Consider the following 57,073-nt stretch of genomic DNA (forward strand, 5'->3'; position numbering starts at 1 on the left):
GCGAACGGCAACAACAGCCTGTTCGAAGACTTCGCGGTGAGCCTGGTGGACAGCGACGGGGACTCGGCCTCGAACACCCTGAGCGTGCAGATTGTGGACGACGTGCCGACGGCCAACGATGATGCTGACAGCGCTACTGAAGGTGTGTTCACTCCAGTGACGGGGAATGTCATTACCGGGGCGGGTACCATCGGCGGCACAGCCGGTGCCGGGGTTGACGTCATGGGGGCGGATGGTGCGGCAATCAGCCAGGTCGTGAGCTCGAACGGCAATTCAGACAGTAATCCTGCCGGTGGATTCACCGTGACCGGGCTGTATGGGACGCTGACCATGGGGCTGGATGGCGAATACAGTTATACGCTCACGGCGGCATCGGTTCCCGTGGGGGCTTCGGAGGTATTTACCTACACGCTCAAAGATGGCGATGGTGATACGGATCCGGCAACACTGACCATCAATATTGCTCAGGATACCCGTGTTCCTGTATTGACCATCGGCAATGCGACGGTTGATGAGGAGGGACTGCCTGAGGGGACGGCTGCCAGTGGTAATTCGGAGATATTCAATGGCAGCTTCACCATCAACACCCAAGGTGAAAATCTGACTACCTTGACCATCGGTGGGCAGGCTTACAACTTGATCAGTGGCGGCAGTCAGACCTTGATCAACAATACGGAAGGAATGTTGACGGTAACCGGTGTCAGCGGCCCCACAGCCGGTGTCTACACAGTGAACTATACCTACACGCTCAAAGACAATGTGCTGACTCACAACGTTCAGGGCAACAGTGATACAGCGAATGGTCCGAGTTTCGTCGTGTCGGCTACGGATGCCAGTGGCGACAGTGGCACGGGTAACCTGCAGGTTGTGATCAGCGATGATGCCCCCATTGCCAATGCTGTTACCAATGCAGGCCAGGCGACTCAGGTGCAGAACACGAATCTGATGTTGATCCTCGATATTTCCGGCAGTATGGGTGATCCATCTGGCTATCAAGGCATGACTCGGATGCAGGTGATGCAGAAGTCCGCATTGGAGCTGCTGGACAAATACAGCGCCTACGGCAGCGTCATGGTCAATATCGTGACCTTCTCCACTTCAGCCGCCAATCCGACCGGGGTGTGGGTCTCGATCGATGTAGCCAAGGCTATCATCCTTGGTCTTACCCCCACGGACTCGACCAACTACGATGATGCATTGAACGAGGCAATCAAAGCCTTTGGCGATACAGGTAAACTCGCTAATGCGCAAAATGTCTCTTACTTCATGTCGGATGGTCTGCCAAATGCCAACTCGTTGAGCGGTACCCCCGCCACAGTTCCTGATGGCAACAACTCGCTTGGCGGTGGGAACGGGATCGATGGTGATGGCACGACACTGAGTGGTGAAACCAAGGACTGGGCCGATTTCCTGACGGCGAACAACATCAATTCGTACGCGCTCGGGATGGGCTCGGGAGCGACCCAGTCTGCACTGGATCCCATTGCCTACAACGGGGTCAGTGGTGCCAGCCCGGCGAATACCACCGCAGTGGTGGTGACTGACTTCAGCCAACTGACCGCGACCCTTTTGAGCACCGTGGTAGCTCCGCCCCTGGCAGGACAACTGCTCAACGGGGTAGCGGCGAGTGCCGGGGCCGATGGTGGCTGGCTCAATGCCATTACCGTGGGGGGGGTGACTTATACCTACAACCAGAAGACGGACTCCGCCGGCGTTTCGGGAGGGACATCAGTCGGGACCTTCAATACAGCGACCAATGAATGGACCATTACACTTGCAGGCGGCATCCTCAAGGTGGATATGGACAACGGCGCCTACACCTATACTCCGCCGTCATCCATTCCGGTCGGGGGGATAAACCAGGTCGTGGGTTACAGTGTGATAGACAACGATGGGGATACTGCGTCCAGCACCTTGTCCATCGTTATCAACCCGGCGGTCGGTCCTACCGTGGTTCGTGATGACTTTATCATCACCAACCAGGACCCTGCGACCATTCCGGATTGGGCCCTGCTTGCCAATGACACCGGGCCTCTGGCTGCGACCCAGATGATCACGGGCGTCTCGGGAGCTGTTGGAGGGACCGTCACAGACAATGCAGGCTCGGTAACATTTGACAATACTTCCGGCAATGCTACCCCCAGCTCTTACGAGGGTTCGTTCAACTACACCAATAGCACGACCACAGATACGGCCAAGGTGTATGTGGATGTGCAGAGCGGTTCGACACTCACCGGGAGCTATCTCGACGAGATCCTGATCGGGGGGTCTGGAAACGATACGCTCAACGGGAATGCCGGGAACGACATCCTGCTTGGAGGACTCGGTAACGACACCTTGAATGGTGGTGAGGGCAATGATCTCCTGATCGGTGGCGCTGGCAACGATACCCTGAACGGCGGCAACGGCAATGATACGGCCAGTTACTTCGACAGCGCTGCTGGGGTCACGGTCACAGTCAATGGCGCCAATCAGAATACCGGAGGGGCAGGGACAGACAGCCTGAGCAACATAGAAAACCTGGTAGGGTCCATGTTCAACGACAGCCTGACCGGCGATGGCAATGCCAATGTCCTGAGCGGACTGGCAGGTAACGACATCTTGAGTGGTGGTGGTGGCGACGACCTGCTGATTGGGGGTACCGGCAGTGATACCCTGACTGGTGGGGCTGGCAAGGATACCTTTAAATGGATGGCAGGTGATGCAGGAGGCACGGATACCATCAAAGACTTCACCACGGGGGCCAATGGAGATGTCCTGGACCTGAGTGAACTGCTCAGTGGTGAGCATGCCGATGCGAGCACACTGGATCACTATCTTACCTTTGCTCCTGGTCCGGGCAGTGGCAAGTCGACTCTGACCATTGATCTGGATGGAGCGGGAAGTGGCACCACGACTCATACCATCCTCTTTGACAACGTAGATCTGACGGCTGGCAAATCCAATCTGCAGATCATTCAGGATCTGCTGGATCAGGGCAACCTCAAGGTCGATCCGTAAGCAGGGTATGGGGGCCGGGTGTGCCCGGCCCCTGTTATTTGATGGAGTGGGCAGATAAGATAGCCGCAGTATCAGGAGAGGGTCACCATGCAGTCATTCAACTGGGTCGACATCGACGGCATTCGCTACAGCTGGAACGGGCAGGACAATATCGTCTGCACCGGTCGCTTTGGCTATCAGGCCACGATGACGGGTGACACTCTCAACGGTCTGGAGCTGGAGAGCGAAGATGGTGAGGTGGCGGGGTTGCTCAATGTGGACTTTGCCGCCTCTCGTATCAGCTTCACGCCAGCAGAAGATGCCCCCCTGCCCCACATGATGGTGCTGGTCGGCCATGAGTGGGGGCAGCAGGAGTATTCGTTGCAGAGCCTGAGCGATACCTCCTTGCAGGGGCTGCTCAGCCACGGCGAGGAGCTTGACTGGGGGGCGCTGGCCGTCGTGACGACGTCCGAGCCGAATCTGCCATCACAAGGTCATGTTCTGTCGTGGGATTCGTTCCACTTTGAGGATGAATCGCTGTTTGGCAGCCAGGCGCCTGCTCCCGTGATGACAAGCCATGGCAATTCAGTAGGAGGGGAGATCAGCATCAATATCGACATGACCAATCAGGTGCTGGACCAGATCCCGCCGACACACGATATATGAATCCCAATCGACGACATGCATAATGACCTCCATCTAAATGATGGAGGTTTTTTTATGTGGCGTCCCCTTCTTACCCTGTCCGCGCTGGTTGTCAGTGCTCCGTTGCTTGCCATCGAGGTTCCTCAGGCCCCCCATCTGGTCGTCAGTGGCTATGCGGAGCAGAAGGTTGAACCAGACATGCTGACGCTCAATGTCGCTGTCACGGCACTGGAGAAGCAGGGCATCAAGGCCAAACAGCAGGTAGATACCAAGGTAGCTGCCTTCTTTGGCCAGCTTGAGAGCCTGGGCATCAAGCGCAGCGACGTCGAGGCGGGCAACCTAGTGATCTCCCCCGAGTATCAGTATCCCCAGAACAAGCAGCCTGAAATGGTGGGTTACCGTGCCCAGCGCCAACTGGCCGTCAAACTCTATCAATTGGACAAACTCAGCCAGTTGATGGATACCGCCCTCAAGGCGGGTCTGGAGTCCGTGACCCAGATAGAGTACGGCCTGAAGTCACCACAGGTCATCAAGGAGCAGGCCCGGCTTGGTGCTGTTGCTGATGCCACGAGCAAGGCGGAATCCCTGGCCAAGGCTTTCGGCATGAAGCTTGGCAAGGTATATAGCGTTGAATACCGCAACAGTTCCCCCATGCCGGTCTATACCCGTGCCATGAAGGCTGCGGCAGCCCCTGCCGCCGACATGATGGAAAACAGCTATCAACAGCAGCAGATCAGCATCACTGACAATGTAGAAGCCGTCTTCCTGCTGGAATAACACAGCCCCTTTGTCCATCACTCAAACCCGAGGCAACCCCTCGGGTTTGTCATTGCAGGGGCTGGCAGGACAAGTGAGCCGCGAATTGGGTCAGGTGAAACGGGAATGGAATAAAAAATGCCGGTCAGTGACCGGCATTTTTGCTGGAGAGGGATGATGCCTAGCCCAGGTTGGTAGCCAGCTTGCGTTGACTCTTCTGTTTGAGCAGATAGCCGATACCGAGTACCAGGACCCAGGCCGGGATCAGCTCGACCGAGATGCGGGTGCCGTCGTTCATGTACATGATCACCAGGATGGCGGCCATGAAGGCGAGGCAGAGGTAGTTGCCAAACGGGCTCCACAGTGCCTTGAACTTGGTGGTGACGCCTTCTGCAGCCTTCACCTTGCGGAACTTGAGGTGCGCCAGGCTGATCATGGCCCAGTTGATGACCAGGGCGGAGACCACTAGGGACATCAGCAGACCAAAGGCCTTGCCCGGGATCAAATAGTTGATGAGCACGCACAGCAGGGTGGCCGCGGCCGAGATGGTGATGGCGGTCAGGGGCACGCCGCTCTTGTTGGTCTTGAGCAGGGCCTTGGGGCCGTTGCCCTGCTTGGCCAGGCCAAACAGCATGCGGCTGTTGCAGTAGACGCAGCTGTTGTACACCGACAGCGCGGCGGTCAGCACCACCAGGTTAAGTACGTTGGCTACCAGGTTGCTGTCGAGCGCATGGAAGATCATCACGAACGGGCTGCCGCCTTCCACTACCTTGCCCCAGGGATAGAGGGAGAGCAGTACGGTGAGGGCACCGATGTAGAAGATGAGGATGCGGTAGATCACCTGATTGGTGGCCTTTGGGATGCTCTTCTCGGGATTGTCCGCTTCCGCTGCCGTGATGCCGACCAGCTCCAGACCGCCGAAGGAGAACATGATGAAGGCCATTGCCATCACCAGCCCGCCGACGCCGTTGGGGAAGAAGCCACCCTGGGCCCAGAGGTTGCTGACCGTGGCCTCGGGGCCGCCGCTGCCGGAGAACAGCATCCAGCCGCCGAATCCGATCATGCCGAGAATGGCGACCACCTTGATGATGGCGAACCAGAACTCCATCTCGCCGAACGCCTTGACGTTGGAGAGGTTGATGGCGTTGATCAGCACGAAGAAGAAAGCCGCCGACATCCAGGTCGGGATCTCGGGCCACCAGTACTGGACATAGATACCGACTGCCGTCAGCTCGGCCATGCTCACCAGCACATAGAGCACCCAGTAGTTCCAGCCGGAGGCGAAGCCGGCGAAGTCACCCCAGTACTTGTAGGCAAAATGGCTGAATGAGCCGGCAACCGGCTCTTCCACCACCATCTCGCCCAGTTGGCGCATGATGAGGAAGGCGATGAAGCCGCCGATGGCATAGCCCAGCAGCACCGCGGGGCCCGCCATCTTGATGGTGTCGGCAATGCCGAGGAACAGGCCTGTACCGATGGCACCGCCCAGTGCGATAAGCTGGATATGGCGGTTTTTCAGACCGCGCTTGAGCTCGTCGCCGTGTTGTTGAAGATCCATGCTTCCTTCCTTACGTCGCTGAAATCACTCGGCTCGCGTCCCGTCAGCCACAGCACTTCCTCTGCCTGGCGCGGCATCTTGTGCCGAAAACGTGACGAAATCCGTATTTATATCGTTACGGTTTGCCGCTGGCTGTTTTTTGTAGCGGCTACCAACCCGAGCAGAATAGTGATAATCGACCATTCATGCACCTGTTTTCCTCATCATCGGCTGCTATTTTGTGCGGCATGCAGGTTTTTCATGATCTGGAAAGGGGGTTTGAGAGTGGTTGCTGGTTTTGTGTTCTGATGGATTTCCATCTATTGACTCAGTCCGGTTTTCATGGCCTTGTTGCCCTTTGATAAAAAGGGACTCATATGATGGAGCGTATTGTGGGTGGCCTGGTGATGGCCGTGCTCTGGCTCGGGATCTGGCTATCCCCCATGTTGCTGACGATGGCGATGAGCAGCCTTGTTGTCTGCGGCTGGTTGGGAGCGGATTACCTGGTGAACCACATCGCCATGGTGCTCATCCTTGCTGCCGGGATGGGGCTGGTGCCAGCTTGCTGGCTGAGCGAGCGAGTCCGCAAGGGCAGGGGACTCATTAATTTTCACGGCATGTTGATGAACAACAAGGAACTCAACAAGCCCTGAGCCTGCTTGCCCCGCGAGTGATGGGATGCCAGCGATGATGCTGGCATTATTTTTTCATCCTGTTCTTCTGTTTCGTTATCTTGCCACTCCTCTGTCTCATGGTGCGTTGTGCTGTCGCAGCCTTGCAGGTTAGCAGAGCTGGCGGCGAAGGCCGGTCGCTTCCAGGATCTTGGCGCTGATCTCCTCGACCGAGTGGGAGCTGGTATCGAGGAAGCGGATCGCCTCCTGGCGGAACAGCCTCTCGACGCTGGCCAGCTCCTGTTTGCATTGATCAAGCGAGGAGTAGCGGCTGTTGGCGCGGCGCTGGTTGCGGATCTCGTGCAGCCGCTGCGGCATGATGGTGAGGCCGAACAATTTGTGGCGATTGGCCTTGAGGGCGGCGGGCAGCTCCAGCGATCCCATGTCCTGCTCGATAAAGGGATAGTTGGCGGCGCGAATGCCAAATTGCAGTGCCAGATAGAGGCTGGTCGGTGTCTTGCCGCAACGGGAGACCCCGATGAGGATGATGTCTGCCTCGTCATACTCCCTGGTGGTGATGCCATCGTCGTTGGCCAGCGCAAAGTTGACCGCTTCGATGCGATCGTCGTACAGCTTGCGGTTTTCCATGCCATGGGTGCGATGCAACCTGGGTTCGGCCTTGATACCGAGCTCCTGTTCGAGAGGGCTCACGAAGGTGTTGAGAAAATCGTGGCTGCTGGCCTGGGCCTTGAGCACCTCTTCACGCACCATGGGGTCGACGATGGTGTGAAACAGGATGGGGCGCACCCCGGTCTGGCGAAACTGCTCGTCAATACGTGCCCGTACCTGGCGCGCTTTCTCCTGGGTCTCGACAAAGGGGATGGTGACCTGTTCGAAGGCCAGGGGAAACTGGCTCAACACGGCGTGGCCGAAGACTTCGGCGGTGATGGCGGTGCCGTCGGATACATAGAATACGGTGTGCACTGCGGACTCCTGTGGTGCGCTCCAAGGGGCGGCGAGAAATAAGTATCTCTCGAAACCATATAGTTTTTGTCAACAGATCTGCCATGCCCAAGTTGTGAACTCGCTTGCAAACCTGAGTCGTTACCTTTTTGTGTCGCTATTGTAGAATGCCTGTGTCAAACGACCATCCCCAACTCTTGCTCGGGGATTTTTTTGACAATAAATAGAAAACGTTTTCATGGTCGTTGGCAACAGACACTAACAAAAACACACGACTTGGCACAGCAGGTGAATTGTCACCCTGGCCCCCCAACCTGGAGACATGCAAATGCAACAGTACGTACTCTGGTACGAACAGCTCGGTATGCAGGACGTTGAACGCGTCGGCGGCAAGAATGCATCCCTTGGCGAGATGATCAGCAACCTCTCGGGGGTCGGCGTGTCCGTGCCGGGCGGGTTTGCGACCACGGCCTTTGCGTTTAACGAGTTTCTGGAGTTAAGCGGCCTCAACGGCAAGATCCATGACCTGCTCGACAGTCTGGATGTGGATGACATCGCCGCCCTCAACCGGGCCGGTCAGCAGATCCGCGACTGGGTGGTGGAAGCGCCCTTCCAGCCCGCTCTGGAGCAGGCGGTGCGCGAGGCCTATGACAAGCTGAGCGCGGGGCTCGGGGCATCCTTTGCCGTGCGCTCCTCCGCCACTGCGGAAGACATGCCGGATGCGTCGTTTGCCGGTCAGCAGGAGACCTTCCTCAACGTGCGCGGTATCGATGCCGTCATGACTGCCATCAAGCATGTGTTTGCCTCGCTGTTCAACGATCGCGCCATCTCCTACCGGGTCCATCAGGGCTATGACCACAAGGGGGTCGCTCTCTCCGCCGGGGTGCAGCGCATGGTGCGCTCGGATCTCGCTGCCTCAGGCGTCATGTTTACCCTGGACACCGAATCCGGCTTCAACGACGTGGTCTTCATCACCGGCGCCCAGGGTTTGGGCGAGATGGTGGTGCAGGGGGCCGTCAACCCGGACGAGTTCTATGTGCACAAGCCGACCCTCAAGGCCGGGCGCCCTGCCGTGGTGCGCAAGACGCTGGGCTCCAAGCTCATCAAGATGACCTACTCCGGGGATGCCGGTCATGGCCGTCAGGTGAAGGTGGTCGACACCACCGATGCCGAGCGCAACCGCTTCTGCATCACGGACGAGGAAGTGATGGCCCTGGCAAAGCAGGCCCTCATCATCGAGCAGCACTACGGTCGCCCGATGGACATCGAGTGGGCCAAGGATGGTCAGGATGGCAAGCTCTACATCGTTCAGGCCCGTCCGGAAACCGTGCGTAGCCGCCAGGAAGCCAATACCCTCGAGCGCTTTGCCCTCAAGCAAACCGGCAAGGTGCTGATCGAGGGGCGCGCCATCGGCCACAAGATTGGCGCGGGTCCGGCCCGTGTCATCTCCTCCATCAGCCAGATGGATGAAGTGCAGCCCGGCGATGTGCTGGTCACCGACATGACGGATCCGGACTGGGAGCCCATCATGAAGCGCGCTTCCGCCATCGTCACCAACCGGGGTGGACGCACCTGTCACGCCGCCATCATCGCCCGGGAGCTTGGCATTCCGGCAGTGGTGGGTTGCGGCAACGCCACCGACCACATCCAGGATGGTCAGCTCATCACCGTCTCCTGTGCGGAAGGGGATACCGGCTTCATCTATGACGGCGAGCTCGACTTTGACGTGGCGGTGACCGAGGTGGGCAACATGCCGCGCCTGCCCATCAAGATCATGATGAACGTCGGCAATCCGGACCGCGCCTTCGATTTTGCCCAGTTGCCGAATGCCGGTGTGGGCCTGGCCCGCCTCGAGTTCATCATCAACCGCATGATCGGGGTCCACCCCAAGGCGCTGCTGGAGTTCGATCAGCAGACCCCGGAACTCCAGGCCACCATCACCAGGATGATCGCGGGCTACGAGAGCCCCAGGGAGTTCTACGTAGCCAAGCTGACGGAAGGGATCGCCACCCTGGCGGCCGCCTTCTGGCCTGAGCGGGTCATCGTGCGGATGTCGGACTTCAAGTCCAATGAGTACGCCAACCTGGTGGGGGGCCGTGGTTACGAACCCCATGAAGAGAACCCCATGATCGGTTTCCGTGGTGCGTCGCGCTACATTGCCGACAGTTTCCGCCCCTGCTTCGCCCTCGAGTGCGAGGCGATGAAACGGGTGCGGGATGTCATGGGGCTGACCAACGTCGAGGTGATGATCCCCTTCGTGCGTACCCTGGGTGAGGCGGAGCAGGTAGTGGAGATACTGGCTGAGAACGGCTTGCGCCGTGGCGAGCGCGGCCTGAAAGTCATCATGATGTGCGAGCTGCCTTCCAATGCGCTGCTGGCGGACAAATTCCTCGAGCACTTCGACGGCTTCTCCATCGGCTCCAATGACATGACCCAGTTGACCCTTGGGCTGGATCGGGACTCCGGGCTCATCGCCCACCTGTTCGACGAGCGCAACGAGGCGGTCAAGGCACTGCTGGCCATGGCCATCGCCGCCGCCCGCAAGGCGGGCAAGTACGTGGGGATCTGCGGCCAGGGGCCGTCCGATCACCCGGACTTCGCCGCCTGGCTGGTCGAGCAGGGGATCGATTCCGTGTCGCTCAACCCCGATACCGTGGTCGACACCTGGCTCTATCTGGCCGAGCAGCACAAGGCCGGCTAAACCCGTCCCCGCTTTTTGATGACACGGCGCCGCAATGGCGCCGTTTTTGTCTGCGCCTCCCTTTTTCTGTTACAAGGGGAATGCGCAAGGCGCTCCGCACCCATCACAGGACGATCCCATGACCTCATTGCAGTGGCAATCCGCCACCCTGGCCCTGCGTGGCCACCACACCCTGGTTATTCCCGAACTCTGTCTCACCCCGCAGGCCTGCTGGGCCTTCGTCGGCAGCAACGGCAGCGGCAAGACGGCGCTGGCGTCGGCCCTGTGCGGCGAGCTGGTCGTGCGTGCCGGAGCGGTATCGGGTCGAGTCCGGGCCGAGCGACTCTCGTTCGAGTCGCAGCAACAGCTGGGGGAGCTGGACTGGCAGCGGCGCAATACCGACATGCTGGGGGAAGAGGAGGAGGCGGGGTATCGGGTATCGACCCTGATGCTGGAGGCAGGGGGTGAGGAGCATGAGGCCCGCGCGCTGCTGGCCCGTTTTGGCATTGAATCCCTGTGGGAGCGCCCCTATCGCTACCTCTCGAGCGGGGAGGGGCGCAAGCTGCTGCTGGCCCGGGCCCTGCTGGGGCGACCCGAACTGCTGGTGTTGGACGAACCCTTCGATGGTCTGGATCAGGGGGCCAGGGCTTCTTTGATGATGTTGCTGGCCGACCTGGTGTCAGAGGGGCTGCGCCTGGTGGTGATCGTCAACCGTTTTGACGAGATCCCCCCCTTTGCCACTCACCTCGGCCTGCTCGGCGAGTGTCGTCTGCTGCTGGCGGGGGAGCGCGAGGAGGTGCTCGGCAGCCAGGAGGTTGCCCAGCTGGCACGCGCCGAAACGGTATCTCCCCGATTGCCGCCACCGCTGACGACCCCCGAGCCCCTGCCTCCCGGCCCTCGGGTCGTCATGAAAGCCATGCGTATCGCTTACGGGGATCAGGTGATCATCGATGGGCTCGACTGGACCATTGACGAGGGGGAGCACTGGCAACTGGTGGGACCGAATGGCGCTGGCAAGTCGACCCTGCTCTCCCTCATCACCGGAGATCACCCGCAAGGTTACAACAATGAGCTCCATCTGTTCGGACGGCGGCGGGGCAGCGGCGAGAGCATCTGGGAGATCAAGCGCCACATCGGGCTCGTGAGCCCGGCGCTGCATCTGGACTATCGTGTCAGCTGCCCGGTGCAGACAGTGATCCTCTCCGGTTTCTACGACTCCATCGGGCTTTATACCCGGCCGGGGGATCGTCAGCTGGCGCTGGCCAACCAGTGGCTGGCCCTGCTGGGGCTGGCCGATCAGGGGGCGCAGCCTTTCCACTCTCTCTCTTTCGGTCAGCAGCGACTGGTGCTGATCGCCCGTGCCCTGGTCAAGCATCCGCCGCTGCTCATCCTGGACGAACCCCTGCAGGGACTGGATCCCCTCAACCGTCACCTGGTGCGGGAGATGGTAGCGCGCCTCGTGGGCGAGGGAACCCAGCTATTGTTCGTTTCCCATCATGCCGATGATGCGCCCCCCGGTCTGACCCACAGGCTGAGCTTCGTGCCAAGGGAGGGGGAAGGATACGACTATCTGCAGGAGCGTCTGGGGAGCTGAGCCGTCCGGGCGGCATGGTCAGAGAGGGGCCGGTTCGGCGAGGAGCGGCGGCATCCCCAGCAGCGTCCACCACAGCCCGAAGAAGAGCATGATCCCCAGCCAGAGCCAGGCCAGATAGTGACGGGTGGCGGCCATCCCCGTCACCGTCACCATGAGTGCCGCCCCGAAGGCGATGAGGGCGAACAGAAAGGGCGCCATGTTGTCCATCATGGCGGTCATTTCACCAGGGAGAGGATCTGGCGAAATGCCGGATGGCGGCAGTCCCCCATCAGCTCATAGAGGCACATCTCCACCGACGTCAGCGCAGCTCCCCTGGCCGCAAGCTGGCCGATGGCGAGAGCCCGGTTGGCAGCGCAGCGAGACGACACCGCATCCACCACCAGCGAGACCCGGGTGCCGCTGGCCAGAAGTCCCAACACGCTCTGGTAGACGCAGATATGGGTCTCGATGCCACATACCAGCCAATGCTCTACCCCGCTTTCGGCCAGCGCGGTCGCCACAGTGGGCTCCCCCAGGGCGCCGAAGCTGTATTTGGGCAGCACAAGATCGCCTGCCTGCAGCGATTGCAATTCGGGCACGGTGGCACCGAGCTTGTCCGGGTTCTGCTCCAGCCAGACAACCGGCAGCCCCAGCACCCTGGCCCCTTGCACCAGCCTGGCGGTATTGGCAATCAGGGCGTCGCTCTCCTCGACCAGGCGGGCCAGCTTGCCCTGGATATCGACCACCAGCAGGCCTGGGTGATGGTGTTTGTGCATTTTTTGTCTCCTTTCTCCGTTGCGGATGAGATACAGCGCCATCCTGGGAGCCATTCTCGCGTACATCTTGATACAAATTGTGAGCTGACCGACGGCGTGGGGGACACTAGGATGCCCGTCATGGAGCCCGTTTTCTCAGTTGTGGTGTGCATGACAAGGGGCGACGCATCAACCCGCTACTGCGTAGTTGGACGATTTTCCATTAACGATGAGAAGTACCATGAAGAAGATAATCCTGTTCGTCTCCCTGGCTGGCCTTTTGGCCGGTTGCGCCAGCCCGGCACAACGCATGGCGGAATGCCAGGCGCAAGGGATCAGCAAGGACGCCTGCTACCAGGCCGAGCAAAACCGCCAGGCGTCCATCATGAACGCCGCCGAGAAGCAGGCCTTGGAGAACGCCAGCAAGGCGTTCAAATAATCTAACCCGACTCACTACGTGTACTTCTCAGGCCCTGGATTCACCGAATGCAGGGCCTTTTGCTGGGTGGCACTGTGCTGCGATGTGTTTGCGGCGTGTGAGGACTCAATGTAGGTCATCGCCTCGATGTTGTTGCCATCGGGATCGCGCAGGAAGGCGGCGTAGTAATTGGGGGCATAGTGGGGACGCAGTCCCGGCAACCCATTGCAGGCAAAGCCTGCCTTGATCCCCGCGTGATGGAACGCATCCACCTGTGTCGCGTCGTCGGCCCTGAATGCGAGATGGCAGGAGGCGCCCTGCTGCCCCCGCTCAATCAGGAAGCCCACGTGATCGCGGCCCATCAGGCCAAAACCGGCCGCCGTCTCATCAGACCATTTGAGTTCTATCAAAAGAGGAGCCAACACGGTGGCGTAGAAGTGCTGACAGGAGTCAAAACGCACCACCTTGATTTCAACATGATCGAACACGGTGACTCCTTGTGTTGCCTGGGTGTAGAGCAGCCCATCAGGCCCTCATTGGAACTTGTGTAAATGGGTATCGAATGACCACAATAAGCCAGTTTGACGCCAGGCAGGGAGAGGGCAAGGCGCATAACTGCGTGCTCCGTCAAAGATTTTTCATCCAGTTGCGGGATGCGCTTTGCTTCGTGCTGGCCAAGCTTGCCCGGTTTTGTTGCTTGGCGAAGGCTACGAGCTCTGTTATGGTGTGCTAATTTGGCCGTTTGGATGGCTAGATGGTTGTGCGCTGACTGCATGTTTGCGCCCCCGACCGCTCACCGTTTTGATGATCATGTTGACAGGGAGTTTTTATGCAACGTCGTTCCTTCTTCACCCTTTCCGCCCTGGCGTTGCTCGCCAGCAGCCTGCCGCTGTCCGCCTTTGCCATCGATGAGGCGAAGAAAGAGATCGTCATCGGCACCACGGTTGGTGACTTTGCCGACATGGTGACCGACTCTATCAAGCCGCAGCTCGAAGCCAAGGGCTACAAGGTCAAGCTGGTGGAGTTCACCGACTACGTGACCCCCAATATCGCCCTGGCGGACGGGTCGCTTGACGTCAACTGCTTCCAGCACAAGCCCTATCTGGAGAGCTTCGCCAAAGACCGGGGTCTCTCTCTGGCGCCCATCACCCAGGTGCCGACCGGTCCCATGGGGCTCTACGCCGGCAAGCTGGGGGATCTGAAGGCGGTGAAAGAGGGAAGCACGGTCGCCATCCCGAACGATCCCACCAACCAGGCCCGAGCACTGCTGATGTTGCAGGATCTGGGTTGGCTGAGCCTCAAGGAGGGGATCAATCCCCTCAAGGCGAGCGAGTTCGACGTGGTGAAGAACCCCCACAACCTCAAGCTGGTGCTGCTGGAGGCGGCGCAGCTGCCGCGCTCCCGTGAGGATGTGGATTTCTCCGTCATCAACGGCAACTTTGCCGCCTCAAGCGGGATCCCGTTCAGCTCCGGCCTCTTCCTCGAGCGCAGCTATGACTTCATCAACTGGGTGGTGGTAAAGAGCGCCGATGCGGGCAAGCCGTTCGCCAAGGATGTGGCGGCCGCCTACAACTCCCCTGAATTCAAGGCTTATGCCGCCAAGCGCTTCGTCGGCTACAAGTATCCCGAGGGCTGGCAGCAGAAGGGGTGAGTGGCGTACAAGCGATAAAAACGGGCACCCAGGTGCCCGTTTTTTATTGGAGGTCAGTAGTGGCGCAACCACCAGCGGGCGGCCATGAGGGCGGTGAGACTGCCAAGCAGGGCGCTTGCCAGCACATCCAGGGGCCAGTGCATGCCGATAAGGGTGCGCGAGAGGCCAATCCCGATGGCCCAGAGTGGCAGCAGCCAGGCCCCGGCGGGTGCCCGGGCCAGCCAGATCAGGCCGAAGAACTGGGCGAGGCTCATGGCGGCGATGCTGTGACCGGAGGGAAAGGCGTAGTTGACCTCTGCCTGCCAGTGCTGGCCGAGCCAGGCGGGCAGCGCCAGCAACTGGGTCGCGGCGTGGACCTGTTCACTGCGAAGGGCCTGGCTTCCCCCATAGAACTGGCGGATGGCGGGGATCAGCTCCTGGCTCTCCAGCCAGATGAGGTAGGGCCTGGGCTCCTCGGTCAGTAGCTTGATGAGGCTCTTGATGACCCAGTCGCTCGCCAGCACGGCAAAGAGGGCACCAGCCAGCGCCAGCAGGGCGCGACCGTCCAGCGTCAGCTTGTGTCTTGTGAGCAGCAGCAGGGCGGCGATGGTGAAGACCAGCCCCGGCAAGTCCACCATGCGGGTGAGGGCGTAGGGCCACCATAGCCAGCCCGATTGCAGGGCCTGGGTCATGAACGGCTGCCAGGGCAGGCAGACGAGCAGCAGCAGGGGAAGGAGCAGGAGGGCATTGAAATGAAGCACCTTGCGGCGTGGCAACGAAGAGGAGTGAGTCGGCATCAAGGGGTCCGGTTCGGTGGCGCGAGCGGCTAAAAAGAGGCGTCATTGTGCCAGTCAGGTTGCTCTGGTCAAGGCGAAGGGGGCGAGGGCAACAGGCTGTTACATATGATGCTGCCGGGCATCGTGCCCGCACCTGAGGCCGGAAGGTGAAAAGATGGCCGCAGAGCGGTCTGCCAACAAGCCTCTGAAAATCCGTCGCGTTTGGGCTAGAATGGCGCGCCTGTGGCCCTTGTGGACGAGATGCGTGCCGATGAAGATCGTCGTTGATGAAAATATGCCCCATGCGGTGGAGCTGTTTGCGGAATTTGGTGAAGTGGTTCCCCTGCCGGGACGAGAAATAAAGGCCGCGGATCTGCAAGAGGCGGATGTGCTGCTGGTGCGCTCCGTGACCCGGGTCAACGAAGCGCTCCTGGCGAGTTGCCCCAGGCTGGGGTTTGTCGGTACGGCCACCATCGGCACGGATCACATCGATCAGGGGCTGCTGGCGGCGCGGGGCATCCCCTTCTTCAGCGCCCCCGGCTGCAACAAGGTGTCGGTGGGGGACTACGTGCTCTCCGCCCTGCTGGTTCTGGCGGAACGCCATGAGCTGACCTTGAGCGAGATGAGCCTCGCCGTCATCGGCGCTGGCAACACCGGCGAGAGCGTGGCCGGCAAGGCCGAGGCGCTCGGGATGAAGGTGCTGCGCTGCGACCCGCCCCTGGCCCGTAGCGGCGCCGCTGGCGACTTCGTGGATTACCGCACTGCCCTGGATGCCGACATCGTCAGCTTCCATGTCCCCTATCTTCGTGAAGGGGATGAGGCCACCTTCCACCTGCTGGGAGCCGAGGAGATCGCCGAGCGTCCGGCCGGGCAGATCCTCATCAACGCATCCCGCGGCGAGGTGTGGGACAACCGTGCCCTGCTTGTCCGCCAGCAGGGACCCCATCCCCTGCGACTGGTGATGGACGTGTGGGAAGGAGAGCCCGAGCCCCTCAATGAACTGGTGCCCCATACCGAGCTGGCCACCCCGCATATCGCCGGTTACAGCCTGGAAGGCAAGGCCCGTGGCACCTGGATGCTCTATGAGGCGCTGTGCCGGCAACTGGGGCGCACCCCGCGCCAGGATCTGCAATCCCTGCTGCCTGCCCCAGAGGTGCGCGAGCTGACGCCGGGGCAGCCGGCGGATCAGGCGCTCATCAAACAGCTTGTCCACCTTGTTTATGACGTGCGCCGGGACGACGCCCGTTTTCGCAACCGGATCGGGCTGCCCGGCAGCTTCGATGAGCAGCGCAAGCGCTACCCCGAGCGGCGCGAATTGGGCGCCTTGCAACTGAAAGGGCCCTTCGCCGACGACAGATTGGCCCGACTGGGTTTTGCCGTCTCGGAGCAATAAACCCGATTTCAACAAGGGGAAGGGCTTGCCCAGGCGGCGCTTCCCCCGGCCCGGCATCATGGCGGGCCTGTCATCAAACCGATACGCGTGCCAGCCGGGGCCCTCATGCCCGGCCCCGACGGGCCGCATCACAGGAGAACAGATCAGTGAGTCAGCAATTCAACGTAGCGGTATTGGGTGCCAGCGGCGCCGTGGGTCAGGCCATGATCGAGATCCTGGAGGAGCGCGCCTTCCCGGTAGCGACCCTCTATCCGCTCGCCTCCAGTCGCAGCGCTGGGGACACGGTGCGTTTTGGCGGCAAGAACGTCGACATCCTTGACGTGGAGGCCTTTGACTGGAGCCAGGTGGAGATTGCACTCTTCTCCGCCGGTGCCGAGGTCTCGGCCAAATGGGCGCCCATCGCCGCCGAGCACGGCTGCATCGTCATCGACAACACCTCCTGCTTCCGCTACGACGAGGACATTCCCCTGGTCATTCCGGAAGTGAACCCGGACGCGCTGGCCGATTTTCGCAACCGCAACATCATCGCTAACCCTAACTGCTCCACCATCCAGATGCTGGTGGCGCTCAAGCCCCTGCACGACGAGGTAGGCATCAGTCGCATCAACGTGGCGACCTACCAGTCCGTCTCCGGTTCCGGCAAGGAAGGGGTGAGCGAGCTGGCGGGCCAGACCGCCCACCTGCTCAACGGCCGCCCGGTAGAGCCGACCCTCTATCCGCAGCAGATCGCCTTCAACCTGATCCCGCAGATCGATGCTTTCACCGACAACGGCTACACCCGGGAAGAGATGAAGATGGTGTGGGAGACCCAGAAGATCCTGGGGGATGCCAGCATCGCCGTGAACCCTACCTGCGTGCGGGTACCGGTCTTCTATGGTCACGCCGAGGCGGTCCATGTGGAGCTGCACCAGCCGCTGGACGCCGAGCAGGTCAAGGATCTGTTGCGCAATGCCCCGGGCGTCACCCTGTTTGATGATGAAGGGGACTACCCGACCCCGGTGCGCGATGCCACCGGTCAGGATGATGTGATGGTCGGGCGGGTGCGCCAGGATATTTCTCATCCGAGTGGTATCAATATGTGGATCGTGGCCGATAACGTTCGTAAGGGCGCGGCGACCAACAGCGTGCAGATTGCCGAACTGCTGGTACGCGACTACCTCTGAGGCCGGATGTCGGCCCCGGGCGGGGAGGGAACCCCACCTTGATGTGGGCGCCCTGGCCCCGGGATGTGACCGGGAACCCACTCTCCGGTTTTTGGAATACCGTGTGATATCAGTGGACTAGGTTTTTTTCTACACTCTGGTTCGCGTCTGGGGCTGCTTTCTGGTCGCCGCCGGGCGCGAAATATGTCGGATCGCTGGCTTGAGACCGGCGCCTGATTTATATTGAGCCGATTGTTTTGGGGTAACTATCCAGATTTTTCAATGTGATAGGGCCGTCATACGAAGGAACGAATATGGGACATTCCCGCATAACGCTGGCAACGCTACTCGCATTGGGGCTTCTGGGCACGGTTCAGGCCGAAGAGGGGGCGCGAGAACCCTTCTTTGTCGAACTCAAGGGACCGGATGGCTCACCGCCCCCCGCGGTGCAACCAGAGCCCCGGGCCCAGCCCGTGGCCCCCGTCGTATTGCCCAAGGCAGAGCCGATAGTGCGTCAGGTGGCCTCTGCGTCGGCTGGCAGTTATGGTCCCGTGCGTCCCACCGATACCCTCTGGAGTCTGGCGAGCAAGCATCGCCCGTCCAACCGGGTAAGCGTCTACCAGACCATGGTGGCCATCTATGACAAGAACCCCCGAAGCTTCGCAGACGGCAACATCAACCATATTCTGGTGGGTTCCCACATCCTGCTGCCCACCGCCGCAGAGGCGGGGCGCATCACGGATGCCGAAGCACGCCGTCGCTTCAACAGCGACAACGCGAGCTGGAAGGGGCTGAGCCCCAAATACCTGGCCAACAAGCAATCCCATGTCGCCCAGCCGGTGGCGAGCAAGCCTGCTCCGGCCAAGCCGGCTGTGGTGGCCAAGAATACACCGCCCAAGGCGGCGCCGATCCCGGCGGCACCCAAGGCGACGGCTCCTTCCCCCGAGGTGAAGGAGACCGCCAAGGCGGCTGTCTCCCCCCCCGTTGTGGTGAGCGCTGCTGCGAGCAGCGCCGCCAGCACGGCGCCGGCGCCCCTGCCCGCCACTGCGGTGGGCAAACCCTCAACCGAGATGGCGCTGGCCCTGGAAGATGCCAACGCCCAGCTCGGCCAGGTCACCGAGATGAACCACAGGCTCAAGCTGCGTCTGCAAGCCCTGACCGAAGAGGTGGAGACCCTCAAGGCCCAGTTGCAGGATCAGACCGCCCTGCAAAAAGAGGTGGCGGAACTCAAGGCCAATCCGACGCCTCCCGTGGTGGCGCCGGTGCCCAAACAGAGCTGGCTGATGGAGCTGCTCTCTTCGCCGCTCAATCTCGCCATGATCATCCTGCTGCCGGTGCTCCTGGTGCTTGCCCTGGTCACGCTCTGGTTGCGTGCTCGTGCCCGCCGCGAGCTGGAAGAGCAGGAGAAGAGCCTCTCCGAGTCGACCTCCATGGTCATGGGAGACGAGAACAGCGAGTTTGATCAGCTGATGACGGTGGGGATCGCGGATGACGAGCCCCTCCATGGCATGCCGGATCTCAACGAGCCGGAAGTGAGCAGGAAGCAAGATGGCGCCAGTGCTGCCGCCGATGTCATCTTCCGGGATGACGAGACGGCGCTCTCCGCTTTTGATGTGGAGCCTGCGGTGACGACGGCGAACCGGGATCCGGATCTGGTGCCCGAGCTGGATCTGGCCCACGAGGGGGACTTCGATCTCCCCGTGGTGCCGGAACTCGATCTCTCCGACGAGCCCGCCTCCTCTGCCCGTGGTCATGACGAGATCATGACCGAAGAGGAGCTGCAGGCCGCCCTGTTTGCCGAGCTGGACGCGGATCTGGAAGCGGATCTGGCCCAGGCCCAGGAGGAGAGCCGCAGCCAGCGTGACGAGACACTGGCCAACTTCGATCTGAGCGATCTAGAGACCGGGTTTGGCGAGCCGGCCGACGATGAGCTTGCCGCCAAGGCGCCGCACATCGACGAGACGGGGTTTGGCAAGGACGATGTGGACGACATGCTGGCCGAGCTGGGGCTGGAGCCCACCAAGCCGACGGCGTCCGAGTGGGATCCCAACGAGCTGGCCCTGGCGGACTTCGAGGATGCCTTCGCCGAGGTGGAGTCCCATCAGGGGGAGGTGAAACCCCGCGAGCAGGTGCAAGACAGCGACTTCGTTGAAATCGACAAGCTGCTGGCCGATGCCGATGCCAGCAGCACGGAGCAGGAACCCTATCAGGGCTTCTCCCTAGATGTGGGGCTGGACGGTTTCCCCGAGGTGCTGCCGGAGTCCAACGGCTTTGATGTGGATGCCGATGACGGCGGGGTGGGGGCCAAGCTGGATTTGGCCCGGGCCTACCTCGAGATCGACGACAAGGAGAGCGCCCGCGAGCTGCTGGAAGAGGCGGTGGCCCAGGGCAGCGAGCACCAGCGCAGCGAGGCGCAGAAGCTGCTCAAGCGCCTGGGCTAGGCAGGCCCTTGTCATCCATGCACCAGAGAGGGCAGCCCGCGGGCTGCTCTCTCTCTTTGGGGGCCCCGCACTGCGGCCTCGCCCGGTCTGGGACTTTTGAGCCCGAGCGCGTATAATCCGCCCCGTTTCTTTCACTGCATCCTTTCATCAGAAGACACCGTTACCCATGCGAATTGCCCTTGGTATTGAATATGACGGCAGCCGGTACTTCGGCTGGCAGCGCCAGCGCGAAGTGATCAGCGTTCAGGAGGAGCTGGAAAAAGCCCTCAGCCGCATCGCCAACCACCCCGTCTCCATCCAGTGTGCCGGTCGCACCGATGCGGGGGTGCATGCCACCGGCCAGGTGATCCACTTCGATACCGAGTCGAACCGCGCAGAAGGCGCCTGGACCCTGGGGCTCAACTCCAACCTGCCCCCTGACATCGCCGTGCGCTGGGTCAGGGAGGTGGACGAGCATTTCCATGCCCGCTTCAGCGCCACCGCCCGTCGCTACCGTTACGTCATCTACAACCACAACTACCGCCCGGCGATCCTGGGCCAAGGCGTCAGCCACTACCACGAAGCCATCGATGCGACACTGATGCACCAGGCCGGCCAGAGCCTGCTGGGGGAGCATGACTTCAGCACCTTCCGGGCTGTCGCCTGTCAGTCCAACACCCCCTGGCGCAATGTGACCCACCTGTGTGTCAGCCGTTCCGGCCCCTACATCGTGCTCGACATCAAGGCCAACGCCTTCCTGCATCACATGGTGCGCAACATCACCGGCTCCCTGCTGCTGGTGGGGCAGGGGCTTCAACCGGTGGAGTGGATTGCCGAGGTGCTGGCGGCGAAGGATCGCAACCTGGCGGGCCCGACCGCCAAGGCGGGCGGTCTCTATCTGGTGGATGTGGATTACCCGGCCGAATTCGGGTTGCCCCGGCCGCCCCTCGGCCCGCTGTGGCTGCCGGACTCGGCACCGGGTACGACCAGTTTTTAGTAACTGGGCCCGAAAATTTGTGGTTTAATGATCCGTCGTTTATTGCCATCGAGCCGTTAAGTCATTGAACAATCAAGGCTCGATGTGTTTTGTCAGGCACAAATGCATTAAGGAATTCCATGAGCTGGCTTGAGAAGATCCTTCCCAAGAGCAAGATCACCACACCGCGTCGTCACAACATTCCGGAAGGGGTGTGGACCAAGTGTACTGCTTGCGAACAGGTGCTCTACCGGGCAGAGCTGGAGCGCAATCTCGAAGTGTGCCCCAAGTGTGACCATCATATGCGCATCAGCGCACGTGCCCGTCTCGAGAGCTTCCTCGACGCCGAGGGACGCAGCGAAGTCGCGGCCGAGCTGGAGCCGCAAGACATCCTGAAATTCAAGGATTCCAAGCGCTACAAGGATCGTTTGTCTGCCGCCCAGAAAGAGACGGGCGAGAAGGATGCGCTGGTGGTGATGAAGGGGACCCTCAAGGGGGTACCGGTCGTCGCCTGTTCATTCGAGTTCTCCTTCATCGGGGGCTCCATGTCCTCCGTGGTCGGTGCCCGCTTCGTGCGCGCCGTCGAGGAGAGCATCAAGGAAGGCCGCGGCCTGGTCTGCTTCTCCACCTCCGGTGGTGCGCGGATGCAGGAAGCCCTGTTCTCCCTGATGCAGATGGCGAAGACCAGTGCGGCCCTAGATCGCCTCACCAAGGCGGGCCTGCCCTTCATCTCCGTGCTGACCGACCCCACCATGGGTGGCGTCTCCGCGAGTCTGGCCATGCTGGGTGACATCAACGTAGGCGAACCCAAGGCGCTGATCGGCTTTGCCGGCCCCCGCGTCATCGAGCAGACCGTGCGCGAGAAACTGCCGGAAGGCTTCCAGCGCTCCGAGTTCCTGCTGGAGAAGGGTGCCATCGATCTCATCATCGACAGGCGCGAAATGCGCAACCGTCTGGCCGGTCTGCTGGCCAAGCTGATGAACACTCAGGTCATCGAAGACTGAAGATGAGTTCACACATGCAACAATCCCAAAGCCGGTCGCTGGTCGACTGGCTTTCTTATTTGGAGCAGATCCACCCGGCCAACATCGACATGGGGCTGGAGCGGGTCGGCACGGTTGCCCGCCGCATGGGCCTCACCGAACTGCCGTTCAAGGTGATCACGGTGGCGGGCACCAACGGCAAGGGCTCCTCTTGCGCCATGGCGGCCAGCATCCTGATGGCCGCCGGCTACCGGGTCGGTGTCTACTCCTCCCCCCATCTGCTGCGCTTTACCGAGCGGGTGCGCGTCAATGGCCAGGAGCTGGACGATGGCGATCACTGCGCGGCCTTTGCCGAGGTGGAAGCCGCCCGGGGCGACATCGCCCTCACCTTCTTCGAGTTTGCCACCCTGGCGGGTCTGTGGCTGTTTCGCCGCGCCGCGCCCGATGTGCTCTTGCTGGAAGTGGGGCTGGGGGGGCGGCTCGACGCCACCAATGTGGTGGAATCGGACGTCGCCCTGATCACCTCCATTGCCCTGGATCACTGCGACTGGCTCGGGGATACCCGGGAGGCGGTGGCAGTGGAGAAGGCTGGCGTCTATCGCAAAGGTAAACCCGCCATCAGCGGGGAGCCCAATCCGCCGTCGACCATCGCAAGCGAAGCGGCGCGCCTCGGCGCCTGCCTGCGTCAGGTCGGCATCGATTTTCGTGGTGACGAGCATGAAGGTGACTGGGATTATCACGGCCTGCACCACTGGTCGGGATTGCCCAAACCAGCCCTGCCGCTGATGAATGCGGTCACCGTGCTGGCGGCCCTGGAGTCCCTCGGTCTGCCATTGGCGGAGTCCGCCATCCGCGACGGCCTGGCCAATGCCCGCCTGGCTGGCCGGATGCAGCAGTTGCAAACCTCGCCGCTGGTCATCGTCGACGTGGCCCACAATCCCCACTCTGCCGCCTATCTCGCCAGCCAGCTGCGTCAGCGCCCCGGCAAGGGCAAGCGCCGCGCCGTGGTTGGCATGCTCAAGGACAAGGACATGGCGGGGTCGCTGGCCGAGCTTGACGGTCTGATTGACGAGTGGTTCCTGGCAAGCCTCCACGGCCCGCGCGCGGCCACGGCCGACCAGTTGGCGACGGCCCTTGGCAGCGGCCGGGGCGCGGCGCTCACCTTTGCCAGCGTGGGGGATGCCTTCGGCGCCGCCTTGGCCGCATCGAGTCCTGACGATATGGTCATTGTGTTCGGCTCGTTTTACACTGTCGCCGACGTGCTGGCTTTGGGCTCGGTCTGAGCCGTTCGCTCCCCTGGCTCCGTCAACGTGACGACGGGCCGGGTTTTGCACTGGATAATCCCCTTTCAGGCCAAGTGGGTGGCGAGGGACCCTGCTTCGTCAGCCGGCGTGAGGGGAGGTGTTCTTTGCGAAGTGTGCAAGATTGCAATGGATCCTAAGTAACATGGGTGGAAATTAACTTGGCTTCGAAGTTTCAAAACAGATTGGTGGGGACCGTCATCCTGGTCGCCCTAGTGGTCATCTTTCTGCCGGACCTGATGGACGGCAACAAGCTGGAGCAAAAGGACGAGGCCTTCGCCAAGATCCCCCTGCGTCCGGAGCTGGAGCCCGCCAAACCTGCGCTTCAGGTCTCGGCGGCGAGCACCCTGCCGGCCGAGCATCTGGCGAGTCAGCAGCAGGCCTCTGCCGCGACCCAGTGGCAGGTAGAGGAGATTGGCGATACCGTGACCCTGGCCAATCAGGGGGGAGCCAATCCAGCGGGAGCCAGTCAGGCGCCCATCACCCAGCAGCAGCCGGTACAGGCCGTGGCGCAACCCAAGCCCCAGCCCAAACCCGAGCCCAAGCCGGAAGTGATCGCCAAGAAACCGGTGGAGCAGCCCAAACCCAAGCCGGTGCCAACCAAGCCGGTAGAGGTGCAAAAACCGGTGGAGGCCAAGCCACAGGCGGGCCAGATCAAGACCATGGATGATCTCATCGCGAGCAAGATGGCCCAGCCGACTACGGTACCGGCAGCAGCAGCCCCGGCTCAGGGGAGCTGGATCCTGCAGCTCGGCGCCTTCAAGAATGCAGACAGCGTCAATGCCCTGGTGAGCAAGCTGAGGGCGGCGGGCTACTCGGCCCAGACGTCGCCGAGAACCCCGGTGCAGGGGCAGATCAACCGGGTCTTCATCGGGCCGGATGTCTCCAAGGCCAAGTTGCAGGGCATGCAGAGCCGGATCAGCCAGATGACAGGCTTGAGCGGCTCCGTGGTGGCCTACAACCCCTGACAGCATGATGAAATGAAAAGACCGCGCCTCATGGCAACATGGGCGCGGTCTTTTTTTGTGTCCAACACGGGAGAGGCTGTGTGGCTATCGGGCTGCCGAGGAGGCCTAGATACACTTCACCGGCTTGGGGAGGCCTGCGATCTTGGTGGCTTGTTTGGCGGGGCCTTCCGGGAACAACTTGTAGAGGTAGCGGCTGTTGCCCTTCTCCGGGCCGTACTGCTTTTCCATCGCCTTGACCAGGGCGCGGATGGCGGGGGAGGTGTTGAACTCCAGATAGAAGGCCCGCACGAAACGCACCACTTCCCAATGCGGATCCTCCAGCACTATCCCCTCTTTCTCGGCCAGCACCAGGGCCAGCGCCTCGCTCCATTGCTCGCTGTGGCGCAGATAGCCCTGGGCATCGGTCTCGATGAGTTGGCCGTTGAACTGCAAATGATGTGGCTCGGACATGACGCTTCCTCGAAAAGGCTATCTCAATGGGGCGGGCATGGTAGCGCCTTGCGTCCCGTCCGGCAACCGGGGCGGCGCTTGGCGCCTGCCTCGGGCGGGATAGGCCCGGCGGCTATGTCCGGCTATGTCCGGCTAGGTCCGGCCCTGATCTGTCAGCAACTGGCCGTCGTTGGCCAGCACCAACAGCTCGTCTGCCAACTGGCTGATGAGGGAGAGCTGCTGGCTCAGCATCAGCTGCTCCTCGCTGCTCTCCGGAGCAATGGCTGGACAGGCTCCCGCGAGCGGCGTCGGCATCTGCCCCGCCAGGTGATCGGCGGCCTGCTCCAGGGTCTGGCTGATGTGGCGGCTTATCTCCTCCAGCCCCTCGATGGGCTCGAGTTTGTCGCGATGGGCCCCGAGCGCCGAGATATAGGAGAGCAGGGCATGGTTGCGCCAGGTGAGAGTGAAGCAGAGATCCAGGAAGCGGCGGCGCTTGCTCGGCTCCACCAGCATGCTCTGCCAGGCCATGGCCAGCTCGCTGTCGGCGAGGTGGGCACACTTGCGGGCCACCCGGTAGTCCAGGGATTCATCCCGTTGGCGATGCAGGCTGGAAAGTACCGCCGAGAGGTACTTCGCATTGGCGGACAGGGAGTTGGCGATAAGGGTCGGCAACCGCTTGTATTGCCAGTCGGGCCAGAGCCAGGCCACCAGGGCGTAGGAGAGCAGGCAGCCGAGCAGGGTATCGAGCAGGCGGGGTCCCAGGATGGCGAAGCCGATGCCATCCAGCAGGTTGAACGCCATCAGCACGTAGAGGGTGATGAAGCAGACGGCGGCGCTGTAGTTGCTGCGCACCTGGGTGAAAAACAGGAAGGCGGCAAGCCCCATGATCCCCAGTTGCAGGTGCAGCTCGGGGAAGAACCAGAGCACGGGCACGCCGATGAGGATACCGGCGAAGGTGCCGAGCATCCGCTGCACCAGGCGACGGCGGGTGGCGCTGTAGCTCGGCTGGCAGACGAACAATACGGTGAGCAGGATCCAGTACCCCTTGTCCAGGTGAAACGCCTGCAGAATGCCATAGCCCACGACCAGCCCGAGGGAGAGCCGCAAGGCATGGCGAAACACCATGGAGTTCGGTGTCAGGTGCTGCCTGAGCAATGCCAGCAGGGGCAGGGCGACCGGCCGTGCCAGGGGAGGCAGGCTGGTGGGCGGTGCGGCGGGGTTTTGCAGCTCTTCGGCGCTTTGCAGCAACTGGTTGATGCTGGCCAGGTTGCGACGCAGGAACTTCATCGGTGTCAGCAGGGTCTTGGGGTAGTGCTGCTTGAGGTGGGTGAACTCCAGCTGATCGCCGAGGGCCTCCAGGGTCCAGTGAATGCGTTTGTGGTGGGTGTAGGGCTTGTGCACCAGGATGGCGTAGCCAAGCTGCTGACAGGCGTCGGCAAGCTGTGACAGCACCTCCTGGAAGCCGTCGAGGACGATGCCCTGCTTGAGCTCGGCTTCCAGCTTGCTGTAGGGGTAGTGGCTGGAGGTGGCCCGCTCCTGGATCTCCAGGGCAAGCAGGTATAGGCGCAGCAGGCCCGCGAGCTCGGGGGCAACCCCGTGGCGGCCGGGGGCATGAAGACGGGCATTGAGCGCCGTCTTGGCCTGGTTCAGGGCATTGACCAGGTTGATGTTGAGCTGGGCCAGATTGTGGCGGATGGCCTGGGCGCCGTGTTCGTCGGCCGGGAAGAAGCGGGATTTCTCCTGCAAGTAGCGGGCGAGGGCGAAGTAGCTCTGGGCCAGTTGCTCGTGCAGGGTCTTGTAGGGCAGCAGCCAGAGCCAGACCAGGGACACCAGGCCGTACCAGAGGGCCCCGGCGCACAGGGCCAGCGGCTGATAGAAGAGATCCGGCGCCTTGGCGGCCCCCAGCATGGTGTAGATGGCAATCAGCAGGGAACCGAAGCTGATGGTGGCGTAGCGTTGGCCGAGGGCACCCACCATGACGAAGATAAAGGTGGAGCCCGCGAGCCCGATGGCAAAGAGCCAAGGAGTGGGGAAGAGATACTGCACGCACAATGAGGCGAACAGGAAGCAGAGCAGGGTCATGGCGAGGTTCTTGACCCGGCCCCAGAGGCTGTCGTCGGTCTCGGCGATGGCGCCGGCCACCACCCCGAGGGAGAGCAGCACGGTGAGCTGGATGTCACCGGTTGCCAGCGCGAAGGCGAGCAGCCCCGCGATGGCGAGCAGGACCTTGAGGGCGAAATAGATGTGGCTGTCGGTCAGCAGACGGCGTAATAAACCTGAGAAGTCCATGGGCATGGGATGAAGGCAACCCTTGAGCGAAACGAAAGCAACAGCATAACCCGTCGATAACGAAACGGCCCTGATTTGGATCAGGGCCACTTCGCTTCATATCCTTGATTTGCAACTTATCCTGACAGAAATGGGCGCCAATAAAAACCCCGCCGAAGCGGGGTCTTGTGCATCTTAAGCATCCATCAGTTACGGTTGCCGCCAAGCAGGCTCAGCAGGCTCAGGAAGATGTTGTAGATGGAGACATACAGGGTGACGGTGGCAGAGATGTAGTTGGTCTCGCCGCCGCGCACGATCTGCTGGGTGGTCAGCAGGATGGCGCCGGAGGAGAAGAGCATGAACATGGCGGACAGGGCCAGGCTCAGGGCGCTCATCTGCAGGAAGATGTTGGCGACCATGGCTACCAGCAGTACCCAGAACCCGACGAACAGCATGCCGCCGAGGAAGGAGAGGTCCCGCTTGGTGGTCAGGGCATAGGCAGACAGGCCGAAGAAAGTGAGCGCTGTACCGCCCAGCGCCGTCATCACGATCTCGCCGCCGCCGTTGTTCATGTACATGTTGATGATGGGGCCGAGGCTATAGCCCAGCAGGCCGGTCAGGGCGAAGGTGAACACCAGCCCCATGCCGTTGTCACGGTTCTTCTCGGTCAGGAACATCAGGCCGTAGACACCGATGAGGAACACGGCCCAGTGCAGGGGCGGCATGTTCATGACGGTTGCTACCCCGGCTACCACGGCTGAGAAGCCAAGAGTGAGGGAGAGCAGCATGTAGGTGTTGCGCAGCACCTTGTTGGTGTCGCGCACGGCACCCTGGGTGCCAGTGTAGATAGAACGGGTATCCATCTTGATGTCCTCTTGATTTCCGGGGTGAAGCGACCAGTTGTGCTTCGCTAACGCATTGTATGCACTGAATGTGTGGATGACGAGCGCTGATTTCAAGCGCCACCCCACCTGCGTGGTCCCTACTATCCCAGAGCAAAGATGTATTGCGCATGAACAAGGAGGCTCAAGGCGTTGCAGAGGGCGCCTGTTCCTGCTCTTTACCCTGTCTGGCGATCCGCGTCGGCGAGAAGCCGAACTGCTTTCTAAACGCCGTGATGAAATTGGCCACATGGTCATAGCCGGCGTGGGCGGCGGCGCCTTGCAGAGAGAGGCTGCGCGCCTCCAGCCTGGCCCGCGCTTCTTGCAGCTTTCGCTGGCGAAGGTAGCGCTGCAGGCTCATGCCCAGCTCTTTTTTTGCGGCTCGCTGCAAGGTGGAGACGCTCATGCCGAGGGTGGCTGCGATCTCGGTCAGGGTCATCTCGTCCACTTTTTCATCCCTGAGCAGCATCTTGAGGCGCGTCGGTTGCTCGTTCTGGCGCTGGCAACAGGGGGAGGCGGCCTGCTGGAGGTGGGTCATCAGGCTCTCCCAGACACTGAGGGCAAAGGCCTTGCGCATCAGCATCTCGGAGGCGTTCTGGCTGCTGGTGAGATTGAGCGCTTCCGCAATCTGTCCAAGGGCAGCGGGCAGGGTCCAGTCGACGCGGCTCAGATGGCGGCTGAAGGTCTGTGCGAAAGCCTTGCGATGCGCCTGTGCCAGGTTGTGGGCGAGCCAGGTGTGGTCCAGGGAGAGGACGATGCTGCGGCTGCGCACCTGGGCTTTGGCCGCCCCCTGCACGATGTCGGGCTCGGTATAGAGGATGGCGGTTGCCACTATGGGGTCGGACTCGTGGAAGCGACACCCTTTGAGCCTGTGAGTGGCGCCATAGGTCATCAGGGCCCGGCTCTCGAGGGGAATGGCGATGATCAACTGCGGCGGCAACTCCCGCTCGGTGGCGAAGTCTGCCTTGTGAACGATGTCCTTGTTGTGAAAGTGAAGACCCTCTTGGATCACCAGGTTCTCCACCCTGCCGGTGAAGCGCCCCCGCTGGCGTGCGCTGGTATCCCTTGCCACTGTGTCAGTCATGTGCAATTTGACCATGTCGAAGAGTGAAATGACCACACCGCAAAACTGCGGCGGAAGATGGAGTGATATATTAGCCCCCGGAAAATCAAATGAAAATGATTATCATCTCTATCTTGGGGTCACTCTTACTATGGTTGTCTTGAAGGATAAAGCGCGAAGCCCGCTGGCTCTGGCCATCTCTGCCGCTCTGGCCGTCACCGTTGCCGCCCCGGCAGGGGCACACACACCGGACATCAAGCCGGACGAAACCCTGGTCGTCTATGGCAATCCACTCTACGGGATGTCGCCGTCGGAGGAGACGGGAGGCTATGGGGTCGACTCGGCCACCGTCGGCACCAAGACGCCGGCGGCCCTCAAAGACATCCCCCAGTCGATCACCGTGTTGACCAACGACTACATCGAGGAGCGCAACTTCGTGGCGGTGGACGATCTGGCCAAGTTCACGCCGGGTCTGCGCACCCTGGTCAATGACAGCGGTCGCTCCTCCATTTTCTCCCGTGGCTATGAGTACGACGAAGTGAACCTCAACGGCCTGCCATCGCCCATGCAGAGCAAGTACGGCACCCTGCCGTCGCTGGCGGCGGTGGATCGGGTGGAGATCATGCGGGGCCCCTCCGGCCTCTTCAACAGCACCAGCGAGCTGGGGGGCGTGATCAACATGGTGCTCAAGCGTCCGACCGACGCCTTCAAGGGCTCGGTCACGGCGCGCTATGGCAGCTGGGACAGGCATTACCTGGAGGCTGACATGGGGGGCGCACTCAACGACGAGGGTTCCCTGCGCGGCCGCGTCGTGGTGGCCAACGCCGACATCAAGAACCAGGTGGACTACAACAACAACGACAACGGTACCTACTACGGCACCCTGGAGTTCGACCTCTCGGATCGCACCCGCCTCTCCGTCTACGCCCTGCACCAGACCAAGGACATCCTGCCCACCAACGGCCTGCCGGCGTACAAGGACGGCTCCCTGCTCGACATCGGCCGCAGCACCTACCTGGGGTCGGCTGAAGACTTCTTCGACGCCGACACCACGGATGTGGGGGCCTCGCTGCAACACGCCTTCGCCAACGGCGGGGTGGGTCAGGTCTCGGCCCGCTACATGGATCACGACATGCGGCTGGAGCAGACCTTCACCAACGGCCCCGTGGACGCGGCGGGCAACACCGGGCTGATGTTCAACGGCCAGGGGAACCAGCAGAAGAACATGGCCTTCGATGCCAACTACAGTCAGATGTTCGATCTGCTGGGGCACAAGAGCGAGTTTGTGCTGGGCTCCGACTACAAGCGCTACGAGTCGGACATCCAGACCTACACCAACCGCAACCTCGGCAAGATCAATGTGTTCGATTTCGACCCGACCCGGGTCGCCAAGCCGGACTACAGCTACACCAAGAATGACCATGAGGAGCAGTCGGAGCTCGGTCTGTATGGCAAGGTGACCTGGCGGCTGATGGAGCCGCTGGCGGTGATCACCGGGGCCCGCGTCTCCTGGTACGATCTGGATGCCGTCAGCACGACCCTGAGTTCCGGAGCCCAGAGTGGCGAGTCCAGTGCGTTCAACGGCAAGCTCACCCCCTACGCGGGGGCCGTCTATGACCTGAGCGACGAACACGCCTGGTATGCCAGCTATTCCAAGGTGTTCAAGCCCCAGACCAGCCAGGACGAGAGCGGCAACCTGCTCAAGCCCCGGGAGGGCAGCCAGTGGGAAACCGGCATCAAGTCCTCGCTGCGTGACGGCCTGCTCAACACCCGGGCGGCCCTCTTCCTGATGAAGGACGACAACATCGCGGCCCAGGCCTACGACGATCAGGGCATTGCCATCACCAACACCTACTGGGCTACCGGCAAGGTGGAGACGCAAGGGGTGGAGCTGGAGGCGAGCGGCTATTTCAGCCAGAACTGGATGGTGATGGCCGGCTATACCTTCACCGACATCGAGGAGAAGGCCGGGGATCACAACCCGAAATTCGACACCATCCCCCGTCACGCCCTCTCACTCTGGACCGACTACCACCTGGCCGACTGGGTGCAGGGGCTGCACCTCGGGGCAGGCATGACGGCGGTGAGCGACTACGGCTTCAACCAGAAGGGGGTCGAGACCCATCAGGGGGGCTATGCCCTGTTCGATGCGGCGGTGCGTTACGAGATCAACGACAGAATGCAGGCGACCCTGAACCTCTACAACCTGCTCGACCGGGAGTACTTCTACCGGGTCGGCTCCACCAGCACCTTCAACATGTACGGCGAGCCGGCGAACCTGATGGCAGGCTTCACCTACAAGCTGTAACGACCGACGACAGCAGGGTCTGCGGGCCCTGTTGTCGTCTCTGTGCGCCGCCCTACGGGGGATCCCCAAGGCTGGCGACACAATCCTGGTTCATCTCATGACAAGACTCATCACCCTGCTGCTCACCATGATCACACTCTCTTCTGCCCAGGCAGACATGCTCCACTACGCACAGCGCTTCACCCACCATTCGGCCCTGCTGGGGGAGACGCGGCAATACAGCGTCTCCCTGCCCCAGGAATATGAACGCGAGCCCGGGGCTCGGTTCCCCGTGCTCTATCTGCTCGACGGGGAGAAGAGCCTGCTGGAGGTTGTCGGCATCACCCGGGCCCTGCGGGCCGGGCTCAATCCGGCTATCCCCCCCCTCATCATCGTCGCGGTCCACAACACCGACCGGATGCGGGATTACACCCCGAGCCACACCATGACCTTGCCAAATGGGGCACCGGCGGGGCCCGGCTATGCCGTGACGGGGGGCGGGCCCCGGTTCCTGCGCTATCTGAGTGAGGAGCTGCGCCCCCTCATCGAGGAGAGGTTTCGGACCCGGGCGCCGGCCCTGCTGGTGGGCCACTCCCTCGGCGGCCTGCTGGCGCTCGATGCACAGGCGCAAGATAGCGGCCAGTTCCAGGGAGTGATCGCCATCGACGCCAGCCTCTGGTTCGATTACCCCCGCAATTACGAGCGCATCGCGTCGGAGTTGACCGGGCCGCTCAAGCACGCCTCCTCGCTGTTCATGGCGGTGGCCAACAACCCCTTCACCCCGGGATTCGGGCGCTCGGCGTTTCACCGGGATCGCCTGCAGCAGTTTGCGCGGCAGGTAGTGGGGACACCCGGCGCAAACCTGCACGTCACCAGCCGCTACTTCGAGGAGGAGGATCATCACAGCGTCTACCACCCCGCCGTCTATCAGGGACTCCAGTGGCTGTTTCAGGGCTACCGGATGGATCTGGCGCCCGGGCACTTCAGCCGACAGGGGGTGATCGCCCGCTTTGATGCCCTGAACCGCCACCTCGGCAGCGCACTGCGCCCGGAGCTGGGGAGCCTGCGGGACATCAGGGAGAAGGCCGCGCGCTGGCCGCAGATGGCGATCTCCGTGGACGAGGCCGATGCCCTGCTGACCCACTACTACGGGTCGAAGCCGTGAAAAGCCGATATTTTTGCCTGTGTCTGGAATCGTCACAACGGCGCCGGAGACGGGTGTCGGTCCGGCGCCATCCCTGGGTAGACTGCCGAAACGAGGGGGCGCCGGGTCGGTGCCCCGACAGAGGCAGGGAGTGAGCGATGGCGGTTGCAGGAAAGAGGGGAGGCATGCTGGCTCTGTGGTGCGGCGCACTCCTGATGTCGGGGTGCAGTGGGTTTGCGCCTGCGCCCATTCCCGTCACCTATCTGAGTCAGGATCCGCCCCCAGGCAGGCTGCCCCTTGGGGAGACCGCCTATGTGGATGACGGTCGCTGCCCACCAGGGCAGGTCAAGCGGCTCATCGGCGGGGACGCGAAGCACAATGTGCCAAGAAAGGTGGAGTGTGTGGCAAGACCGCAATGATGATGTGATTTTCACAGCCTGAAACATCCCAAAAAGAGCCCTGAGGCAGTCGCCTTGGGGCTCTTTTCGTCTGGCTGGCCTGGTCGGTGTGATGCCGCAGCGGGCTAGAAGACATCTCCAGGGACCCGCACCCAGCCTTCCATCAGGATGCGGGCGGAGCGGGACATCACCGCCTTGGTGACCGTCCACTGTCCCGCTACCTGCTCTGCCTGGGCTCCGACTCTCAGGGTGCCGGAGGGGTGACCAAAGCGCACCGCTTCGCGCTCGCCGCCCCCGGCGGCCAGATTGACGAGGGTGCCGGGAATGGCCGCCGCCGTGCCGATGGCCACGGCGCAGGTGCCCATCATGGCGTGGTGCAGCTTGCCCATGGAGAGGGCCCGCACCAGCAGATCGATCTCGCCAGCAATAATCTCCTTGCCGCTGGCGGTGCGGTAATCCTTGGCGGGTGCGACGAAGGCAATTTTCGGGGTGTGCTGGCGAATGGCCGCCTCTTCGGGGCGCTTGATGAGCCCCATGCGCAGGGCACCGGCAACCCGGATCGCCTCGAAACGGGCGAGCGCTTGCGGGTCTGTGTTGATCGCCTCGCGCAGCTCGGTGCCCTCATAACCAATGTCCTCGGCGTTGACGAACACCGTGGGGATGCCTGCGCTGATCAGGGTGGCTTTCAGTACGCCGCTCTTTACAACAGACGCGGGTACCTCCAGATCGTCCACCAGATTGCCGGTGGGGAAGAGGGCGCCGCCGTCTTCACCCTCGTCGGACGGGTCGAGAAACTCCAGCACGATCTCGGCGGCGGGGAAGGTCACCCCGTCCAGCTCGAAATCGCCTGTCTCCTGCACCTGGCCGTTCGTCACCGGCACGTGGGCGAGGATGGTCTTGTCGATATTGGCCTGCCAGATCCGCACCTCGCAGGTGCCGTGCTCCGGGATGCGGGACGGGTCCACCAGGCCGGCGTGGATGGCGAAGGCCCCGGCGCCGGTGGAGAGGTTGCCGCAGTTGCCGCTCCAGTCCACGAATGCCTTGTCGATGGCGACCTGGCCGTAGAGGTAGTCCACGTCGTGATCGGGTTGCTGGCTTTTGGAGAGGATCACGCACTTGGCTGTGGAGGAGGTGGCCCCCCCCATGCCGTCCATGTGGGCGCCGTAGGGGTCGGGGCTGCCGATGACCCGCAGGAAGAAGGCATCCCGTGCCGGGCCCGGCTGCTGGCAGCGCTCGGGCAGGTCAGATAAGCGAAAGAAGACCCCCTTGCTGGTGCCGCCGCGAAGGTAGGTGGCCGGAATTCTGACTTGTGGTATGTGGGCCATAGAGAGTGTCCTGAAAAGAGTCATAGATCCTGCTCCCTCTGGGAGAAGGTGCCCGAAGGGCGGATGAGGAGACTTTCCCCTCATCCCAACCCTCTCCCAAAGAGAGAGGGTGCCTTATGCCTCCCCCTTTTTCAAAGGGGCGGGGTTGCGATTTAGCTTGCGGCCTTTTGCGCGGTCGACGCCAGGAAATCCTGGGCGAAGCGTTGCAGCACGCCGCCTGCCTCATAGACCGAGACCTCCTCGGCGGTGTCGAGGCGGCAGGTCATGGGCACCTGGATCACTTCGCCGCTGCGACGGCGGATCACCAGAGTGAGATCGGTGCGCGGCTGGCGCTCCCCCACCACGTCATAGGTCTCGGTGCCATCGAGGCTCAACGTGAGGCGGGTGGTGCCCGGTTTGAACTCGAGCGGCAACACCCCCATGCCGATGAGGTTGGTGCGGTGAATGCGCTCGAAGCCTTCCGCCGCGATCACCTCCACCCCCGCCAGCCGCACCCCCTTGGCCGCCCAGTCACGGGACGAGCCCTGACCGTAGTCGGCGCCGGCGACGATGATGAGCGGCTGCTTGCGCGCCATGTAGGTTTCGATGGCTTCCCACATCCGCATCACCCGGCCTTCCGGCTCGACCCGGGCCAAGGAGCCCTTCTGCACCATGCCGTTCACCACCGCCATCTCGTTGACTAGCTGGGGGTTGGCGAAGGTGGCGCGCTGGGCGGTCAGATGATCGCCGCGGTGGGTGGCGTAGGAGTTGAAGTCCTCCTCCGGCAGGCCCATCTTCGCCAGGTATTCCCCCGCCGCGCTGCCGGGCAGGATGGCGTTGGAAGGGGAGAGGTGGTCTGTGGTGATGTTGTCCGGCAACAGCGCCAGGGGCTGCATGCCGCGCAGGGTGCGCTCGCCCGCCAGTGCCCCCTCCCAGTAAGGCGGGCGACGGATATAGGTGCTCTGCGGACGCCAGTCGTACAGGGGCGTCACCTTGGGACCCTGATCCTCTTCCTGGGTGAACATGGGGATATAGACCTGGCGGAACTGGGACGGCTTGACCGACGCCTTGACCACGGCGTCGATCTCTTCATCCGACGGCCAGATGTCTTTGAGGCGAATTTCCTTGCCGTCCACCACCCCCAGCACATCTTTTTCAATGTCGAAACGGATGGTGCCGGCGATGGCGTAGGCCACCACCAGGGGTGGCGAGGCGAGAAACGCCTGCTTGGCATAGGGATGGATGCGGCCGTCGAAGTTGCGATTGCCCGACAGCACCGCCGTGGCGTAGAGGTCCCGCTCGATGATCTCCTGCTGGATGGCGGGATCCAGGGCACCGGACATGCCGTTGCAGGTGGTGCAGGCAAACGCCACGACGCCGAAGCCGAGCTGTGCCAGCTCATCCATCAGCCCCGCCTCTTTCAGGTAAAGCGCGACTGTCTTGGATCCGGGGGCCAGGGACGACTTGACCCAGGGCTTGCGCACCAGACCGAGTTTGTTGGCATTGCGGGCCAGGAGGCCTGCGGCAATCACGTTGCGCGGGTTGCTGGTGTTGGTGCAACTGGTGATGGCGGCGATGATGACGGCGCCATCGGGCAAGAGGCCATCCGCCTCCTGGGCGCGGGCCTTGTCCAGATCCACCGCGATGCCCTGCGTGGCAAGTTCGGTCACCGGCAGGCGGCGATGGGGGTTGGAGGGGCCGGCCAGGGTGCGCACCACGCTCGACAAGTCAAAGTGCAGCACCCGCTCGTACTGGGCGCCCGCCAGGGCATCGGCCCAGAGACCGGCCTCCCTGGCATAGGTTTCCACCAGCCTGACCTGCTCGTCGTCACGGCCGGTGAGCTTGAGGTAGTCGAGGGTCTGCTGGTCGATGAAGAACATGGCCGCGGTAGCACCATACTCCGGCGCCATGTTGGAGATGGTGGCCCGATCGCCGAGGGTGAGGGCGGCGGCGCCCTCGCCACGAAACTCCAGGTAGGCGCCGACTACCTTCTGCTGGCGCAGGAATTCGGTGAGCGACAGCACCAGGTCCGTGGCGGTGATGCCGGGTTGCGGCTTGCCGGAGAGCTCCACGCCGACGATCGAAGGCAGCCGCATCCAGGAGGCGCGCCCCAGCATCACGTTCTCGGCTTCCAGCCCACCCACCCCCACCGCGATGACGCCGAGGGCATCCACGTGGGGGGTGTGGCTGTCGGTGCCGACGCAGGTATCCGGGTAGGCCAGACCGCGATCGGCGTGGATGACGGGGGACATCTTCTCCAGGTTGATCTGGTGCATGATGCCGTTGCCGGGCGGGATCACCTCGATGTTCTTGAACGCCTGCTTGGTCCAGTTGATGAAGTGGAAGCGATCCTCGTTGCGGCGATCCTCGATGGCGCGATTCTTCTCGAACGCCTGGGGGTCAAAGCCGCCGCACTCCACGGCGAGGGAATGGTCGACGATGAGCTGCACCGGCACCACGGGGTTGACCTGGGCGGGATCTCCCCCCTGCTCGGCGATGGCGTCGCGAAGGCCCGCGAGGTCCACCAGGGCGGTCTGACCCAGGATGTCGTGACACACCACCCGCGCCGGGAACCAGGGGAAGTCGCGATCGCGCTTGTTGTGCACTATCTGGCCGAGGCACTCGCCGAGGATGGCCGGATCGCATTTGCGAACCAGGTTCTCGGCGTGGACGCGGGCGGTGTAGGAGAGCCTGTCCCAGGCGCCGGGGGCGATGGCGTTGACCGCCTCCCTGGCATCGAAGTAGTCGAGCGCCGTGCCGGGCAGGGGCTTGCGATATTGCGTGTTTATCATCACTTGCGCTCCTTGAGCGGCACGAACCTGAGATTTTCCGGGCCGACGTAGTTGGCGCTCGGGCGGATGATCTTGCCGTCGATGCGCTGCTCGATGACATGGGCGGACCAGCCTGAGGTGCGGGCGATGACGAACAGCGGGGTGAACATGGCGGTGGGCACCCCCATCATGTGGTAGCTGACGGCGCTGAACCAGTCGAGGTTCGGGAACATCTTCTTGGCCTCCCACATGGTGGACTCCAGCCGCTCGGCGATGTCGAACATCTTGGTGTTGTGCTGCTCCTGGCTGAGGGCGCGGGCCACCTCCTTGATCACCTTGTTGCGGGGATCGGAGACGGTGTAGACCGGGTGGCCGAAGCCGATGACCACCTCCTTCTTCTCGATGCGGGCACGAATGTCGGCCTCCGCCTCGTCCGGATTCTCGTAGCGCTTCTGGATCTCGAAAGCCACCTCGTTGGCACCGCCGTGTTTGGGCCCGCGCAGGGCGCCGATGGCCCCCGTGATGCAGGAGAACATGTCCGAACCGGTGCCTGCGATGACGCGGCCGGTGAAGGTGGAGGCGTTGAACTCGTGCTCGGCGTAGAGGATGAGGGAGGTGTGCATGGCGCGAACCCAGGAGTCGCGTGGCTTGTGCCCGTGCAGCAGGTGCAGGAAGTGGCCGCCGATGGAGTCGTCGTCGGTCTCCACATGGATGCGTTTACCGTTGTGACTGAAGTGGTACCAGTAGAGCAACACGGAGCCGAGACAGGCCATCAGCTTGTCGGCGATGTCGCGGGCGCCCGGGTGGTTGTGATCGTCCTTCTCCGGCGACAGGCACCCCAGCACGGAGACGGCGGTGCGCATCACGTCCATGGGGTGGGCGGAGGGAGGCAACTGCTCCAGGGCGGTCCTGACCCCGGTGGGCAGGCCGCGCAGGGCCTTGAGCTTGGCCTTGTAGGCGGCGAGCTCCGCCACATTGGGCAGGTGGCCGTGCACCAGCAGGTGGGCTATCTCTTCAAACTCGCAGCTGGTGGCTACGTCCAGGATGTCGTAGCCACGGTAGTGCAGATCGTTGCCGCTGAGGCCCACGGTGCACAGAGCGGTATTGCCGGCGGCGGTGCCGGAAAGGGCGACGGATTTCTTCGGCTTGAAGCCGGTGGTTTCGGGCAGGGCGCTCATCACATGTTTCCTCATTCAGTCCGTTGATGCGCCAGCCGCCAGCATAAGGCGGCCGGTCGCCGTCTTATTCCTTGGTCGAAAGATCCTGGGTGAACAGCCTGTCCAGGGTCTGCTCGTAGTGGTGGTAACCGAGAAAATCGTAGAGGGACTCCCGGGTCTGCATGGTGTCGACCACGGCGCGCTGGTGGCCGTCGCGGCGAAGCGTCTGATAGACGTTGAGGGCGGCCTGGTTGGCGGCGCGGGCGGCGCTCAGGGGGTAGAGCACCATGTCCACGCCATGGGCGGCGAGCGCCTCCTTGTCAAACAGCTCGGTCTTGCCGAACTCGGTCATGTTGGCGAGGATCGGCACCCCGGCCGCCTGCCTGAAGCGATAGTACTGATCCAGCTCGGTGACCGCTTCGGCGAAGATCATGTCGGCGCCCGCCTCCACATAGGCGGCGGCGCGCTCCAGGGCCGAGCCCAGCCCTTCCACCGCCAGGGCGTCGGTGCGGGCCATGATGACGAAACTCTCGTCCTGGCGGGCATCCACCGCGGCCTTGATCCTGTCCACCATCTCGGTGACGCTGACCACGGCCTTGTTGGGCCTGTGGCCGCAACGCTTCTGGGCCACCTGATCTTCCATGTGGACGGCGGCCACACCGCCGCGCTCGAAGGCGCGGATGGTGCGGGCGATGTTGAAGGCGCCCCCCCAGCCGGTGTCGATGTCCACCAGGAGTGGCACCTGGGTGGCAGCCGTGATGCGTTCGGCATCGATGAGCACGTCATTCATGGAAGTCATGCCGAGATCCGGCAGGCCATAGGAGGCGTTCGCCACCCCGGCGCCGGAGAGATAGAGGGCCTGGAAGCCGCTGCGCTCGGCCATCAGCGCCATGTAGGCATTGATGGTGCCGACTATCTGCAGGGGCTTTTCGTTGGCCAGGGCCGTGCGAAAACGCTTGCCGGCCGAGGGGGAGAGGTTGGACATGGTGACTCCTTTCATGGGGTGCGTGTCTGCTGGATGTGTAGGGTGAACGGCATCATCTCACACTACGTTTACGTTAACGTCAATTATGCTTAGGTCCAAGGTCGTATCAAGTGTGCTCTCCCCTGACGGGCCCCTGGTAACACCAGTAACACAGACTCGTTGGAACCATTTTTTGGTGTGATGCATCGTGTGGGAGAGAGGTGAACCTGGGAAAATGCCGAGTGTTTTTTGGCCAAACCTGGTCTTTTGGGGTCAAAATCTTGCGCGGCGTCAAACAGGATGCAAATTGTGTCTCAGCCATCCTCCCCGACTGGGTCTCTGCGTTGCTTGCCCGTAGGCGTTTGGCTACGCTCAGTGGGTGATCAAACAAGGGGTGTGCGCCATGAAGAAAAGCCAGGTTCATCTCATCGACGAAGAGGTGGATTTTCCTGCCAATGAACAGCTGGTCTCCACTACGGACCTGCAGGGTGTGATCACCTACGCCAATGATCACTTCTGCCGGGTAGCGGGGTACAGCCGGGCCGAGCTCATCGGCCAGCACCACAACATGGTTCGCCACCCGGACATGCCCAAGGCCGCCTTTGCTGACCTCTGGGGCAAGCTCAAGCAGGGCAAACCCTGGCGCGGCATGGTGAAAAACCGCTGCAAGGATGGGCGTTACTATTGGGTGGATGCTTATGTCACCCCTATCTTCGAGCAGGGGCGGATCAATGGCTACCAGTCGGTCCGCAGTCGCGCCGCGCCGGAGATGAAAGCCGTGGCCGGGCGCACCTATGCCAGATTGAAGAGCGTGGAGCGGGGGGAGCGAAAGGGCGGATTGAGCCTGCGCCCGATGCGCCACGGGCTGGCCATCGTCGGTGTCTTGCTGATGCTGGCGGGGGGGGGCTATCTGATGGGGCCCTGGGGGCCGTTGTTCACCCTGTTGCCTCTCTTGTGGCTGGCCCTGATCTATCGTGACACCCTCATCACTACCCCCCGTTATCTGCGACAGCTCGCGGACGAATATGACAGCCTGACCCGGCTCATCTATTCGGGGGAGGATGCCAGTGCCATTGCAGACTTCCACATCAAGCTGTTGCAGGCCAGGATCCGCACCGTCCTTGGACGAGTGGACGATGCGACCCTCTCCCTGCAGGATCTCGCGGTGCATCTGAAAACAGCCTCCAGCGAGGCAAGCGCCGACATCGCCGAACAGGATGTCCAGACCCAGCAGGTGGCGACGGCCATCACCGAGATGGCGGCGACAGCCCACGAGATTGCCCGCAATATCCTTGAGACGGATAACCAGATAGCCCAGGCCAAGGCGCACTGTCAAAATACCGATCAACAGCTGGAAGATACCCAGCACAGGGTGACGGAGCTGGCCACCCAGGCAGAGCATGCCTTCACGGCCGCCGTGGCACTGGCGGAGGAGTCGGACCGCATCGGTGTGCTGATGAGCGAGATCCAGGGCATTGCGGATCAGACCAATCTGCTGGCGCTCAACGCCGCCATCGAGGCTGCGCGGGCAGGGGAGCAGGGGCGAGGCTTTGCGGTGGTGGCGGACGAGGTGCGAACCCTCTCCACGCGCACCCACAAGGCGACCGAGCAGATCCAGAGCAGCATAGGCCAGATCCAGCGTACCCTGAACGGCTGGAAGGGCATGATGCAGCAGAACCTGCAACAGACCCAATCCTGCGTGACCCTGACCCGCCAGGGATCAGAGAGCCTGCATCAGGTGCTGGCGGAAATAGAACGGGTGGTGGACCTCTCGGCCCAGATCTCGACGGCGGCAGAGGAGCAGCAGGCGGTGGTGGAGGACATCAGCCGCAACGTCAACGCCATCTCCCAGCACTCCCACACCAACAGCAACAAGATGCAGGACATGGACGCTTCGAGCGACATCCTGCTCACCAAGGCTCGCCAGCTCAAATCCCTGGGGCAGACCTTCGGGTAAGAGGTCAGACTCATGCAATGCAGGAAGGCCACCCCTGGCGTGGCCTTCCTGTTTATTGGTTTCATGGGGGTATCGGCTCTGTGTGCCGGGAGATGAACCAGTCAGCCGGACTGCTCCGCCAGCGTGATGACGCGGCCGCCCTTGTCACAATACATGGCCCTGTCGGCCTGGATGAGCCACTGCTCCGGGCTCCAGTCATGCTGGTAGTGGCTGACGCCGATGCTGATGCCCACCTGCATCGGCTGGTCATTGACCACGAAGGGGGCCTGCATGGCCTGGCGGATCACGGCGGTGACCTCCTCTGCCTGACGGATATCGTAGCCCGGCAGCAGCAGGATGAACTCGTCCCCCGCCAAGCGGGCAAAATAGCACTGGTGGCCGATGGCGTCGTGGATCCGTCGGGCCAGCTGGCAGAGGATGGCATCCCCCTGGCTGTGGCCGAAGTTGTCGTTGATGCGCTTGAAGTCATTGAGATCGCAAAACAGCAGGCAGCCCGGATTGTCGCTTTGCACCTGGTGTTTCAACTGCTCCATCAGGCTCAGGCGATTGGGCAGCCCGGTAAGGGGATCGAGGCGGGCCAGTTGCAGTATCTCCTGCTCTCGCTGCTTGCGCAGGGCCACTTCCTGGTTGAGCCGCTTGTTGCTCATCAGAAGATAGAGGGAGAGCAGCAGGATGAGACCACCAACACCCAGGCTCAGCAGGAACCATGGACGCCAGAAGCTCCACTGTTCTGAGGGAACCTGATAGAGAAAACGGGTCAGGGAGACCGGTTTGGCAAGGAGGCCTATCTCCACCAGCTGCTGCATGATGTGAGCGAAGCGATCCGGATTCATATACCCGATCTCCACATAGAGCGGCTGGATCATCTCCTTGCTCATCTGCAACTCGTATTCCATGTGGGCCTGGCTGCGGTTGACGCCATACTCCGTGCGCAGCAGGGTGATGGCTTCCTCGGGGTGGGTGAGGGCATAGCGCCATCCCTTGAGGCTGGCTGCACGAAAACGTGCCACCCGCTCCGGATTGAGCCGCTCCTGTGCCTGGGTGGTGAAGAGAATGTCGCTGTAGAAATCGATGCCGTAGTTGCGAGGGTTGATGACGGACACCGAGATGCCGCGCTCTTCCAGATAGAAGGGCTCATTGCTCAGATAGGCGTTGAAGATGTCTATCCGGCCGGCGATCAGATCGTCGATGTTGACCGAAGTGGGTACCGGGATGAGCTGGCGCTCGTGAAGCCCCTGATAGTAGAGGGTGGCCAGCAGTTCGGCATCCTGATGACCCGGAAACATCATGATCCGTTTGCCACGCATGTCCGCAACGGTGAGAATGCCGCTGTCGCGACGTGCCAGGAAGATGGAGGGAGAGTGCTGGTAGACGCTGGCCAGCGCCAGCAGTGGCTTGCCCTGGGCGTAGTGGGTCAGCACCTCGGTGTTGCCGACGCCAAAGTCGGCGCGTCCGGCCAGCACCTCCTGAACCGGACTTATTCCCTTGCCACCTGGCCTTATCTCGACATCCAGACCGGCGTCGGCGTAATACCCCTTGGCCTTGGCCATGTGATAGCCCACAAACTGGGGCTGATGCAGCCAGCGCAACTGCAATACCACCTTCTCCGGCAGCTCACGTGTCCGTTCACTGGCCTGGAGGGGCGAGAAGCAAGTGATGCCAAGCAACAACAGCCAAAACAGGCATTTTTTCATTCGTGCGATTCTTGTGCTGAGGGTCCATGAAGATGGCCTGCAGGCCTGCATTCAAGTTGTTAACAAGTAACATTCTAAAGGGTTATACATGTACCGGATACAATTGCAGCACAAAGATTTCATGGTGATCAACAAGCGTCCGGGCATTGGCATGCACGATGATGCCGGCGAGCCGGGTCTCGTCAATCGGGTCAGAATGGATACCGGTCTTGACCTCTATCCGGTCCATCGACTGGACAAGATGACCTCTGGGCTGGTGCTGCTGGCCCGCACCGCCGAAGCGAATCGCGCCCTCAGCATGGCTTTCGCGGCGCGGGAAGTGAGCAAGCAGTATCTGGCACTCTCCGATCGCAAGCCGAAGAAGAAGCAGGGCTGGGTGAAGGGTGACATGGAGAAAGGGCGAGGCGGCAGCTGGATGCTGAGCCGCACCCAGGATAACCCGGCCATCAGCTGGTTCGACTCCGTTTCGGTGCGCGAGGGGCTGCGCCTTTATCGCATCAAGCCCCGGACCGGCAAGACCCACCAGATCCGGGTGGCCTTGAAGAGCGTGGGAGCCCCCATCCTCGGAGATGAGCGTTACGGCGGCACGGCGGCGGATCGCGGTTATCTGCACGCCTGGCGCCTCGCCTTCACCCTGGCAGGTGAGAGCTTCGATCTCGTCTGTCCGCCCGATGAAGGAGCGCTGTTCCTCCTGCCCGAGTTGCATGCCGCCATCGCAGAGATCACCGAATGAGCGCTGCAACCGCGAGAGTCCCAGCCCGCGGCTGGATCCTGGCCGACTTCGATGACACCCTGGCGCCGGATGACAGCCATGCGGGGTTGCTGCGTTTCATCTTGCGCCGCCGTCTCTGGCCGCTGCTGCTGTGGCCACTGATGGCGTTCGGTGCCGTGATCTATCTGCTGCCAGGTCAGCGCAGTCGCGGCATTGCACTCATCTGGTGGGCCATCACCTTCGGGCTATCCCCCCTGGCCTGGCGCGCCCTGATACGGCAGTACAGCCTGACCCGGCCCGGCCTGTATCGGGAGGCGCGAGCCCTCCTGACGGGGGAGGGGTACCGCTGCTGGGTCATCTCCGCCAGTCCCCGCGCCCTGGTCTGTGCCCAGCTCCATCGTCAACTGCCAAGGCTCCCTCACCGCATCATCGGCTCGCGGATGGGTTACCGTTTCGGCGGCCTGGTGCCGCGCTTCTATTGCCATGGCAGGCACAAGCTGCTGCCCGAGCTCCTGACCCTGGAGGCCGCACTCACCCTGAGTGACAGCCTGCACGATCTGCCCCTGCTGGCGTTGGGGGAGCAGGCCTGGCTCATCAACCCGCAAAGGACTCGATTGCTAAAGGCGAGGGCGGTGCTGCCCCATATCGAACCCCGTTATTGGTCGCTGTAAGGCAAAGCTGACAGCCTTGCGGGACGCTAACGAGCGCAGTGCAAGGTTGGGGCTGCTATGTCACATTTCATTTACATTTTTGGGCGCGGATCCCCGCCAAACTATCTGAACGCCGCCCCTTCTCATTCCCTGCGCTCGCCACTCTAATGAAACAAGTTGTTAACAATGCCGTGCGGGCTGCCTGTCGAGCCCTTGCGGCGTGAACCGTTTCGTTATCAGTTCATCGCAAGGAGCGCATCATGACCACCCCTTCTTCCCGTACTCACACCATCAACCCCCTTGGCACCGACGGGTTTGAGTTTGTCGAGTACACGGCGCCGGATCTCAAGGGCATTGCGGCCCTCAAGGCGCTGTTCGTCTCACTGGGCTTTGCCGAAGTGGCCAAGCACAGGCACAAGCAGTGCTGGCTCTATCGCCAGGGGGACATCAACTTCGTGGTCAATGCCGAGCCCCACTCCCAGGCGGAGGAGTTTGCCCGGGCCCATGGTCCGAGCGTGTGCGGCATGGCGTTTCGGGTGAGCGATGCCGGCCGTGCCCAGCAGTACGCCATCGGCCAGGGGGCCAAGCCGTTTGTCGGCAAGATAGGGCCCATGGAGCTCAACATCCCCGCCATCTACGGCATCGGTGAGAGCACCCTCTCCTTTGTCGATCGCTATGGCGATCGGGGCTCCATCTATGACGTGGACTTTATCTTCTACCCCGACTGGCAGGCCCGCATGGCCGAGGTGGACGCGGGGCTCTATGAGATCGACCACCTGACCCACAATGTCCATCGCGGCAACATGAACCTCTGGTCGAATTTCTACGAGCGGATCGGCAACTTCCGGGAAATCCGCTACTTCGACATCGAGGGCAAGTTGACCGGATTGCACTCGCGCGCCATGACGGCCCCTTGCGGCAAAATTCGCATTCCCATCAACGAGTCGGCGGACGACAAGTCCCAGATAGAGGAGTACCTGCGCCAGTACAAGGGGGAGGGGATCCAGCACATCGCGCTCGCCTCTGCCGACATCTATCACACCATCCGCACGCTCAGAGGGCGGAGAACCGGCTTCATGCCGACGCCGGACACCTACTACGAGAAGGTGGACAGCCGGGTGGCGGGTCATCAGGAGGATCTGGCCGCGCTGAAGACGCTGCGCATCCTCATCGACGGCTCGCCGACGAAGGACGGCATCCTGCTGCAGATCTTCACCGACACCGTCATCGGGCCCGTGTTCTTCGAGATCATCCAGCGCAAGGGCAACGAGGGCTTTGGTGAGGGCAACTTCCAGGCACTGTTCGAATCCATCGAGCTGGATCAGATCCGCCGTGGCGTGCTGGACGGATCCACGCAAGGGGAGGTGAACAGTGCCGCGCAGGGCCAGAAAAACGGAGAACCGAGCGATGCGTAACTGGATAAGCTTCCCCCATCGGGAGGGAATCCACTCCCGCCAGGCCCATGCCGATCTGCCGGAGCAGGCCATCTATGAGCGCGAGCTGGGGCGCTCGGGCTTCTTCGGTCCCGCCACCCACATGCATCACAAGCATGCCCCCACCGACTGGAGCCACTGGGAGGGGCCGCTTCGGCCACGGGCGTTTGACTTAAACGATCTGCAGGAGGAGGTGAGCTCTCTCTCCCCCTGGGTGATGCCGGATCTGCTCAGCAACCCCCACTGCCGCTACCGCATCTGGCGCCTGCATGAGCCCATGCCGTTTCTGGTGCGAAACGCCGATGGCGACGAGCTCCTGTTCATTCACGAGGGGAGCGGTGAGTTTTACTGCGACTACGGGCACCTCATCTTGAGAGATGGTGACTATGTGGTGATCCCCCGTGGCACCATGTGGCGCATCGAGCCCACCGCGCCCCTCTTCATCCTGATGATCGAGGCGACGGAAGACAGTTATCAGCTGCCGGACAAGGGACTGGTGGGCAATCACGCCATCTTCGATCCGGCGGCCCTGGACGTGCCCGCCATCAATGAGCGCTTCCTGGCCCAGCAGGATGAAAACCCCTGGTCGCTGCAGATCAAGCGCCACGATCAGGTCTCGGTCGTCACCTGGCCGTTCAACCCGCTGGATGCACAAGGGTGGCACGGGGACTTGTGCGTGGTGCGCCTCAACTGGCGGGACATCCGCCCGCTGATGAGCCACCGCTACCACCTGCCTCCCTCGGCCCACACCACCTTCGTGGCGAGCCGTTTTGTCATCTGCACCTTCGTGCCGCGTCCCATCGAGAGTGACCCAGGTGCCCTGCGGGTGCCCTTCTACCACAGCAACGACGACTTCGACGAGGTGCTCTTCTACCACGCCGGGGACTTCTTCAGCCGGGACAACATCAAGTGGGGCATGGTCACCTTCCACCCTGCCGGCTTCACCCATGGTCCCCATCCCAAGGCCTTTGCGGCGGGGCAGGCCCATGCCAAGACCTTCACCGACGAGGTGGCGGTGATGCTCGACACCCGGGATGCCCTGGCCGTCGGCCCGATCTGCGAAGGGGTCGAACACCCCGGTTATGTCACCAGCTGGCAGCGTCCAGAGACGCTCGGCAAATAAGGAATTCGATATGAAACTGGCAACCCTGAACAATGGCAAGCGCGACGGCGCCCTGGTGGTGGTGAGCCGCGATCTGGCGCGCGCCGTCCATGTGACGACCATCGCCCCGACCCTGCAGTCGGCCCTCGACCAGTGGGGAGAAGTGGCGCCGCAATTGGCCAAGGTTTATCAGCGACTCAACGAGGGCGCCTGCCCCGACGCCTTCCCCTTCGATGAGGAGGCGTGCCTCTCCCCGCTGCCCCGCGCCTACCAGTGGATTGACGGCAGTGCCTACGTCAATCACGTGGCGCTGGTGCGCAAGGCGCGCGGCGCCGAGATGCCTGAGAGCTTCTGGCACGATCCCCTGATGTATCAGGGAGGCTCTGACAGCTTCCTGCCGCCCCGTGGCCCCATCGTGATGGGCTCCGAGGAGTGGGGGATCGATTTTGAGTCGGAAGTGGCCGTCATCACCGACGACGTGCCCATGGGCACCCGTTCGCAGGGGGCGGCGAGCCACATCAAGCTCTTGATGCTGGTCAACGACGTGAGCCTGCGCAACCTCATCCCGGGGGAGCTTGCCAAGGGCTTCGGCTTCTTCCAGTCCAAGCCCTCCAGCAGCTTCTCGCCGGTGGCCATCACCCCGGACGAGCTGGGGGATGACTGGCGCGATGGCAAGGTCCACCTGCCCCTGGTGACCCACCTCAACGGCGCCCTGTTCGGGCAGCCCGACGCCGGGGTGGACATGACCTTCAACTTTGATGAGCTGATTGCCCATGCCGCCAAGACAAGGCCGCTCGGGGCGGGCTGCATCATCGGCTCGGGCACCGTCTCCAACTACGACAGAAGCCGGGGATCCTCCTGCCTTGCCGAGCGGCGGATGCTGGAAATTATCGAGTCAGGTCAAGCCACTACACCCTTTCTGCGCTTTGGTGATACAGTGTCCATCGCGATGCAGGATCGCAACGGGATGAGTCTGTTTGGCACCATTTTGCAGCGGGTCACGCAAGCAACGGCCGAGCGGGCGAGCTAGGAGAGCCCGACCCCGGGAGGGGCGGGCGACACGGCAGGTGGCAGACACCTGCCACCACAGGGACACACTATGCTGCAGTTGTTTGGATATTGGCGCTCATCGGCCAGCTTTCGCGTGCGTTTGGTACTGCAACTCAAGGGGCTCGATTATGAGCAGCACCCGGTCAACTTGCGGCAGGGTGAGCAGAAGGAGAAGGCCTACCGCCGAGTCAATCCCCAGGGGCTGGTGCCGTTTCTCGTGGACGATGACGTGCATCTGGGTCAGTCGGTGGCCATCATGGAGTACCTCGACGAGACCTATCCCGCCTACCCCCTGATGCCCTCCGCCCCCATCGAACGTGCCCGGGTGCGCCAGATAGTCAACATGATCGCCTGTGACACCCATCCCCTCAACAACCTGCGCGTGCTGCACTACCTGGAGCAGGAGTTGGGGCAGAGCAAGATGGCGCGGGATGCCTGGTATCGCCACTGGATAGACGAGACCTTCACCGCGCTGGAGCAGCTTCTCATGACCACCGCCGGCATCTATTGCGTGGGCAACGAGGTCACCCTGGCGGACTGCATGCTGGTGCCCCAGGTCTACAACGCCCGCCGCTTCGACATGACCCTGGATGACTACCCCACCATTGCGCGCATCGTCGCCAACTGCGAGCAGTTGCAGGCCTTTATCAAGGCCGCCCCCGCCAATCAGCCGGATGCCCAGCCCTGAAGCTGTGCAGACCGGGCCAGCGCGTTGGCCCGGTCTGCCGTCTCTTTCCTTGCCCGGGTTATCTTGCTCGCCTCAGGGCGTGCCATTGGCCCCATAGCGTCGAAACCCCGGCCGCTCTTTCAGTCGCTGGTAGTAGTCGTCCACGGCGGGTAGCGACGGGCGATCATAGGGCGTCTCCAGCCAGCGGTTGACTGACAGCCCGATGGGAATGTCTGCCAGCGAGAAGTGCGGACCGGCCACATATCCTCCGGTTGTTTGAAGCTGTCTCTCCAGGATCTCCATGCAGTGAGACCACTGCAGGCAAGCTGCGTGAAGGGCCTGATGGTCTTGATGCTGGGGGGAGCGCCTCACCAGCGACAGGAAGGCGTAGCGCCAGGCGGTGTTCAAGTCCGATGCCTGCCAGTCAATCCATTGATCGACCCGAGCCCTGGCTCTCGCCTCGGCGGGATAGAGTGCATTGGCACCATGGCGCGTCGCCAGGTAGCGGATGATGGTGTTCGACTCTCACAGCGTAAAATCCTCATCCTGAATGACGGGCACCATGGCATTGGGGTTGAGCGCCAGAAACGCCGGGGTGTCCGTGGGTTTGAAGCCGGATCCCCACTCCTCCAGCTCGAAGGGGAGGGCGAGTTCGGCGCAGGTCCACAGTACCTTGCGCACATTGATTGACGACGCCTTGCCCAGTATTCGCAACATCTTTTTCGTCCTTGTCCGGGGTGATGGATGGCCTGTTTGTCGCAGACATGCCACTTCCCTGTTTGCGTAGCCATCAGTGCCCTGCACTGTCACTGACCGTGCGGGGCTCTGTTTTATTGACTGGCGAGTCAGCCGTGGGTGGTCCTGGGCTGGAAATAGGCGATAAATTTGCCGAGTTTCTCCCCGTCGTAACTCTTCCCCTTCTCCAGCAGCCCGGTGTTGAAGGACTCGAGCAGCTTGCCCTTTGCATCCAGCACGTAGAAGTGGGGCACCCCCAGATACTCGGGATAGGCTTTCAGGAAGGATTCATTCTTGTTCTGTTCGCTGACGTTCACCTTGACCACCACGAAGGTGCGGTTGAGCTGGCCGGCGAGATCGGGTTCACGGTCCAGAAACTGGTTCATCTCCTGGCACCAACTGCACCATTCGCCCCCCACCAGCAGCAGGACTTTCTTGCCCTCGGCACTGGCCTTGGCGGTAGCGGCGGCGAGATCGCGGGCCGGATCCCGCGTCTCGTCATAACCCTGGCTGTAATCGGGCAGGCTCTGACTCCAGAGGTGGTCGCCCGCGCAGGCGGTGCCATTGAACAGCAGGGAGCCCAGCATAAGGGGCAGTAACAGTCGTTTCATGGGTCTCTTCCTTGTGTCGTTATCTTTGCTTCCAGGCGCAGACAATGTGACACGGGGCGTTTCCTGCGCCAAGCCGCAAGCAGGGAAGGGGAAGGCAAAAAGCGGCAATGGAATGGCAGAAAACAACAAAGCCCCTCGAAAGGGGCTTTGTATTCAGGTCAGGGGCGATCAGTAACCCTGCTGGTGGACGTCCATCACGGCGCGACCGGAGGGGTCGGCCATCTCCTTGAACTTGGCATCCCATTCCAGCGCGGTCGGGGTGGAGCAGGCGACCGACTTGCCGTAAGGCACGGTGCGGGCGGCGGACTCCAGCGGGAAGTGCTCGTCAAAGATGGCGCGGTAGTAGTACGCCTCCTTGGTGAGCGGGGTATTGACGGGGAAGCGGAAGGCCGCGGCCTCGAACATCTGATCCGTCACCTCTTCCTCGACCATGGCTTTCAGGCTGTCAATCCAGGAGTAGCCCACACCGTCGGAGAACTGCTCCTTCTGACGCCACGCCACTTCGTGGGGCAGCAGATCCTCGAAGGCTTCCCGCAGGATGTGCTTCTCGATCTTGCCCTTGCCGCACATCTTGTCGGCGGGATTGAGGCGCATCGCCACGTCCATGAACTCCTTGTCGAGGAAGGGCACGCGGCCTTCCACGCCCCAGGCGGCCATGGACTTGTTGGCCCGCAGGCAGTCATAGAGGTGCAGGGAGGCGAGCTTGCGTACGTTCTCCTCGTGGAACTCACGGGCGTTGGGGGCCTTGTGGAAGTAGAGGTAGCCGCCGAACAGCTCGTCGGAGCCCTCTCCCGACAGCACCATCTTGATGCCCATCGCCTTGATGTAGCGGGCCATCAGATACATGGGCGTGGAGGCGCGGATGGTGGTGACGTCATAGGTCTCGAGGTGATAGATGACGTCCCGCAGGGCATCCAGTCCTTCCTGCACTGTGAAGTGGATCTGGTGGTGGATGGTGCCCAGGTGATCGGCCACCTTGCGGGCGGCGGCGAGATCCGGCGACCCTTCCAGGCCGACGGCGAAGGAGTGCAGCTGGGGCCACCAGGCTTCGCTCTTGCCATCGTCTTCCACCCGTCGGGCGGCATAGAGCTTGGTGATGGCGGAGATGACGGACGAATCCAGACCACCGGAGAGCAGCACGCCATAGGGCACGTCGCACATCAGCTGGCGCTTGACCGCCGCTTCCAGAGCCGCTTTGAGCTCGGCCTTGTCGCTGACGTTGTGCTCGACCGGCGCGTATTCCATCCAGTCCCGTTTGTACCAAGTTTTAAGCTCGCCATCCTTGCTCCACAGGTAGTGTCCCGGCGGGAAGGTTTCGACGCTCTTGCAGACCGGCACCAGGGCCTTCATCTCGGAGGCGACATAGAAGTTGCCGTGTTCGTCGCGGCCGGTATAGAGGGGGATGATCCCCATGTGGTCGCGACCAATCAGGTAGGCATCCTGCTCGGCGTCATAGAGGATGAAGGCGAAGATGCCGTTCAGATCGTCCAGGAACGCCGGGCCCTTCTCCTTGTAGAGGGCCAGCAGCACTTCACAGTCGGAGTGGGTCTGGAACTGGAAGTCGACCTTGAGGTTCTTCTCCAGCTCCTTGTGGTTGTAGATCTCGCCGTTGACGGCCAATACGTGCGTGCGCTCGGGGTTGTAGAGAGGCTGTGCGCCGTTGCCCGGATCGACGATGGCCAGGCGCTCGTGCACCAGGATGGCCTTGTCGGAGCTGTAGACGCCGGACCAGTCAGGCCCGCGGTGACGCAGTCGCTTGGACATCTCCAGGGCCGATTTGCGCAGGGCAGTGGCGTCGGTCTTGATGTCCAGAATGCCGAAAATAGAACACATTGGCGGTAATCCTCTTGATTTTTATATGAGCCCCCCACGTTTGGGCTCGAAATTCCATTTACATTCCTCGCCAATCACAATGCCTAGCGGAAAACCCTTTTGCAAGCGGGAAAACCGCAGAAAATCATGCCGTAAGCGTCAAGTTGCGCCAGGGAATGGCGGCCGTCCGGCCGCCTGAAGAGAGAAGGTCAGGGTTGACGTGCGCGTCAAGTCGCGGCGGGTTCGAAGATCACATAGAGCTTGCGGCAAGGGGTGAGGGTCTCCCACTGCCCGACAAAACCGGCGGGAATGACGAACTGATCCCCAGCTTTGAGGTGCAGCCGGCCGCCCTGATCGTCGTGGATCACCGCCTCCCCTTCCAGCATCTGGCAGTATTCGTGTTCGGTATAGTGAACGGCCCAGCAGCCCGGCTCGCAAGCCCAGAAGCCCACGTGAAACTGCTGGCTCGGGTCGGAGTAGTGGTTCCATGCCGTCTGGCTCGGCGTCCCGGCCTTGATGCGTTCGGGGGCCGGCATCAGCGGGGTGGGGGAGACAGTGTGTTTGTCCAGCAGGATCCAGTCGTTCAGGCTCTTCATGGTGCGTCCTTGAGTGGCGAAGGAGCATCCTGCTCCCGTTTAGTTTGTTTAACGATGTTGCGCTTACGTTAAACGAAACGGGCCCCCTTTGCCAAGGGGGCCCGTGCAGGCTGAAGGCTACCGGAAGGGCGGCACCCGGGATCAGACGATGTCGATGTCCACCACGGAGTCGAAGATGTGGTTCGGCCTGAACGGCATGCGGTCTATGTCCGCCACCTTGCTCACCCCGGAGAGCACCAGCACCGTCTCGAGACCGGCCTGGAAGCCTGCCAGGATGTCGGTGCGCAGGTTGTCGCCGATGATGATGGTGTCGTCGGAGTGGGCCTCCATCCGGTTGAGGGCCGCGCGAATGATCCAGGCGCTCGGCTTGCCGACATAGAAGGGCTTCTTGCCGGTCATCCGCTCGATGGGGGCACACAGGGCGCCGCAGGCCGGGTACATCAGGGGGCCGTGGGTATCCGGGTTGGTGGCGATGAAGCGGGCCCCCTGATCCACGAACTTGGCGCCCTGCTGCATCATGGTCCAGTTGTAGTTGCGGGTCTCCCCCACCACCACGAAGTCCGGGTCGATGTCGGTGATGGTGAAGCCGGCTTTATAGAGCTCGTGGGTCAGGGCCCCTTCGCCAATCACATAGGCCTTCTTGCCATCCTGGCGCTTGAGAAAGTCGGCGGTGCCCATGGCGGAGGTGTAGAAGCACTCCTCGGGTACCTCTATTCCGGCGGAGCGGAAGCGGTTTTGCAGATCTTTCTGGGTCTGGGCCGGGTAGTTGGTGAGGAACAGGAGCTTGCTGCCCTGCTCCAGAAGGCGGTGGACGAAGCGGTCGGCGCCGGGAATGAGATCGTTGTTGTGCAGGATGACGCCGTCAATGTCACAGATGACGTTTTTCTTCATGAATTCTCCTTGTAGGGCGCAAGAGCGGGGACAGGGCATCCCTCTGTTCGTCTCTTCAATCGGTTATGGTTTTTGTGCCGCCATTATAAGGCCCTTTGATGACAAGTCTCCTCCGGCGGGCCAGATGGGTGCACAATGAAGGCGAAGGGAGGGCGCCGCCCCGGTGGTGTCCGCACGGAGTCTGACGATGGAGCCGTCATCATGGAGCACTTTATTGCCGGCTTGCCCAAGCTGGAACTGCACCTGCATATCGAGGGGACCCTCGAACCCGAGCTGATGTTCGCCCTCGGTCAGCGCAACGGGGTGGCGCTGCCCTGGCCCGATGTTGGCAGCCTGCGCGCCGCCTATGAGTTCGACGGCCTGCAATCCTTCCTCGATCTCTACTACCTCGGTGCCAGCGTGCTCATCCACGAACAGGATTTCTTCGACCTCACCTGGGCCTATCTCGAGCGCTGCGTTGCCGATCACGTGGTGCACGTGGAGATCTTTTTCGACCCCCAGACCCACACCGCCCGCGGCGTGCCCTTTGCCACCGTGCTGGGGGGCATCGAGCGGGCGCTACAGGCTGGGGAAGCAGCCTTTGGCATCAGCTGGCGGCTTATCATGAGCTTCCTGCGCCACCTGAGTGAAGAGGCGGCATTCGCCACCCTGGCAGAGGCCGCTCCGCACCTGGCGCGCCTGCACGGGGTCGGCCTCGATTCGGGGGAGCAGGGCAATCCCCCCGTCAAGTTTGCCCGGGTCTTTGCCCGGGCCAGGGAACTGGGGCTGCCGGTGGTGGCCCATGCGGGGGAGGAGGGACCTGCGGACTACATCTGGCAGGCGATCCGGGAGCTCGGGGTGCAACGCATCGATCACGGGGTGCGCTGCGTCGAGGATCCCGCGCTGCTGAGCTACCTGGCCGACACACGGCTGCCCCTCACCGTCTGCCCCCTCTCCAACGTGCGGCTCAGGGTGTTTGACCAGATGGCCCACCACAATGTGCTGAGGCTGCTGGAGCAGGGGCTCTGCGTCACCGTGAACTCCGACGATCCCGCCTATTTCGGGGGATACCTGGGGGCCAACTTTCAGGCCCTGGCCGACGGGCTTGGCGCCAGCCAGGAGCAGCTGTGCCGCCTCAGTCTCAATGCCGTGGAGGCGAGCTGGCTGAGCCTCGCGGACAAGGTGCGTCTGACCCGGGACATTCGCCTCCATGCCGCCCTGCACGGGGTGAGCCTGCACTGAGCAGGTCGCCTTGCACACCTTGAATGGAGGAGGCCCGCCATGGCGGGCCTCTTTGTGCCATCGTTAGGCGGGTATCAACCCACCCTCACCAGATACTTTTCCCCTTGTCCCTCCTGCTTGACGCGGGTGAGCAGGGCGGGCAGGGCGTCGAAGTCGCCCACCACTAGCGGCGGCAGGGTCAGCTCGCCGCTCGCCATCTGCGCCATCATGGCGACACCGGCCGCCACCAGACGGCTCCACTGTTTGTCCGAGCCAAAGGCGTGCTGGGCGCCGAGGGCAATCTCGTGCAACGAATGGCAATGGCTAAAGGCGGGCAGCGGGTTGCGCGCGATGCGCCCGAGCACCGTCACCATGTGGCCGTAATAGCCAAGGGCAGGCAGCAAGGCTTCTGCCTGCTGGCTGGAGACCAGATCGATGATCCCCTCGAAGGGTTCACCGCCGTTGGCGGCCTGCAACTGGGCCAGCCAGTCGGGATCCCGATAGTCCGCCACCCCCTGCACGCCTAGCTGTTTGAGCCACTGGTGGTGGCGCGGGCTGGCGCTGGCAAAGACGCGGGCCCCCTGCTTAAGGGCAAGTTGCACCGCGAAGCGGCCGACACTGCTGCCAGCCCCCGAGATGAGCAGGGCCTCCCCGTGCAGGTGAGGCAGCTTGGCCAGCGCCTGCCAGGCGGTGAGGCCGGGGCAGGGGAGCGCGGCGGCCGCCTCGTCGCTCAGGGCAGCGGGCACCGGCATCAGGGCGCGAGCCGGCACCAGGGTGTGGCGGGCAAAGCTGCCGCTGTGGCGCAGGTCGGTGTGATAGGCGACCCGGGTGCCGGGGCGCAGGTGGGTGACGTTGGCCCCCAGCGCCACCAGGGTGCCCATGCCATCGACGCCGGGCACATGGCCTGGCTGCCAGTGGGGATGACCCTGTTCGATGAGTTTCCAGTCCACCGGATTGAAGGCGATGATCCGGTTGGCGACGAGGACCTCGTCGGGGCCGGGGGTGGGGAGCGCTTGCCGGGTGAGGGTGAGCTGGTCCGGTTCGCCGGGGGCGTACCAGCACCAGGCCTGGGTATGGTTCATGGTGACTCCTTGAAAGAGAGGGGCGCAGATTGAATTACATGGCGTAACAATGTCTTGGGTTGTTGTTGCACTGGCAAGACAACAAGGCGGACCCCACGCTGGTGAGGCCCGCCCGGGAAGAGGTTCTGCGCCAGCCGCCTTATGCCCGCTCTGCCCCATAGACGGGGTAGTCGGTCAGCCCTTTCTCGCCGCCGCCAAACAGGGTGGCGGGATCATGGGGGGCGAACGGATGGCCGTGGCGCAGGCGGTTCGGCAAGTCGGGGTTGGCCACGAAGGGGCGACCGAAGCCAATCATGTCGGCCCAGCCCGCCTCGATGGCGGCGCGGGCGCGTTCCCCATCGTACTTGCCGGCGTAGATGAGGGTGTTGGGGAAGGCGTCGCGCAGCCCCTGCTTGAAGCTCTCCGCCATCAGGGGGGCGTCGTCCCAGTCCGCTTCGGCGACGTGCAGATAGACCACGCCGAGCTGGCCCAGCAGGCGCGCGGCGGCCAGATAGGTCTCCTGGGGGTTGGCATCCACGGTGCCGTTGAGGGTGGTGAGTGGCGCAAGGCGTACCCCGACCCGGTCGGGACCGATCTCGTCACAGACCGCTTCGGTCACCTCTTTGAGGAAACGCAGCCGGTTTTCGAGCGAACCGCCATAGCCGTCGGTGCGGGTATTGGACTCGGAGTCGAGGAACTGGTTGATGAGGTAGCCGTTGGCGGCGTGCAACTCGATGCCGTCAAAGCCCGCTTCCATGGCGTTGCGGGCGGCCCGGCGAAACTGCCCCACCACGGCGTCGATGTCGGCCTGGGTCATGGCGCGCGGGGTGACGGTCTCCACAAACCCCGGGGCATCGCTGCCGTTGTCGACGAACACCTTCACTCCCTTGGCCTGGATGGCGGAGGAGGAGAGGGGCTGGGCGCCGCCGATGTTGTCAGGATGGGTGACCCGGCCCACGTGCCAGAGCTGGGCGAACATGATGCCCCCCTCGGCGTGGACCGCGTCTGTTACCTGCTTCCAGCCTGCCACCTGCTCGGCGCTGTGGATGCCCGGTGTCCAGGCGTAGCCCTTGCCCAGGGGATCTATCTGGGTGCCTTCGCTGATGATGAGGCCGGCCCCGGCACGCTGGGCGTAGTAGGTCGCCATCATGGCGTTGGCCACGTCCCCGGGCTGGCTGGCGCGGGAGCGGGTCATGGGGGGCATGACGATGCGGTTGACAAGGTGCAGCTGGCCGAGGCGAAGGGGGCAGAACAGGGGATCGTGGTGCATGATGGATTCCTCAATCTTTGGGAGTGAGGTGACTTTAGAGGGGATTGTTATTGTGAAAAAGAGGGGGTATTGCAGAAGAGAATTGCCGTTATCGCAGCAATGGCCCGGGAGGGGCCGGGCTCGCGCCAGAAAAAAGAGGGCCAAGGGCCCTCTCTTGCTGTGATTGCCGCCGATGATCAGGGGGAGAGTGGGGTGACCCGCACTCGCTCGATGCGCCGCTCGCTCACGGCCATGACCTCGAAGCGGAACTGTCCGAGGTGCAACTGCTGACCGACGTCGGGCAGGCTGCCGAAGTGGGAGAGCAACATGCCCGCCAGGGTCACGTACTCGTCGCTCTCGCTCACCAGACCGTCGCAGTTCAGGGCTTGCTCCACCTGGTGGATGTTGGTGGTGCCGTGGATGAGCCAGTGCTCGCCCTCGCGCACCACATCGGGGGTCTCGTCCTCGTCCGGCAGTTCGC

Annotated in this window: 50 protein-coding genes (1 of these 50 cut by a window edge); 26 read left to right on the forward strand and 24 right to left on the reverse strand. The window is 62.4% G+C overall.

Annotated features, from left to right (window positions below; translation table 11 throughout):
- From AB5Y93_RS10405 to AB5Y93_RS10415, 3 genes are all read left to right on the forward strand, one after another.
- Nucleotides 1–3,000 (forward strand): type I secretion C-terminal target domain-containing protein (locus tag AB5Y93_RS10405; RefSeq protein ID WP_368229286.1); only part of this gene is annotated, 3,000 nt, incomplete at its 5' end.
- Nucleotides 3,001–3,087: 87 nt separating this feature from the next.
- A complete protein-coding gene (locus AB5Y93_RS10410) occupies nt 3,088–3,645 on the forward strand; it encodes a hypothetical protein (protein WP_201969279.1) in 558 nt (185 codons plus the stop codon).
- Nucleotides 3,646–3,699: 54 nt separating this feature from the next.
- Nucleotides 3,700–4,401, forward strand: coding sequence for an SIMPL domain-containing protein (locus tag AB5Y93_RS10415; RefSeq protein ID WP_368229287.1), 702 nt, complete (start codon nt 3,700–3,702; stop codon nt 4,399–4,401).
- Between the two features lie 160 nt (nt 4,402–4,561).
- On the opposite strand, the gene AB5Y93_RS10420 is transcribed toward AB5Y93_RS10415, so the two are convergent.
- Nucleotides 4,562–5,938, reverse strand: coding sequence for an amino acid permease (locus AB5Y93_RS10420; RefSeq protein ID WP_104454345.1), 1,377 nt, complete (start codon nt 5,936–5,938; stop codon nt 4,562–4,564).
- A gap of 356 nt (nt 5,939–6,294) precedes the next feature.
- Here AB5Y93_RS10420 and AB5Y93_RS10425 point away from each other — a divergent pair, with 356 nt between their 5' ends.
- Entirely contained in the window at nt 6,295–6,570 is a 276-nt protein-coding gene (locus AB5Y93_RS10425) for a hypothetical protein (RefSeq protein ID WP_368229288.1), read from the forward strand.
- Nucleotides 6,571–6,699: 129 nt separating this feature from the next.
- On the opposite strand, the gene AB5Y93_RS10430 is transcribed toward AB5Y93_RS10425, so the two are convergent.
- On the reverse strand, nt 6,700–7,512 hold the full coding sequence (locus AB5Y93_RS10430; protein ID WP_010675153.1) for a pyruvate, water dikinase regulatory protein: 813 nt from the start codon (nt 7,510–7,512) through the stop codon (nt 6,700–6,702).
- A gap of 307 nt (nt 7,513–7,819) precedes the next feature.
- Here AB5Y93_RS10430 and ppsA point away from each other — a divergent pair, with 307 nt between their 5' ends.
- Nucleotides 7,820–10,192: a phosphoenolpyruvate synthase gene (gene ppsA, locus AB5Y93_RS10435; protein WP_368229289.1), complete on the forward strand. Its 2,373-nt coding sequence runs from the start codon at nt 7,820–7,822 to the stop codon at nt 10,190–10,192.
- A gap of 118 nt (nt 10,193–10,310) precedes the next feature.
- Nucleotides 10,311–11,765 (forward strand): molybdate ABC transporter ATP-binding protein ModF, encoded by a 1,455-nt coding sequence (gene modF, locus AB5Y93_RS10440; RefSeq protein WP_160837082.1) that lies wholly within the window; start codon nt 10,311–10,313, stop codon nt 11,763–11,765.
- A gap of 18 nt (nt 11,766–11,783) precedes the next feature.
- On the opposite strand, the gene AB5Y93_RS10445 is transcribed toward modF, so the two are convergent.
- Together AB5Y93_RS10445 and AB5Y93_RS10450 are read right to left on the reverse strand one after the other, a co-directional pair.
- A complete protein-coding gene (locus AB5Y93_RS10445; protein WP_223918067.1) occupies nt 11,784–11,963 on the reverse strand; it encodes a hypothetical protein in 180 nt (59 codons plus the stop codon).
- 17 nt (nt 11,964–11,980) lie between these two features.
- The gene (locus AB5Y93_RS10450) at nt 11,981–12,520 is read right to left on the reverse strand and encodes a hydrolase (RefSeq protein ID WP_368229290.1); all 540 of its coding nucleotides are present in this window, start codon (nt 12,518–12,520) and stop codon (nt 11,981–11,983) included.
- Nucleotides 12,521–12,740: 220 nt separating this feature from the next.
- Between AB5Y93_RS10450 and AB5Y93_RS10455 the strand changes: the two genes are divergently transcribed.
- Complete coding sequence (locus AB5Y93_RS10455; protein ID WP_368229291.1) at nt 12,741–12,938, forward strand: hypothetical protein; 198 nt, start codon at nt 12,741–12,743, stop codon at nt 12,936–12,938.
- Between the two features lie 14 nt (nt 12,939–12,952).
- Here AB5Y93_RS10455 and AB5Y93_RS10460 read toward each other — a convergent pair whose 3' ends face one another.
- Entirely contained in the window at nt 12,953–13,405 is a 453-nt protein-coding gene (locus AB5Y93_RS10460) for a VOC family protein (protein WP_151027978.1), read from the reverse strand.
- Nucleotides 13,406–13,746: 341 nt separating this feature from the next.
- Here AB5Y93_RS10460 and AB5Y93_RS10465 point away from each other — a divergent pair, with 341 nt between their 5' ends.
- Nucleotides 13,747–14,568 (forward strand): MetQ/NlpA family ABC transporter substrate-binding protein, encoded by an 822-nt coding sequence (locus AB5Y93_RS10465; RefSeq protein ID WP_041214971.1) that lies wholly within the window; start codon nt 13,747–13,749, stop codon nt 14,566–14,568.
- Nucleotides 14,569–14,621: 53 nt separating this feature from the next.
- Here the strand turns inward: AB5Y93_RS10465 and AB5Y93_RS10470 are convergent, their stop codons facing one another.
- Nucleotides 14,622–15,344, reverse strand: coding sequence for a phosphatase PAP2 family protein (locus AB5Y93_RS10470; protein WP_368153748.1), 723 nt, complete (start codon nt 15,342–15,344; stop codon nt 14,622–14,624).
- A 250-nt stretch (nt 15,345–15,594) separates the two neighbouring features.
- On the opposite strand from AB5Y93_RS10470, the gene AB5Y93_RS10475 reads away from it, so the two are divergent.
- From AB5Y93_RS10475 to dedD, 7 genes are all read left to right on the forward strand, one after another.
- Entirely contained in the window at nt 15,595–16,716 is a 1,122-nt protein-coding gene (locus AB5Y93_RS10475) for a 4-phosphoerythronate dehydrogenase (RefSeq protein ID WP_103858298.1), read from the forward strand.
- A gap of 146 nt (nt 16,717–16,862) precedes the next feature.
- Nucleotides 16,863–17,879 carry an aspartate-semialdehyde dehydrogenase gene (locus AB5Y93_RS10480; protein ID WP_010675142.1) on the forward strand — a complete coding sequence of 339 codons (1,017 nt, stop codon included), beginning with the start codon at nt 16,863–16,865 and terminating at the stop codon, nt 17,877–17,879.
- A 293-nt stretch (nt 17,880–18,172) separates the two neighbouring features.
- The gene (locus AB5Y93_RS10485; protein WP_368229292.1) at nt 18,173–20,299 is read left to right on the forward strand and encodes a FimV/HubP family polar landmark protein; all 2,127 of its coding nucleotides are present in this window, start codon (nt 18,173–18,175) and stop codon (nt 20,297–20,299) included.
- A gap of 166 nt (nt 20,300–20,465) precedes the next feature.
- On the forward strand, nt 20,466–21,275 hold the full coding sequence (gene truA, locus AB5Y93_RS10490) for a tRNA pseudouridine(38-40) synthase TruA (protein WP_041214976.1): 810 nt from the start codon (nt 20,466–20,468) through the stop codon (nt 21,273–21,275).
- A gap of 119 nt (nt 21,276–21,394) precedes the next feature.
- Complete coding sequence (gene accD / locus AB5Y93_RS10495; RefSeq protein WP_010675139.1) at nt 21,395–22,258, forward strand: acetyl-CoA carboxylase, carboxyltransferase subunit beta; 864 nt, start codon at nt 21,395–21,397, stop codon at nt 22,256–22,258.
- Between the two features lie 2 nt (nt 22,259–22,260).
- Nucleotides 22,261–23,520, forward strand: coding sequence for a bifunctional tetrahydrofolate synthase/dihydrofolate synthase (gene folC / locus AB5Y93_RS10500; RefSeq protein WP_368229293.1), 1,260 nt, complete (start codon nt 22,261–22,263; stop codon nt 23,518–23,520).
- 179 nt (nt 23,521–23,699) lie between these two features.
- Nucleotides 23,700–24,506 carry a cell division protein DedD gene (dedD, locus tag AB5Y93_RS10505; protein ID WP_368229294.1) on the forward strand — a complete coding sequence of 269 codons (807 nt, stop codon included), beginning with the start codon at nt 23,700–23,702 and terminating at the stop codon, nt 24,504–24,506.
- Between the two features lie 105 nt (nt 24,507–24,611).
- Here dedD and AB5Y93_RS10510 read toward each other — a convergent pair whose 3' ends face one another.
- The 4 genes from AB5Y93_RS10510 to AB5Y93_RS10525 form a co-directional block, all read right to left on the reverse strand.
- Nucleotides 24,612–24,956 (reverse strand): TusE/DsrC/DsvC family sulfur relay protein, encoded by a 345-nt coding sequence (locus AB5Y93_RS10510; protein ID WP_039038798.1) that lies wholly within the window; start codon nt 24,954–24,956, stop codon nt 24,612–24,614.
- Nucleotides 24,957–25,088: 132 nt separating this feature from the next.
- Complete coding sequence (yccS, locus tag AB5Y93_RS10515) at nt 25,089–27,230, reverse strand: YccS family putative transporter (RefSeq protein WP_279989147.1); 2,142 nt, start codon at nt 27,228–27,230, stop codon at nt 25,089–25,091.
- 179 nt (nt 27,231–27,409) lie between these two features.
- Entirely contained in the window at nt 27,410–28,066 is a 657-nt protein-coding gene (locus tag AB5Y93_RS10520; RefSeq protein WP_010675134.1) for a Bax inhibitor-1/YccA family protein, read from the reverse strand.
- Between the two features lie 163 nt (nt 28,067–28,229).
- Nucleotides 28,230–29,168, reverse strand: a complete 939-nt coding sequence (locus tag AB5Y93_RS10525) for a helix-turn-helix transcriptional regulator (RefSeq protein WP_368229295.1) — start codon at nt 29,166–29,168, stop codon at nt 28,230–28,232.
- Nucleotides 29,169–29,298: 130 nt separating this feature from the next.
- Here AB5Y93_RS10525 and AB5Y93_RS10530 point away from each other — a divergent pair, with 130 nt between their 5' ends.
- From AB5Y93_RS10530 to AB5Y93_RS10540, 3 genes are all read left to right on the forward strand, one after another.
- On the forward strand, nt 29,299–31,455 hold the full coding sequence (locus AB5Y93_RS10530; RefSeq protein WP_368229296.1) for a TonB-dependent siderophore receptor: 2,157 nt from the start codon (nt 29,299–29,301) through the stop codon (nt 31,453–31,455).
- A 97-nt stretch (nt 31,456–31,552) separates the two neighbouring features.
- A complete protein-coding gene (locus AB5Y93_RS10535) occupies nt 31,553–32,599 on the forward strand; it encodes an alpha/beta hydrolase (protein ID WP_368229297.1) in 1,047 nt (348 codons plus the stop codon).
- Between the two features lie 194 nt (nt 32,600–32,793).
- Nucleotides 32,794–32,997: a DUF6719 family protein gene (locus AB5Y93_RS10540; RefSeq protein ID WP_353933824.1), complete on the forward strand. Its 204-nt coding sequence runs from the start codon at nt 32,794–32,796 to the stop codon at nt 32,995–32,997.
- Nucleotides 32,998–33,101: 104 nt separating this feature from the next.
- Here AB5Y93_RS10540 and prpF read toward each other — a convergent pair whose 3' ends face one another.
- The 4 genes from prpF to prpB form a co-directional block, all read right to left on the reverse strand.
- On the reverse strand, nt 33,102–34,301 hold the full coding sequence (gene prpF / locus AB5Y93_RS10545; RefSeq protein WP_368229298.1) for a 2-methylaconitate cis-trans isomerase PrpF: 1,200 nt from the start codon (nt 34,299–34,301) through the stop codon (nt 33,102–33,104).
- Nucleotides 34,302–34,453: 152 nt separating this feature from the next.
- Nucleotides 34,454–37,072, reverse strand: coding sequence for a Fe/S-dependent 2-methylisocitrate dehydratase AcnD (gene acnD / locus AB5Y93_RS10550; protein WP_368229299.1), 2,619 nt, complete (start codon nt 37,070–37,072; stop codon nt 34,454–34,456).
- Nucleotides 37,072–38,229: a 2-methylcitrate synthase gene (gene prpC, locus AB5Y93_RS10555; protein ID WP_368229300.1), complete on the reverse strand. Its 1,158-nt coding sequence runs from the start codon at nt 38,227–38,229 to the stop codon at nt 37,072–37,074. The genes acnD and prpC overlap by 1 nt, the downstream gene beginning before the upstream one ends.
- A gap of 64 nt (nt 38,230–38,293) precedes the next feature.
- A complete protein-coding gene (gene prpB, locus AB5Y93_RS10560) occupies nt 38,294–39,193 on the reverse strand; it encodes a methylisocitrate lyase (protein ID WP_368229301.1) in 900 nt (299 codons plus the stop codon).
- Nucleotides 39,194–39,575: 382 nt separating this feature from the next.
- Here prpB and AB5Y93_RS10565 point away from each other — a divergent pair, with 382 nt between their 5' ends.
- Nucleotides 39,576–41,129, forward strand: a complete 1,554-nt coding sequence (locus AB5Y93_RS10565; RefSeq protein WP_214005645.1) for a PAS domain-containing methyl-accepting chemotaxis protein — start codon at nt 39,576–39,578, stop codon at nt 41,127–41,129.
- A gap of 101 nt (nt 41,130–41,230) precedes the next feature.
- On the opposite strand, the gene AB5Y93_RS10570 is transcribed toward AB5Y93_RS10565, so the two are convergent.
- Nucleotides 41,231–42,823 (reverse strand): ABC transporter substrate-binding protein, encoded by a 1,593-nt coding sequence (locus AB5Y93_RS10570; protein ID WP_368229302.1) that lies wholly within the window; start codon nt 42,821–42,823, stop codon nt 41,231–41,233.
- A gap of 88 nt (nt 42,824–42,911) precedes the next feature.
- Here AB5Y93_RS10570 and AB5Y93_RS10575 point away from each other — a divergent pair, with 88 nt between their 5' ends.
- The 6 genes from AB5Y93_RS10575 to maiA all read left to right on the forward strand — a co-directional run bounded on the left by AB5Y93_RS10575 (nt 42,912) and on the right by maiA (nt 48,458).
- A complete protein-coding gene (locus AB5Y93_RS10575) occupies nt 42,912–43,556 on the forward strand; it encodes a TIGR01621 family pseudouridine synthase (RefSeq protein WP_029314720.1) in 645 nt (214 codons plus the stop codon).
- Nucleotides 43,553–44,206, forward strand: a complete 654-nt coding sequence (locus AB5Y93_RS10580; RefSeq protein ID WP_368229303.1) for an HAD family hydrolase — start codon at nt 43,553–43,555, stop codon at nt 44,204–44,206. Before AB5Y93_RS10575 ends, AB5Y93_RS10580 begins: the two co-directional genes overlap by 4 nt.
- Before the next feature lie 239 nt (nt 44,207–44,445).
- Nucleotides 44,446–45,600, forward strand: a complete 1,155-nt coding sequence (hppD, locus tag AB5Y93_RS10585; protein ID WP_368229304.1) for a 4-hydroxyphenylpyruvate dioxygenase — start codon at nt 44,446–44,448, stop codon at nt 45,598–45,600.
- A complete protein-coding gene (locus tag AB5Y93_RS10590; protein WP_368229305.1) occupies nt 45,593–46,741 on the forward strand; it encodes a homogentisate 1,2-dioxygenase in 1,149 nt (382 codons plus the stop codon). The genes hppD and AB5Y93_RS10590 overlap by 8 nt, the downstream gene beginning before the upstream one ends.
- 10 nt (nt 46,742–46,751) lie before the next feature.
- Nucleotides 46,752–47,750: a fumarylacetoacetate hydrolase family protein gene (locus AB5Y93_RS10595; protein ID WP_368229306.1), complete on the forward strand. Its 999-nt coding sequence runs from the start codon at nt 46,752–46,754 to the stop codon at nt 47,748–47,750.
- Between the two features lie 69 nt (nt 47,751–47,819).
- Complete coding sequence (gene maiA / locus AB5Y93_RS10600) at nt 47,820–48,458, forward strand: maleylacetoacetate isomerase (RefSeq protein WP_010675120.1); 639 nt, start codon at nt 47,820–47,822, stop codon at nt 48,456–48,458.
- 72 nt (nt 48,459–48,530) lie between these two features.
- Here maiA and AB5Y93_RS10605 read toward each other — a convergent pair whose 3' ends face one another.
- The 6 genes from AB5Y93_RS10605 to AB5Y93_RS10630 all read right to left on the reverse strand — a co-directional run bounded on the left by AB5Y93_RS10605 (nt 48,531) and on the right by AB5Y93_RS10630 (nt 53,082).
- Nucleotides 48,531–48,698: a hypothetical protein gene (locus AB5Y93_RS10605; RefSeq protein WP_368229307.1), complete on the reverse strand. Its 168-nt coding sequence runs from the start codon at nt 48,696–48,698 to the stop codon at nt 48,531–48,533.
- Nucleotides 48,699–48,962: 264 nt separating this feature from the next.
- Nucleotides 48,963–49,154 carry a glutathione S-transferase N-terminal domain-containing protein gene (locus AB5Y93_RS10610; RefSeq protein WP_368229308.1) on the reverse strand — a complete coding sequence of 64 codons (192 nt, stop codon included), beginning with the start codon at nt 49,152–49,154 and terminating at the stop codon, nt 48,963–48,965.
- Nucleotides 49,155–49,282: 128 nt separating this feature from the next.
- Complete coding sequence (locus tag AB5Y93_RS10615) at nt 49,283–49,783, reverse strand: thioredoxin family protein (protein ID WP_139737037.1); 501 nt, start codon at nt 49,781–49,783, stop codon at nt 49,283–49,285.
- A 168-nt stretch (nt 49,784–49,951) separates the two neighbouring features.
- Nucleotides 49,952–51,616 carry an asparagine synthase B gene (gene asnB / locus AB5Y93_RS10620; protein WP_041213050.1) on the reverse strand — a complete coding sequence of 555 codons (1,665 nt, stop codon included), beginning with the start codon at nt 51,614–51,616 and terminating at the stop codon, nt 49,952–49,954.
- A 206-nt stretch (nt 51,617–51,822) separates the two neighbouring features.
- Nucleotides 51,823–52,191, reverse strand: coding sequence for a cupin domain-containing protein (locus AB5Y93_RS10625; RefSeq protein ID WP_368229309.1), 369 nt, complete (start codon nt 52,189–52,191; stop codon nt 51,823–51,825).
- A 141-nt stretch (nt 52,192–52,332) separates the two neighbouring features.
- A complete protein-coding gene (locus AB5Y93_RS10630; protein WP_010675115.1) occupies nt 52,333–53,082 on the reverse strand; it encodes an HAD-IIA family hydrolase in 750 nt (249 codons plus the stop codon).
- 201 nt (nt 53,083–53,283) lie between these two features.
- On the opposite strand from AB5Y93_RS10630, the gene AB5Y93_RS10635 reads away from it, so the two are divergent.
- On the forward strand, nt 53,284–54,303 hold the full coding sequence (locus AB5Y93_RS10635) for an adenosine deaminase (protein WP_368229310.1): 1,020 nt from the start codon (nt 53,284–53,286) through the stop codon (nt 54,301–54,303).
- Nucleotides 54,304–54,377: 74 nt separating this feature from the next.
- On the opposite strand, the gene AB5Y93_RS10640 is transcribed toward AB5Y93_RS10635, so the two are convergent.
- The 3 genes from AB5Y93_RS10640 to AB5Y93_RS10650 all read right to left on the reverse strand — a co-directional run.
- Nucleotides 54,378–55,364, reverse strand: coding sequence for a zinc-binding dehydrogenase (locus AB5Y93_RS10640; RefSeq protein WP_368229311.1), 987 nt, complete (start codon nt 55,362–55,364; stop codon nt 54,378–54,380).
- A 139-nt stretch (nt 55,365–55,503) separates the two neighbouring features.
- Nucleotides 55,504–56,613, reverse strand: coding sequence for an alkene reductase (locus AB5Y93_RS10645; protein ID WP_202043535.1), 1,110 nt, complete (start codon nt 56,611–56,613; stop codon nt 55,504–55,506).
- Nucleotides 56,614–56,789: 176 nt separating this feature from the next.
- Nucleotides 56,790–57,073, reverse strand: partial view of a TerC family protein gene (locus AB5Y93_RS10650; protein WP_368229312.1) — the 3' portion only. It continues 1,258 nt past the right edge of the window; 284 of the gene's 1,542 nt are visible here — the last part of the coding sequence; the start codon falls outside the window, past its right edge; the stop codon is at nt 56,790–56,792.

The organism is Aeromonas sp. R10-1 (genome assembly GCF_040908465.1).
In the GTDB taxonomy this organism is placed as follows: domain Bacteria; phylum Pseudomonadota; class Gammaproteobacteria; order Enterobacterales; family Aeromonadaceae; genus Aeromonas; species Aeromonas caviae.

Excerpts from the sequence above, each read along its gene's own strand:
- AB5Y93_RS10455 (WP_368229291.1), top strand. The coding sequence starts at position 12,741 with ATGAAGAAGATAATCCTGTTCGTCTCCCTGGCTGGCCTTTTGGCCGGT.
- AB5Y93_RS10520 (WP_010675134.1), bottom strand. The coding sequence starts at position 28,066 with ATGGATACCCGTTCTATCTACACTGGCACCCAGGGTGCCGTGCGCGAC.
- AB5Y93_RS10445 (WP_223918067.1), bottom strand. The coding sequence starts at position 11,963 with ATGGCGCCCTTTCTGTTCGCCCTCATCGCCTTCGGGGCGGCACTCATG.
- prpC (WP_368229300.1), bottom strand. The coding sequence starts at position 38,229 with ATGAGCGCCCTGCCCGAAACCACCGGCTTCAAGCCGAAGAAATCCGTC.
- modF (WP_160837082.1), top strand. The coding sequence starts at position 10,311 with ATGACCTCATTGCAGTGGCAATCCGCCACCCTGGCCCTGCGTGGCCAC.
- AB5Y93_RS10595 (WP_368229306.1), top strand. The coding sequence starts at position 46,752 with ATGAAACTGGCAACCCTGAACAATGGCAAGCGCGACGGCGCCCTGGTG.
- AB5Y93_RS10645 (WP_202043535.1), bottom strand. The coding sequence starts at position 56,613 with ATGCACCACGATCCCCTGTTCTGCCCCCTTCGCCTCGGCCAGCTGCAC.
- prpB (WP_368229301.1), bottom strand. The coding sequence starts at position 39,193 with ATGTCCAACCTCTCCCCCTCGGCCGGCAAGCGTTTTCGCACGGCCCTG.
- AB5Y93_RS10630 (WP_010675115.1), bottom strand. The coding sequence starts at position 53,082 with ATGAAGAAAAACGTCATCTGTGACATTGACGGCGTCATCCTGCACAAC.
- AB5Y93_RS10510 (WP_039038798.1), bottom strand. The coding sequence starts at position 24,956 with ATGTCCGAGCCACATCATTTGCAGTTCAACGGCCAACTCATCGAGACC.
- AB5Y93_RS10530 (WP_368229296.1), top strand. The coding sequence starts at position 29,299 with ATGGTTGTCTTGAAGGATAAAGCGCGAAGCCCGCTGGCTCTGGCCATC.
- maiA (WP_010675120.1), top strand. The coding sequence starts at position 47,820 with ATGCTGCAGTTGTTTGGATATTGGCGCTCATCGGCCAGCTTTCGCGTG.
- AB5Y93_RS10615 (WP_139737037.1), bottom strand. The coding sequence starts at position 49,783 with ATGAAACGACTGTTACTGCCCCTTATGCTGGGCTCCCTGCTGTTCAAT.
- AB5Y93_RS10420 (WP_104454345.1), bottom strand. The coding sequence starts at position 5,938 with ATGGATCTTCAACAACACGGCGACGAGCTCAAGCGCGGTCTGAAAAAC.
- truA (WP_041214976.1), top strand. The coding sequence starts at position 20,466 with ATGCGAATTGCCCTTGGTATTGAATATGACGGCAGCCGGTACTTCGGC.
- AB5Y93_RS10450 (WP_368229290.1), bottom strand. The coding sequence starts at position 12,520 with ATGCACAAACACCATCACCCAGGCCTGCTGGTGGTCGATATCCAGGGC.
- ppsA (WP_368229289.1), top strand. The coding sequence starts at position 7,820 with ATGCAACAGTACGTACTCTGGTACGAACAGCTCGGTATGCAGGACGTT.
- AB5Y93_RS10540 (WP_353933824.1), top strand. The coding sequence starts at position 32,794 with ATGTCGGGGTGCAGTGGGTTTGCGCCTGCGCCCATTCCCGTCACCTAT.
- yccS (WP_279989147.1), bottom strand. The coding sequence starts at position 27,230 with ATGCCCATGGACTTCTCAGGTTTATTACGCCGTCTGCTGACCGACAGC.
- AB5Y93_RS10475 (WP_103858298.1), top strand. The coding sequence starts at position 15,595 with ATGAAGATCGTCGTTGATGAAAATATGCCCCATGCGGTGGAGCTGTTT.
- AB5Y93_RS10590 (WP_368229305.1), top strand. The coding sequence starts at position 45,593 with ATGCGTAACTGGATAAGCTTCCCCCATCGGGAGGGAATCCACTCCCGC.
- AB5Y93_RS10525 (WP_368229295.1), bottom strand. The coding sequence starts at position 29,168 with ATGACTGACACAGTGGCAAGGGATACCAGCGCACGCCAGCGGGGGCGC.
- asnB (WP_041213050.1), bottom strand. The coding sequence starts at position 51,616 with ATGTGTTCTATTTTCGGCATTCTGGACATCAAGACCGACGCCACTGCC.
- AB5Y93_RS10570 (WP_368229302.1), bottom strand. The coding sequence starts at position 42,823 with ATGAAAAAATGCCTGTTTTGGCTGTTGTTGCTTGGCATCACTTGCTTC.
- AB5Y93_RS10610 (WP_368229308.1), bottom strand. The coding sequence starts at position 49,154 with ATGTTGCGAATACTGGGCAAGGCGTCGTCAATCAATGTGCGCAAGGTA.
- AB5Y93_RS10635 (WP_368229310.1), top strand. The coding sequence starts at position 53,284 with ATGGAGCACTTTATTGCCGGCTTGCCCAAGCTGGAACTGCACCTGCAT.
- prpF (WP_368229298.1), bottom strand. The coding sequence starts at position 34,301 with ATGGCCCACATACCACAAGTCAGAATTCCGGCCACCTACCTTCGCGGC.
- AB5Y93_RS10575 (WP_029314720.1), top strand. The coding sequence starts at position 42,912 with ATGTACCGGATACAATTGCAGCACAAAGATTTCATGGTGATCAACAAG.
- AB5Y93_RS10580 (WP_368229303.1), top strand. The coding sequence starts at position 43,553 with ATGAGCGCTGCAACCGCGAGAGTCCCAGCCCGCGGCTGGATCCTGGCC.
- accD (WP_010675139.1), top strand. The coding sequence starts at position 21,395 with ATGAGCTGGCTTGAGAAGATCCTTCCCAAGAGCAAGATCACCACACCG.
- AB5Y93_RS10565 (WP_214005645.1), top strand. The coding sequence starts at position 39,576 with ATGAAGAAAAGCCAGGTTCATCTCATCGACGAAGAGGTGGATTTTCCT.
- AB5Y93_RS10485 (WP_368229292.1), top strand. The coding sequence starts at position 18,173 with ATGGGACATTCCCGCATAACGCTGGCAACGCTACTCGCATTGGGGCTT.
- AB5Y93_RS10625 (WP_368229309.1), bottom strand. The coding sequence starts at position 52,191 with ATGAAGAGCCTGAACGACTGGATCCTGCTGGACAAACACACTGTCTCC.
- AB5Y93_RS10425 (WP_368229288.1), top strand. The coding sequence starts at position 6,295 with ATGATGGAGCGTATTGTGGGTGGCCTGGTGATGGCCGTGCTCTGGCTC.
- AB5Y93_RS10415 (WP_368229287.1), top strand. The coding sequence starts at position 3,700 with ATGTGGCGTCCCCTTCTTACCCTGTCCGCGCTGGTTGTCAGTGCTCCG.
- folC (WP_368229293.1), top strand. The coding sequence starts at position 22,261 with ATGAGTTCACACATGCAACAATCCCAAAGCCGGTCGCTGGTCGACTGG.
- AB5Y93_RS10535 (WP_368229297.1), top strand. The coding sequence starts at position 31,553 with ATGACAAGACTCATCACCCTGCTGCTCACCATGATCACACTCTCTTCT.
- AB5Y93_RS10470 (WP_368153748.1), bottom strand. The coding sequence starts at position 15,344 with ATGCCGACTCACTCCTCTTCGTTGCCACGCCGCAAGGTGCTTCATTTC.
- AB5Y93_RS10410 (WP_201969279.1), top strand. The coding sequence starts at position 3,088 with ATGCAGTCATTCAACTGGGTCGACATCGACGGCATTCGCTACAGCTGG.
- acnD (WP_368229299.1), bottom strand. The coding sequence starts at position 37,072 with ATGATAAACACGCAATATCGCAAGCCCCTGCCCGGCACGGCGCTCGAC.
- AB5Y93_RS10465 (WP_041214971.1), top strand. The coding sequence starts at position 13,747 with ATGCAACGTCGTTCCTTCTTCACCCTTTCCGCCCTGGCGTTGCTCGCC.
- hppD (WP_368229304.1), top strand. The coding sequence starts at position 44,446 with ATGACCACCCCTTCTTCCCGTACTCACACCATCAACCCCCTTGGCACC.
- AB5Y93_RS10640 (WP_368229311.1), bottom strand. The coding sequence starts at position 55,364 with ATGAACCATACCCAGGCCTGGTGCTGGTACGCCCCCGGCGAACCGGAC.